Annotated in this window: 54 protein-coding genes and 1 pseudogene (2 of these 55 only partly in view); 36 read left to right on the forward strand and 19 right to left on the reverse strand. The window is 70.1% G+C overall.

Going from position 1 to position 56150, the window contains the following annotated elements; translation table 11 throughout:
- From AC0L5F_RS15580 to AC0L5F_RS15595, 4 genes are all read left to right on the forward strand, one after another.
- On the forward strand, positions 1–224 hold the 3' end of the coding sequence (locus tag AC0L5F_RS15580) for a 3-hydroxyacyl-CoA dehydrogenase NAD-binding domain-containing protein (RefSeq protein WP_473314336.1). 970 nt of this gene lie to the left of the window's left edge; only the last 224 of its 1194 coding nucleotides appear in the window; the start codon falls outside the window, past its left edge; its stop codon occupies positions 222–224.
- 62 nt (positions 225–286) lie between these two features.
- Positions 287–643: a hypothetical protein gene (locus AC0L5F_RS15585; protein WP_473314337.1), complete on the forward strand. Its 357-nt coding sequence runs from the start codon at positions 287–289 to the stop codon at positions 641–643.
- 98 nt (positions 644–741) lie between these two features.
- Positions 742–1140, forward strand: coding sequence for a hypothetical protein (locus AC0L5F_RS15590; RefSeq protein WP_473314338.1), 399 nt, complete (start codon positions 742–744; stop codon positions 1138–1140).
- A gap of 112 nt (positions 1141–1252) precedes the next feature.
- A complete protein-coding gene (locus AC0L5F_RS15595; protein WP_473314339.1) occupies positions 1253–1468 on the forward strand; it encodes a hypothetical protein in 216 nt (71 codons plus the stop codon).
- A gap of 3 nt (positions 1469–1471) precedes the next feature.
- Here AC0L5F_RS15595 and AC0L5F_RS15600 read toward each other — a convergent pair whose 3' ends face one another.
- The 3 genes from AC0L5F_RS15600 to mce form a co-directional block, all read right to left on the reverse strand.
- A complete protein-coding gene (locus AC0L5F_RS15600) occupies positions 1472–2608 on the reverse strand; it encodes a hypothetical protein (RefSeq protein ID WP_473314340.1) in 1137 nt (378 codons plus the stop codon).
- Between the two features lie 52 nt (positions 2609–2660).
- Positions 2661–3998 carry a crotonyl-CoA carboxylase/reductase gene (gene ccrA / locus AC0L5F_RS15605; protein ID WP_473314341.1) on the reverse strand — a complete coding sequence of 446 codons (1338 nt, stop codon included), beginning with the start codon at positions 3996–3998 and terminating at the stop codon, positions 2661–2663.
- An 89-nt stretch (positions 3999–4087) separates the two neighbouring features.
- Positions 4088–4531, reverse strand: a complete 444-nt coding sequence (mce, locus tag AC0L5F_RS15610; protein ID WP_473314342.1) for a methylmalonyl-CoA epimerase — start codon at positions 4529–4531, stop codon at positions 4088–4090.
- 97 nt (positions 4532–4628) lie between these two features.
- Here mce and AC0L5F_RS15615 point away from each other — a divergent pair, with 97 nt between their 5' ends.
- The 7 genes from AC0L5F_RS15615 (at position 4629) to AC0L5F_RS15645 (ending at position 10415) form a co-directional block, all read left to right on the forward strand.
- On the forward strand, positions 4629–5819 hold the full coding sequence (locus AC0L5F_RS15615) for an acetyl-CoA C-acetyltransferase (protein WP_473314343.1): 1191 nt from the start codon (positions 4629–4631) through the stop codon (positions 5817–5819).
- 1 nt (position 5820) lies between these two features.
- Positions 5821–6768, forward strand: a complete 948-nt coding sequence (gene meaB, locus AC0L5F_RS15620) for a methylmalonyl Co-A mutase-associated GTPase MeaB (RefSeq protein WP_473314344.1) — start codon at positions 5821–5823, stop codon at positions 6766–6768.
- A gap of 65 nt (positions 6769–6833) precedes the next feature.
- On the forward strand, positions 6834–6992 hold the full coding sequence (locus AC0L5F_RS15625) for a hypothetical protein (protein ID WP_473314345.1): 159 nt from the start codon (positions 6834–6836) through the stop codon (positions 6990–6992).
- 10 nt (positions 6993–7002) lie between these two features.
- Positions 7003–7572 carry a PH domain-containing protein gene (locus AC0L5F_RS15630; RefSeq protein WP_473314346.1) on the forward strand — a complete coding sequence of 190 codons (570 nt, stop codon included), beginning with the start codon at positions 7003–7005 and terminating at the stop codon, positions 7570–7572.
- On the forward strand, positions 7569–8489 hold the full coding sequence (locus tag AC0L5F_RS15635) for a co-chaperone YbbN (RefSeq protein ID WP_473314347.1): 921 nt from the start codon (positions 7569–7571) through the stop codon (positions 8487–8489). Before AC0L5F_RS15630 ends, AC0L5F_RS15635 begins: the two co-directional genes overlap by 4 nt.
- Positions 8490–8526: 37 nt before the next feature.
- Positions 8527–9432 (forward strand): hypothetical protein, encoded by a 906-nt coding sequence (locus tag AC0L5F_RS15640; protein WP_473314348.1) that lies wholly within the window; start codon positions 8527–8529, stop codon positions 9430–9432.
- Positions 9429–10415: a DUF8094 domain-containing protein gene (locus tag AC0L5F_RS15645; RefSeq protein WP_473314349.1), complete on the forward strand. Its 987-nt coding sequence runs from the start codon at positions 9429–9431 to the stop codon at positions 10413–10415. The genes AC0L5F_RS15640 and AC0L5F_RS15645 overlap by 4 nt, the downstream gene beginning before the upstream one ends.
- On the opposite strand, the gene AC0L5F_RS15650 is transcribed toward AC0L5F_RS15645, so the two are convergent.
- Complete coding sequence (locus tag AC0L5F_RS15650; protein ID WP_473314350.1) at positions 10412–11287, reverse strand: NUDIX hydrolase; 876 nt, start codon at positions 11285–11287, stop codon at positions 10412–10414. The two genes, AC0L5F_RS15645 and AC0L5F_RS15650, sit on opposite strands and share 4 nt — an antisense overlap.
- A gap of 74 nt (positions 11288–11361) precedes the next feature.
- On the opposite strand from AC0L5F_RS15650, the gene AC0L5F_RS15655 reads away from it, so the two are divergent.
- On the forward strand, positions 11362–11898 hold the full coding sequence (locus AC0L5F_RS15655; RefSeq protein ID WP_473314351.1) for a helix-turn-helix domain-containing protein: 537 nt from the start codon (positions 11362–11364) through the stop codon (positions 11896–11898).
- A pseudogene (locus tag AC0L5F_RS15660) lies at positions 11895–12932 on the forward strand (MFS transporter); the annotation flags it as partial. The gene AC0L5F_RS15655 and the pseudogene AC0L5F_RS15660, both read left to right, overlap by 4 nt.
- Positions 12933–13112: 180 nt before the next feature.
- Here AC0L5F_RS15660 and AC0L5F_RS15665 read toward each other — a convergent pair.
- The 3 genes from AC0L5F_RS15665 to AC0L5F_RS15675 are packed head-to-tail and all read right to left on the reverse strand — an operon-like array spanning position 13113 to position 18084.
- Positions 13113–13904, reverse strand: coding sequence for an HAD-IIA family hydrolase (locus AC0L5F_RS15665; RefSeq protein ID WP_473314352.1), 792 nt, complete (start codon positions 13902–13904; stop codon positions 13113–13115).
- Positions 13901–14770 (reverse strand): oxidoreductase, encoded by an 870-nt coding sequence (locus AC0L5F_RS15670; protein WP_473314353.1) that lies wholly within the window; start codon positions 14768–14770, stop codon positions 13901–13903. Before AC0L5F_RS15670 ends, AC0L5F_RS15665 begins: the two co-directional genes overlap by 4 nt.
- A 17-nt stretch (positions 14771–14787) precedes the next feature.
- Positions 14788–18084: a maltotransferase domain-containing protein gene (locus AC0L5F_RS15675; protein ID WP_473314354.1), complete on the reverse strand. Its 3297-nt coding sequence runs from the start codon at positions 18082–18084 to the stop codon at positions 14788–14790.
- 99 nt (positions 18085–18183) lie between these two features.
- On the opposite strand from AC0L5F_RS15675, the gene AC0L5F_RS15680 reads away from it, so the two are divergent.
- Positions 18184–18963: an enoyl-CoA hydratase/isomerase family protein gene (locus AC0L5F_RS15680; protein ID WP_473314355.1), complete on the forward strand. Its 780-nt coding sequence runs from the start codon at positions 18184–18186 to the stop codon at positions 18961–18963.
- 111 nt (positions 18964–19074) lie between these two features.
- Entirely contained in the window at positions 19075–21774 is a 2700-nt protein-coding gene (locus AC0L5F_RS15685) for a hypothetical protein (protein ID WP_473314356.1), read from the forward strand.
- Positions 21775–21857: 83 nt separating this feature from the next.
- On the opposite strand, the gene AC0L5F_RS15690 is transcribed toward AC0L5F_RS15685, so the two are convergent.
- Entirely contained in the window at positions 21858–22187 is a 330-nt protein-coding gene (locus tag AC0L5F_RS15690; protein ID WP_473314357.1) for a hypothetical protein, read from the reverse strand.
- Between the two features lie 6 nt (positions 22188–22193).
- Here AC0L5F_RS15690 and AC0L5F_RS15695 point away from each other — a divergent pair, with 6 nt between their 5' ends.
- The 10 genes from AC0L5F_RS15695 to AC0L5F_RS15740 all read left to right on the forward strand — a co-directional run bounded on the left by AC0L5F_RS15695 (position 22194) and on the right by AC0L5F_RS15740 (position 35990).
- Positions 22194–22694: a hypothetical protein gene (locus tag AC0L5F_RS15695; protein ID WP_473314358.1), complete on the forward strand. Its 501-nt coding sequence runs from the start codon at positions 22194–22196 to the stop codon at positions 22692–22694.
- 154 nt (positions 22695–22848) lie between these two features.
- Positions 22849–23628 (forward strand): electron transfer flavoprotein subunit beta/FixA family protein, encoded by a 780-nt coding sequence (locus AC0L5F_RS15700; protein ID WP_473314359.1) that lies wholly within the window; start codon positions 22849–22851, stop codon positions 23626–23628.
- Positions 23629–23657: 29 nt separating this feature from the next.
- Complete coding sequence (locus AC0L5F_RS15705) at positions 23658–24602, forward strand: electron transfer flavoprotein subunit alpha/FixB family protein (protein WP_473314360.1); 945 nt, start codon at positions 23658–23660, stop codon at positions 24600–24602.
- A 209-nt stretch (positions 24603–24811) separates the two neighbouring features.
- On the forward strand, positions 24812–26443 hold the full coding sequence (locus AC0L5F_RS15710; RefSeq protein ID WP_473314361.1) for a peptide ABC transporter substrate-binding protein: 1632 nt from the start codon (positions 24812–24814) through the stop codon (positions 26441–26443).
- Positions 26444–26595: 152 nt separating this feature from the next.
- Entirely contained in the window at positions 26596–27504 is a 909-nt protein-coding gene (locus tag AC0L5F_RS15715; protein WP_473314362.1) for an ABC transporter permease, read from the forward strand.
- On the forward strand, positions 27497–28486 hold the full coding sequence (locus AC0L5F_RS15720) for an ABC transporter permease (RefSeq protein WP_473314363.1): 990 nt from the start codon (positions 27497–27499) through the stop codon (positions 28484–28486). Before AC0L5F_RS15715 ends, AC0L5F_RS15720 begins: the two co-directional genes overlap by 8 nt.
- Entirely contained in the window at positions 28483–30213 is a 1731-nt protein-coding gene (locus AC0L5F_RS15725; protein ID WP_473314365.1) for a dipeptide ABC transporter ATP-binding protein, read from the forward strand. The genes AC0L5F_RS15720 and AC0L5F_RS15725 overlap by 4 nt, the downstream gene beginning before the upstream one ends.
- Before the next feature lie 53 nt (positions 30214–30266).
- Positions 30267–30920: a hypothetical protein gene (locus tag AC0L5F_RS15730; protein WP_473314366.1), complete on the forward strand. Its 654-nt coding sequence runs from the start codon at positions 30267–30269 to the stop codon at positions 30918–30920.
- Positions 30917–32482 (forward strand): DNA polymerase Y family protein, encoded by a 1566-nt coding sequence (locus AC0L5F_RS15735; RefSeq protein ID WP_473314367.1) that lies wholly within the window; start codon positions 30917–30919, stop codon positions 32480–32482. Before AC0L5F_RS15730 ends, AC0L5F_RS15735 begins: the two co-directional genes overlap by 4 nt.
- A gap of 88 nt (positions 32483–32570) precedes the next feature.
- Complete coding sequence (locus AC0L5F_RS15740) at positions 32571–35990, forward strand: error-prone DNA polymerase (RefSeq protein ID WP_473314368.1); 3420 nt, start codon at positions 32571–32573, stop codon at positions 35988–35990.
- A 6-nt stretch (positions 35991–35996) separates the two neighbouring features.
- Here the strand turns inward: AC0L5F_RS15740 and AC0L5F_RS15745 are convergent, their stop codons facing one another.
- From AC0L5F_RS15745 to AC0L5F_RS15760, 4 genes are all read right to left on the reverse strand, one after another.
- A complete protein-coding gene (locus tag AC0L5F_RS15745) occupies positions 35997–36641 on the reverse strand; it encodes a dihydrofolate reductase family protein (RefSeq protein WP_473314369.1) in 645 nt (214 codons plus the stop codon).
- 1 nt (position 36642) lies between these two features.
- On the reverse strand, positions 36643–37017 hold the full coding sequence (locus AC0L5F_RS15750; RefSeq protein ID WP_473314370.1) for a VOC family protein: 375 nt from the start codon (positions 37015–37017) through the stop codon (positions 36643–36645).
- 80 nt (positions 37018–37097) lie between these two features.
- Positions 37098–37538: a VOC family protein gene (locus AC0L5F_RS15755; RefSeq protein WP_473314371.1), complete on the reverse strand. Its 441-nt coding sequence runs from the start codon at positions 37536–37538 to the stop codon at positions 37098–37100.
- Positions 37539–37569: 31 nt separating this feature from the next.
- Positions 37570–37794, reverse strand: a complete 225-nt coding sequence (locus AC0L5F_RS15760) for a PLD nuclease N-terminal domain-containing protein (RefSeq protein ID WP_473314372.1) — start codon at positions 37792–37794, stop codon at positions 37570–37572.
- Between the two features lie 95 nt (positions 37795–37889).
- Here AC0L5F_RS15760 and AC0L5F_RS15765 point away from each other — a divergent pair, with 95 nt between their 5' ends.
- Positions 37890–38615, forward strand: a complete 726-nt coding sequence (locus AC0L5F_RS15765; RefSeq protein ID WP_473314373.1) for a sulfite exporter TauE/SafE family protein — start codon at positions 37890–37892, stop codon at positions 38613–38615.
- A 21-nt stretch (positions 38616–38636) separates the two neighbouring features.
- On the opposite strand, the gene AC0L5F_RS15770 is transcribed toward AC0L5F_RS15765, so the two are convergent.
- A complete protein-coding gene (locus AC0L5F_RS15770; RefSeq protein ID WP_473314374.1) occupies positions 38637–39791 on the reverse strand; it encodes a GNAT family N-acetyltransferase in 1155 nt (384 codons plus the stop codon).
- Between the two features lie 54 nt (positions 39792–39845).
- Here AC0L5F_RS15770 and AC0L5F_RS15775 point away from each other — a divergent pair, with 54 nt between their 5' ends.
- On the forward strand, positions 39846–41027 hold the full coding sequence (locus AC0L5F_RS15775; RefSeq protein ID WP_473314375.1) for an acyl-CoA dehydrogenase family protein: 1182 nt from the start codon (positions 39846–39848) through the stop codon (positions 41025–41027).
- 73 nt (positions 41028–41100) lie between these two features.
- Here the strand turns inward: AC0L5F_RS15775 and AC0L5F_RS15780 are convergent, their stop codons facing one another.
- From AC0L5F_RS15780 to ileS, 4 genes are all read right to left on the reverse strand, one after another.
- Positions 41101–42744: an MFS transporter gene (locus AC0L5F_RS15780; protein WP_473314376.1), complete on the reverse strand. Its 1644-nt coding sequence runs from the start codon at positions 42742–42744 to the stop codon at positions 41101–41103.
- Entirely contained in the window at positions 42741–43367 is a 627-nt protein-coding gene (locus AC0L5F_RS15785) for a TetR/AcrR family transcriptional regulator (RefSeq protein ID WP_473314377.1), read from the reverse strand. The genes AC0L5F_RS15780 and AC0L5F_RS15785 overlap by 4 nt, the downstream gene beginning before the upstream one ends.
- A gap of 233 nt (positions 43368–43600) precedes the next feature.
- On the reverse strand, positions 43601–44311 hold the full coding sequence (locus AC0L5F_RS15790; protein ID WP_473314378.1) for a VOC family protein: 711 nt from the start codon (positions 44309–44311) through the stop codon (positions 43601–43603).
- A 3-nt stretch (positions 44312–44314) separates the two neighbouring features.
- Positions 44315–47641 carry an isoleucine--tRNA ligase gene (gene ileS, locus AC0L5F_RS15795; protein ID WP_473314379.1) on the reverse strand — a complete coding sequence of 1109 codons (3327 nt, stop codon included), beginning with the start codon at positions 47639–47641 and terminating at the stop codon, positions 44315–44317.
- A 352-nt stretch (positions 47642–47993) separates the two neighbouring features.
- On the opposite strand from ileS, the gene AC0L5F_RS15800 reads away from it, so the two are divergent.
- Genes AC0L5F_RS15800 through AC0L5F_RS15820 form a run of 5 tightly spaced genes read left to right on the forward strand, consistent with a single transcriptional unit; the run spans position 47994 to position 49915 of the window.
- Positions 47994–48257: a YchJ family protein gene (locus AC0L5F_RS15800; RefSeq protein WP_473314380.1), complete on the forward strand. Its 264-nt coding sequence runs from the start codon at positions 47994–47996 to the stop codon at positions 48255–48257.
- 17 nt (positions 48258–48274) lie between these two features.
- The gene (locus AC0L5F_RS15805; protein WP_473314381.1) at positions 48275–48745 is read left to right on the forward strand and encodes a PaaI family thioesterase; all 471 of its coding nucleotides are present in this window, start codon (positions 48275–48277) and stop codon (positions 48743–48745) included.
- Positions 48738–49223 (forward strand): DinB family protein, encoded by a 486-nt coding sequence (locus AC0L5F_RS15810; RefSeq protein WP_473314382.1) that lies wholly within the window; start codon positions 48738–48740, stop codon positions 49221–49223. Before AC0L5F_RS15805 ends, AC0L5F_RS15810 begins: the two co-directional genes overlap by 8 nt.
- Position 49224: 1 nt before the next feature.
- Entirely contained in the window at positions 49225–49488 is a 264-nt protein-coding gene (locus AC0L5F_RS15815; protein ID WP_473314383.1) for a hypothetical protein, read from the forward strand.
- A gap of 31 nt (positions 49489–49519) precedes the next feature.
- On the forward strand, positions 49520–49915 hold the full coding sequence (locus AC0L5F_RS15820) for a YybH family protein (protein ID WP_473314384.1): 396 nt from the start codon (positions 49520–49522) through the stop codon (positions 49913–49915).
- Between the two features lies 1 nt (position 49916).
- Here the strand turns inward: AC0L5F_RS15820 and AC0L5F_RS15825 are convergent, their stop codons facing one another.
- A complete protein-coding gene (locus AC0L5F_RS15825) occupies positions 49917–50363 on the reverse strand; it encodes an SRPBCC family protein (RefSeq protein WP_473314385.1) in 447 nt (148 codons plus the stop codon).
- Positions 50364–50367: 4 nt separating this feature from the next.
- A complete protein-coding gene (locus AC0L5F_RS15830; protein ID WP_473314386.1) occupies positions 50368–51888 on the reverse strand; it encodes an ATP-dependent DNA ligase in 1521 nt (506 codons plus the stop codon).
- 114 nt (positions 51889–52002) lie between these two features.
- On the opposite strand from AC0L5F_RS15830, the gene AC0L5F_RS15835 reads away from it, so the two are divergent.
- The 4 genes in view from AC0L5F_RS15835 to nadC are tightly spaced (at most 13 nt apart) and all read left to right on the forward strand, a layout consistent with a single transcriptional unit that may run on beyond the window.
- Positions 52003–52695: an NUDIX hydrolase gene (locus tag AC0L5F_RS15835; RefSeq protein ID WP_473314387.1), complete on the forward strand. Its 693-nt coding sequence runs from the start codon at positions 52003–52005 to the stop codon at positions 52693–52695.
- The gene (gene nadA / locus AC0L5F_RS15840) at positions 52692–53957 is read left to right on the forward strand and encodes a quinolinate synthase NadA (protein ID WP_473314388.1); all 1266 of its coding nucleotides are present in this window, start codon (positions 52692–52694) and stop codon (positions 53955–53957) included. The genes AC0L5F_RS15835 and nadA overlap by 4 nt, the downstream gene beginning before the upstream one ends.
- Before the next feature lie 13 nt (positions 53958–53970).
- A complete protein-coding gene (nadB, locus tag AC0L5F_RS15845) occupies positions 53971–55506 on the forward strand; it encodes an L-aspartate oxidase (RefSeq protein WP_473314389.1) in 1536 nt (511 codons plus the stop codon).
- Positions 55499–56150, forward strand: the 5' portion of a protein-coding gene (nadC, locus tag AC0L5F_RS15850; protein ID WP_473314390.1) for a carboxylating nicotinate-nucleotide diphosphorylase. It continues 191 nt past the right edge of the window; 652 of the gene's 843 nt are visible here — the first part of the coding sequence; the start codon lies at positions 55499–55501; its stop codon lies beyond the right edge, outside the window. The genes nadB and nadC overlap by 8 nt, the downstream gene beginning before the upstream one ends.

The following is a 56150-nucleotide window of genomic DNA, read 5'->3' on the forward strand; positions in this document are numbered from 1 at the left end:
ACGCCAGCATCGATCAGGTCGACGAGGCGATGAAGGCCACGCAGCTGCCCATGGGACCTTTCGCCCTGCTGGACGTCGTCGGCAACGACGTGTCGCTGGCCATCCAGCGATCCCTGGTCGAGACCTTCGGGCACGCCGGATGGCAGCCCGCAGCCTCGTTGGAGGCCGTCGTTGCAGCCGGAAAGCTCGGTCGCAAGACGGGTGAGGGGTTTCACACCTACTGATCGAGTGACGTCGTGGCCGTAGGGTCGTTGGTCCCTGGTGGGGGACCGACCGCAGGAGACCGATGCCCCCGCCCACACTCTCGACCCGCGCAACGGCGGTCCTGCGCCGTGGGCGTCTCGTCGTCCGAGCCGTCGTCCTCGGACTCATCGTCGGTCTGCTCTGGCCCCAGGCGGTCCACCCGCTCGCCGGCGCCGACACCACGACCCTGCCGGACCCCGCACTCGCGACCGCGCGGATCGTCGCCGAGCAGGAGCGGTACGGACTCGAGTGCGACGCGGAGCCGACGCTGACCGACGTGGTCGTCTTCCGATTCGCCGCCGACGAGGAGGGCGTCGAGCAGGTGCAGGTGGTGACGTTCGACGAGGCGCTGGCGGCATCGGGGGCGCGGGCCGGCTGGGTCGTCGCGTACTGCAGCTGAGATCGCCGACCAGATCGCGGTGGCGCCGATCGTGGATAACTCCGGGCCGTCAGCGTCGTTCTCTGTTGGTGAGAGGGACGACCTGACAGGAGCAGATCATGACGGCGGCACCAACGGCGCCACGTTCACCCATCCAGGCCCTCCAGCCTCGGTCTGGCCACTCGGGCCCGCGGCCCGTCGGCGGCTGGGATGCGCGCGCCTGGACCGGATGGGTCTGGAACGCCGCCGTCGTCACGTCGATCGCCGCCTTGTCCGTCGGCGTCTTCGGCCTGCTGCCCGGCGTACAGGTGCCGGATCGTCCGACCGCCGGCCCGGCCACCCAGCAGCTGGTGACGGCGCAGGAGTCCATCGGACTGTCGTGCCGCACCGAGCCGGCCCTGACCGATCAGGTCGTCTTCGAGTACAGCAGCGACCGGACAGCGGACGTGCTGGCCTTCGGCGATGCGGTCATCGCCCAGAAGGCGGGCCGGGGCACGATCCACAGCTACTGCCTCTGACGCTTCCGGTGCCCGCGATCACGTCGCACTGCCCCGTGCGCCGCTCTCTATGATCTGAGGTGTGCCCCGCCGTCACAGCCGTCGACCCGATGAGCGTGGCTCGGCCCGTGCGGTGAACGACGCCATCGAGACCCGCGGCTCGGTGCAGTGGCACGTGCGCACCTTGAGCGGGGCCGCCAAGCAGTACCGGTGCCCCGGGTGCCACCAGCTCGTGCAGCCGGGGTCGGGTCACCTGCTGGTCTGGCCGGTGGAGAAGGCGTTGCTCAGCGCCGAGGCGATCGACGAACGACGCCACTGGCACACCGCCTGCTGGCGGCGTCGGCTCTGACGCTCAGGCGTCGTCCTCGACGATCTCCGCATCGACGGTCTCGGGCTCGGCCGGGCTGGCCTCCACGGCCTTGGGCGACGACGCCTTGTCGACGGCCTGTGCGGCCTCCGGTGCGAAGGTGGAGACGATGTCGCGCAGCTGGCCCATCTGCGCCATGATCCCGTCGCGCTTGCGCTGCAGGTCCTCGACCTCCGAGCGCAGCATGCGCGTCTGGCGCTCGGTGTCGGTGGTGGCGCTGGCACGCAGGTGCTCGGCGTCGGCCTGGGCGCCGCTCATCAGCGCCTCGGCCTCCTGCTTGGCCGTCTCGAGCAGACGGGTGGCCTCGTCGCTGGCGGCGTCGCGCGCCTTGGCGGCCTGCGCCATCACGTCGCGCGCGCGGTCGTCGGCAGCCGCAGCGCGAGCCTCGGCGTCGGCGACGAGCTGGGCGGTCTGCTGCGCGGCGGCCTGATGGGCCTCGGTGGCCTCGCGGGCGAGCCGCTCCTTCTCCACGGCCAGCACGCGGCGGGCCTCGGTGACCTCGCGGTCTGCTGCGGCGCGGGCCTGCTCGACCTCGCGGGTGGCGCCGAGCCGCATGTTCTGCGACTCCTGCTCCGCTGCCAGCCGCAGCTGGGCGGCCTCGCGCTCGGCGTGCGCCCGTTGATCGGCGGTGTGGGCCTTGGTGTCGGCGTTCATCGCCTCGGCCTCCTCGAGGAGAGCCTTGCGGCGCTCGTCGATCTCGGCCAGTGCCTTGGCCTTGGTCGCCTCGGCGTCCTTGACGGCTGCCGCGCGCACCACGGCGGCCTCCTCCTCGGCCTTCTTGACCAGCTCGTCGGCCTCGCGCACCGCTCGGGTGCGCACGTCCTCCGCCTCCTGCTCGGCCAGGCCGAGCAGCTGGGCGGCGTGGTTGCCCAGCCCGGTGTAGGTCGGCTTCTCGACGGCCTCGACCCGATCCTTGAGCTTCTCGATCAGGTTGCGCAGGTTCGCGTTCTCGTCCTCGGCCGACTTCAGGGCCTCGGCCGCACGCTGCAGCTCGGCCGACTGGGACCGGGTGAACGAGTCGACCGCGTCGCTGTCGTAGCCACCTCGGCGCGCCAACGGGAAGGACGCGTCTGCCGACTTCTGTGCTGCGTCGAGGACGGAGGTCGCGAGGTGGTCAGACATGGGCATCCCTGGATCGAGGGGAGGAGTGGGCAGTCGCCAGCATACCGCCGCGTCAGATCCCGCGGAACCGATTGATGGCGTCGAGGTGGAGCGCGCGCTTGGCCTCGTCGCGGACGCCGAGTCCCTCCTCAGGAGCCAGGCAGAGCACACCCACCTTGCCCTGGTGGGCGTTGCGGTGGACGTCGAGCGCTGCCTGCCCGGTCTCGGCCAGCGGGTACACCTTGGACACGGTGGGGTGGATGAGTCCCTTGTCGATCAGGCGGTTGGCCTCGAACGCCTCGCGGTAGTTGGCGAAGTGCGAGCTCTTGATGTTCTTGAGGTTCATCCACAGGTACCGGTTGTCGTACTGGTGCATGTAGCCGGAGGTGGACGCGCAGGTGATGATCGTGCCGCCCTTGCGGGTGACGTAGACCGAGGCGCCGAACGTCTCGCGTCCCGGGTGCTCGAAGACGATGTCCGGGTCCTCGCCGCCGGTGAGCTCGCGGATCTTCTTGCCGAAGCGCTGCCACTCCTTGGGGTCCTGGTTGTTCTCGTCCTTCCAGAACCGGTACCCCTCGGCCGAGCGGTCGATGACGTGCTCGGCGCCCAGCGAACGGACGATCTCGGCCTTGTCGGGCGACGAGACCACGCACACGGGGATGGCGCCACCGTTGAGGGCCATCTGGGTGGCGTAGGACCCGAGGCCACCGGAGGCGCCCCAGATCAGCACGACGTCGCCCTGCTTCATGTTGGCGCCGTTCTTGGACACCAGCTGGCGGTAGGCGGTGGAGTTGACCAGGCCGGGGCTGGCCGCCTCCTCCCACGTGAGGTGGTCGGGCTTGGGCATCAGCTGGTTGGCCTTGACGATGGCCAGCTGGGCCAGGCCTCCGAAGTTGGTCTCGAATCCCCAGATCCGCTGCTGCGGATCCATCATCGTGTCGTCGTGGCCGTCGGGAGCCTCCAGCTCGACCGACAGGCAGTGCGCCACGACCTCGCGGCCCGGCTTCCAGAGGTTGACGCCCGGACCGGTGCGCAGCACGACGCCGGCCAGGTCCGAGCCCACCACGTGGTACGGCAGGTCGTGGCGCTTGGTGTACTCCGACAGGCGCCCGTAGCGCTCGAGGAAGCCGAACGTCGAGACCGGCTCGAAGATCGAGGTCCACACGGTGTTGTAGTTGATGGCGCTGGCCATGACGGCCACGAGCGCCTCGCCCGGCGCCAGCTCGGGGATCGGGACGTCGTCCAGGTGCAGGCTCTGGCGCGGATCCTTGTCCTTGCTCGCCATCCCTTCGAACATGTCGACCTCGTCCTTGTGGACGGTGATGCCCTGGTACGAGTCGGGCAGGGCGATGGAACCGAAGTCCTCCGCCGGCGTGTCTCCGGCGAGGATGGCGTCGAGAATGTTCTGCACGGGTGGACCTCCTGAGGTGTCCCGGCGATGTTACCGATCCGTAACAGCGGCGGCTATGCCCTCGAGTGTGATCCGAGCCTCAGAAGCGATCAGTGCGAGGCGGCCGGCTCCACCAGCTCGACCAGCACGCCGCCGGCGTCCTTGGGGTGCACGAAGTTGACCCGGCTGTCCGACGTCCCGCGCTTGGGGGCGTCGTAGAGCAGTCGCACGCCGCGCTCGCGAAGGATGGCCGAGACGGCCTCGATGTCGGCGACCCGATAGGCCAGCTGCTGGATGCCCTGACCGTTGCGAGCGATGAACTTGGCGATCGTCGACTCCTCGCTCAGCGGAGCGAGCAGCTGGATGCGCGTGTCGCTCTCGCCGACGGCGAGCATCGCCTCGCGGACGCCCTGCTCCTCGTTGACCTCTTCGTGCACCGAGTGCAGGCCGAAGGTCGAGGCGTAGAACTCGAGGGCGTCGTCGAGGTCGGGCACGGCGATGCCGACGTGGTCGATCGTGAGCAGCAGGTGTTCGGGGACGAGTGCGTCAGACATGCGACAGAGCGTAGGGCACCACCCGTGGGTCCACCCGATGATGCATCCGTCCGAGGCTGGGTACAGTGACCGCAATCGTCGTCGAAGGAGCACATCCATGACCCAGTCCGTCATCGTTGCCGGAGCACGTACACCCATTGGTCGCCTGCTCGGCGGACTCAAGACCCTGTCGGGCTCCGATCTCGGCGGGCTGGCCATCAAGGGCGCCCTCGACAAGGCCGGCGTGTCCGGCGACCAGGTCGACTACGTGATCATGGGTCAGGTCCTCACCGCCGGTGCCGGGCAGATCCCCGCCCGCCAGGCCGCGCACAAGGCCGGCATCCCGCTCGGCGTGCCCGCACTCACCATCAACAAGGTGTGCCTCTCGGGCATCAACGCCATCGCCCTGGCGGACCAGCTCATCCGCGCCGGCGAGCACGAGGTCATCGTGGCCGGCGGCCAGGAGTCGATGACCCAGGCGCCGCACATGCTGCTCGGATCGCGCGAGGGCACCAAGTACGGCGACACCACGCTCACCGACCACATGGCCTACGACGGCCTGTGGGACGCCCTGACCGACCAGGCCATGGGCGGACTGACCGAGCAGATCAACGCCGAGCAGCAGAAGTTCACCCGCGAGGAGCAGGACGCGTTCAGCGCCGCCTCGCACCAGAAGGCGGCCATGGCGCAGAAGGACGGCGTCTTCGACGACGAGATCGTTCCGGTCGAGATCCCCAGCCGTCGCGGCGACCCGGTCGTCGTGTCGGCCGACGAGGGCGTCCGTGGCGACACCACCACCGAGTCCCTGGGCAAGCTGCGCCCGGCCTTCGACAAGAACGGCACCATCACGGCGGGCTCGGCCAGCCAGATCTCCGACGGCGCGGCTGCCGTCGTGGTCATGAGCAAGGCCAAGGCCGAGGAGCTGGGCCTGTCGTGGATCGCCGAGATCGGCGCTGCGGGCGTCGTCGCCGGACCCGACTCCAGCCTGCAGAACCAGCCGGCCAACGCCATCGCCGCGGCCTGCGAGAAGGAGGGCATCACGCCCGCCGACCTGGACCTGGTGGAGATCAACGAGGCGTTCGCCGCCGTCGGCATCTCCAGCGCCAAGGAGCTCGGCATCAGCCAGGACATCGTCAACGTCAACGGCGGAGCCATCGCGCTCGGACACCCGATCGGCGCCAGCGGCGCTCGCATCGCGCTGCACCTGGCGCTCGAGCTGGGCCGTCGCGGCGGCGGCGTCGGTGCGGCTGCGCTGTGTGGTGGCGGTGGCCAGGGCGACGCCCTGATCATCCGCGTTCCCCAGAAGTAGCGTGGCCGACGACGTCGGATCGCTGGTCGCGGCGGCCGGTACCGGTCAGGCACGGGCCGTCGCGCGGCTGATCTCCCTGGTGGAGGATCGGTCGCCCCAGCTGCGCGAGGTCAGTGCGGCGCTGGCGGCCACGGCCGGTCGTGCCCACGTGGTCGGCATCACCGGATCGCCGGGCGTGGGCAAGTCGACGTCGACGTCGGCGCTGGTCGGGGCGTGGCGCGCGGCGGGCCGCACCGTCGGCGTGCTCGCCGTCGACCCCACGTCGCCGTTCACCGGTGGGGCCCTGCTGGGCGACCGCATCCGCATGCAGGACCACGCCACCGACGACGGCGTCTACATCCGGTCGATGGCCAGCCGCGGCCACCTCGGGGGGCTGTCGGCCTCGGCGCCGCAGGCGCTGCGGGTCTTCGACGCGGCCGGCTGCGACGTCGTGCTGGTCGAGACGGTGGGCGTGGGGCAGTCCGAGGTCGAGATCGCCGGGATCGCCGACACCACCCTCGTGCTGCTGGCGCCGGGCATGGGTGACGGCATCCAGGCGGCGAAGGCAGGGGTCCTCGAGATCGGTGACGTCTTCTGCGTCAACAAGGCCGATCGCGACGGCGCCACGTCCACGCGCCGCGAGCTGCGCACGGTGCTGTCGATGACCACGGGCGACGCCGACCGGTGGAAGCCGCCGATCGTCATGACGGTGGCGACCACGGGGGAGGGGATCGACGAGCTGGTCGAGCAGATCGATGCTCACGGCGAGCACCTGCGCACGACCGGGCAGCTGGACGCGCGACGGGTCGCTCGAGCCAGGCGGGAGATCGAGGCCCTGGCCCTCACCGAGGTGCAGCAGCGCTTCGCGCACCTGTCCGGGCACGCAGATCTCGACGACCTCGCCCGCGGTGTGGTCGACGGCCACACCGACCCGTTCGCCGCAGCCGATCGGCTGGTCGACGGCCTGTAGGAGGCGACGACGCGCCGGTCGTGTGATTGCAGGGGCTGGCGTGATCAGTGGGACACAATAGGTCTGTGTTGAAGAAGATCGGCAGCCTGCTCGTCATCGGGTTCGCTGTGTACTACCTGCTCACCGCGCCTGCCGGCGCGGCCGATGCCGTGAGCAATGCCGCGAGCGCCGTCTTCGACGGATTCGGGCAGGTCGGCGTCTTCGTCAACGAGCTGATCGCCTAGCGGGGCCGCGGTGCTGGGGTCGGTGCTGGACCGTCTTCCCGAGCAGCAGGTCGATCGCCACCTGCTCGTCGAGGAGGGCGAGATCGTCATCGACCTGGTGCGCCATCACCGGATCGTCTACTGGCAGCCCCTGCTCGAGCTGGTCGGTGTCGTGGCGCTGTGGGCCCTGGCCGTCTTCGGCCCGATCCAGCTGGGCTGGTTCTTCATCGTCGCTGCCCTGGCCCTGGCGGCGCACGTGGTCTACCTGACCTTGCGCGAGCACCGTGACGTGTTCGTCATCACCAACATGCGGGTGTTCCGCGCCAGCGGCGTGTTCTCCGTGCGCATCGCCACCATGCCGATCAGCCGCATCCTGGACATCACGGTCGAGAAGCCGTTGCTGGGCCGACTGTTCGGATACGGCCACTTCGTGTTCGAGTCCGCCGCGCAGGCCCAGGGCCTGAGGTCGATCCGATTCATCGGTGACCCGGACCAGCGAGACCTGACGATCCAGCGCGTGGTGCAGGCCAACGGGCTCCGTGGCGGCACCGACCACCGTCCCTCCGGCGGTCGGCACCGGCTTCCTACACTGGAGACATGACCTTCTCGCGTCACGGTGCCATCGACCTGTCCGTCCTGAAGCAGCCTGCGACCCCACCGCCCACCTCCGCGCCCGGCGGTGCAGGAGCCGGCGCGTCCTACGTCGTGGACGTGTCCGACCAGAACTTCGAGGGCGTCGTCCAGTCCTCCATGCAGCACCTGGTGGTGCTGAGCCTGTGGTCGCCGCGGTCGGCCCAGAGCCAGGCGTTCAACCAGACCCTTGCGGCGATCGTCAACGGGTACCAGGGCCGCATCCTGCTCGCCCAGATCGACGTCGACACCAACCCGGGCGTGGCCCAGGCCCTGCAGGTGCAGGGTGTGCCCGCGCTGTTCGGCCTGGTCAAGGGCCAGCCGGTGCCGTTGTTCCAGGGCACTGCTGACGACGCCCAGATCCGGCAGGTGTTCGACGAGCTGGTCTCGGTGGGCGCCGAGCACGGCGTCACCGGACTCGCGCAACCGGTCGCTGCCGGCGCTGCGGCCCCGGAGGGCGACGAGGAGCCGGCCGACGATCCGCGGTTCGCCGAGGCCGACGCAGCCTTCGCGGCCGGCGACCTCGATCTGGCCATCGCCGAGTACGAGAAGGTGCAGGCCCAGTACCCGGCCGACGCCGAGGTCGCCGAGCGGCTGGCCGGCATCCGACTGATGGCACGGACCCGCGACGCCGACCTGCAGGCCGCGCGGGCCGCCGCTGCCGATGCGCCCGACGACGTCCAGGCTCAGCTGCTCGTCGCCGACCTGGACGTCTCCGGTGGTCACGTCGAGGACGCGTTCGACCGGCTGATCCAGCTGGTCAAGCGGCTGCCCGGCGAGGAGCGCGACGCAGTGCGCGAACGGCTCATCGAGCTGTTCACGGTCGTGGGGCTGTCCGATCCTCGCGTCGCCGCCGCACGACGTTCTCTCGCGCAGGCGCTGTACTGAGGCCATCGACCCGTCCGCCGGGTAGGGTCACCACACCATGAGGCGGTTGACGGGGTGGGCGATCATGCTGCTCGGCGTCCTGTTCGGACTGCTGGGGCTGGCGCTGATGATCATGCTCGGTCCCGACAGCCGGATCACCACCGGCCCGCACACGATCGAGACCGACGGTTCGGTCGTCGTCACCGCCCCGCGAGTGATCACCTGGACCGGGGTGCAGGTCGACGTGCTGGCTGAGCTGCCCGCCCAGAAGCCGGTGTTCGTGGGTCTGGGGAACACCGTCGACGTGCAGAGCCTGGTCGGCGCCACGCAGCGGGTCGAGATCACGAAGTTCCGGACACCGTGGAAGCCGACCTTCACGCAGATCGACGGTCGACCGGTGGTGCAGGGCGCTCCGACGGCTCTCGACTGGTGGTACGCCGACTCGGCCGGTCTCGGCGGCGCCAGGATCAGCACCAGCCTGCCCGACGAGCCGGTGTCGCTGGCGGTCATCTCGGTGGGCGCCTCGAACCTCTCGGGCCTGCAGGTCACCCTGGCGTACGGCATCAAGGGCGGGTTCGCCAAGGGCGCTGGTCTGCTGCTGCTGGGCGTCGGGGGAGTGCTCGGTGGCCGCGTCCTGCGCACCACGCCGGTCGCGGACGACGAGTTGGTCGACGCCGAGCAGGAAGAGGTCGTGTACGTCATCGTCGACGACGACGGTGTGGAGCGTGAGCTGACGGCGGAGGAGGTCGAGGCCGAGGGCTACGAGGTCGTCGACGAGGAGACCGGTCCCGAACCCGTCGTGGAGCCGGAGCCCGAGCCCGAGCCGGAGCCGGCTGCGGCTGGCCAGGTCGAGGAACCCGTGGTCTACGTCTACATCGACGACGACGGCGTGGAGCACGAGGTCAGTCCCGAGGACCTCGACCCCGACGAGTTCGAGATCGTGGACGAGGAGGATCCGCGATGACCCTCGTCCGCCGCCTCGCGGTCCTGCTGATCGTCGCCGCCGCGGTGCTGGCCGCGTGTGCCGTGCCGCGCGACCGCACGATCGATCGCATCGACAAGGTGTCGGCGACCGACGCGGAGGTGGCCGCGGTCTACAAGCGGTACCGAGAGGTGCGCAACGCCGCGGCCGAGCTGCTGGATCCGAAGCCGCTGTCGACGATCGAGACCGGACCGGTGCTGGCCATCGACACCGGGTCCTTCGAGGTGTCGCAACGCCTCCAGGCCACGCAGCAGGAACGCACGGGCGCGATCGACATCCTCGACGTCGAGACGCCACGTTTCAGCCGGTACCCGCTCTGGTACGTGGCCGTGGTCCGCGACGGGACACGCAACCTCAAGCGGGTGCAGGTGTTCGAGCGCACGTCGGCGGTCGACCCGTGGCTGCTGGTGTCCTCGCCCGAGACCTTGGCGTCCACCCAGCTGCCGGAGGTCCGCAGGGACGGCAGTGGCAGTGCCCGGCGGGTCGACACCGCGGACGGCACCGGCATGGCCATGTCGGCCGACGAGGCGGCCGCCGCGTACGCGCGCACGCTGAGCGACCCGAAGGCGCCGGAGGCGGCGACGATCGAGGACGACTCCTTCATCACCCAGATGCGCGAGGCGGCGGCCACTGCCTCCTCGCTCCCGGGCGTCGAGTTCGCCCAGACGTGGGTGCCCGAGAAGGTCGAGTACGCCCTGCGCACCTCCGACGGGGGAGCGCTGGCCTTCGTCACCCTGCTGCGCACCGACACCTACACGGTTCCCGACGGGCTGCAGGTCACGTGGCCGGACGGCTCCCCGCAGCAGGCGTTCCTCCAGCAGGGCATCCGGGGCACGGGGACGCTGAACTACTACCACCAGATCCTGGTGTACATCCCCGGTGGCAGGGACAAGCCGCGGGCGCTGGGGCAGTTCGGCGGCGTCGTCAGCGGAGATGCCGGTGGGGCCCAGGACGGCCGGCCCTAGGGACCCGGAGGTGCCTCGCGGTACGGGGTGCGGTCGCCGTCGAGCACCGACTCCAGCAGCGTGATCGTGGCTGCGGTGGCGCGCTCGCGGACCGTGGCCGGGTCGCACCAGTGCACGGCCTTGATCTCGGTGGGCTGCAGGTTCATCTGTTCCACCCACTCCGCGTCGACGGTCCCGAGATCGAACAGGAAGATGCAGGCGTCGTCCCACCCGCGCCAGGCGGGAAGCCAGTTGACCGTGACCAGGCCGTGGACCTCGACCTCGACGTCGAGCTCCTCGCGCAGCTCGCGCACCAGCCCGGGCGAGGGTGCCTCGCCGACCTCGATGACGCCGCCGGGCAGGTCCCACTCGTTCTTGTAGGTGAGCTCGCACAACAGCACCCGACCCTGTTCGTCGCGGAGCAGGCCCTGGCTGATCACTCGCTTGGTGGGCAGGCCGGCGTTGAGGATCGCGATGAAGCCGTCGCGGCTCATCGGCGCCGGGTCGTCGGCGATGCGGGCCAGCAGCACGCGGTCGGACTCGTCGCCGGGCGCGCGCAGGATGCCTTCGCGGCGCAGGCCCGAGATGGAGGCGGCTCGCACGTCGTCGGTGCGGTCGACCGGGATGCGTGCCTCGAGCCGGGTGGCGCCGAGGTCGCCGAAGGCGTGAGGGACGGCCAGTCGCAAGGCACGAACGACGGTGCCGAGGGCGTGCTCGCCCATGTTCCAGCGCACCGACAGCGTGCGTGCGCTCTCGCGACGAAAGGCCAGGGTTCCCACCCGTTCGCCGCCCTGGCGGACCGCGAAGCCGATGAACTCGCCCGTGCCGGTCGCGCTGCCGCCCGACGTGGGCTCGAGCTCGAGATCGTCGTCGCGCAGCGAGGTGGACGTCATGCGTCCATCCTGCCACCTGGCAAACTGCAAAGATTCATTTGCAAAGAAGTCTTTGCAGTCCTAGCATCAACGACATGGCCTACACGTCGAAACCGGTCGAGGACCTCGACACCCTCAGGGCGATCTCGCACCCGCTGCGCCTGCGCCTGATCGGGATGCTGAGGTCGGGCGGCCCGGCCACCGCCTCGGCCCTGGGCCGCGCGCTGGGCGAGTCCAGCGGGTCCACCTCGTACCACCTTCGCCAGCTCGAACGGTTCGGCTTCGTCGGGGACGACGTCGAGCAACCGTCGGGTCGCGAGCGTCGCTGGAGGGCCCTGCACGACCTCACCTCCTTCCCGCACGCCCTCGCCGGCCTCGACGGGGGGCGCGAGCACCTCGACGCCGTCCGCCGCCGCCAGGAGGAGCACCTGCGCGAGGGGCTCGACGCCTGGCGCGAGTCACGCCCCGGCATCGGCCACTCGGACTACCTGGTGCGGCTCGCGGCGGACGAGCTCGAGCAGATGAATGCCGAGATCCAGCAGGTCGTCGCGCGCTACGCGGGCCGCGACACAGGTGACGCCGTCGCGGTGCACGTCCTCACCCTGCCCGCCAGCACCCACGTCGAGTCATGAGCCCACTGCACCGCTTCTGGCTGCTGACCGGCCTGCGCTGGCTGCCGACGGGACTGATCATCCCGGTCACCACGCTGCTGCCGCTCGAACGCGGGTTGTCGCTGGCACAGCTGGGCTCGGTCGTCGCGATCCAGGGAGTCGTCGTCCTGCTGCTCGAGCTGCCGACCGGTGGCTTCGCGGACGCAGCCGGTCGACGACCCGTGGTGCTGGCCTCCGCCGTGTTCGCGCTCGCGTCCTACGTGGTGTTCGCCCTGGCGCCCGACGCGGCGTGGTTCGCGGTCGCCATCGCGCTCACCGGCGTGTTCCGGGCATTGGACAGCGGACCGCTGAACGCGTGGTTCGTCGACCAGGTCGTCGCCGGGCCGCACGACCCCGACGACGTCGCGCGCGGACTGTCCGGCGCGGGGGCGGTCATCGGTGGATCCATCGCGACGGGATCGCTGCTGTCGGCCGGTCTCGTCGCGTGGTCGCCGATCGATCGATCCGTCGCCCTCGCGCTGCCGTACTGGGCCGCCGCGGTCATGGCCGCGGTGCAGATCGGCGCCACCGTGCTGCTGATGGACGAAGCCCGGCCGGTCGACTCACGCGGGATGCTGGCCTCCCTGCGCGACACTCCGCGCACGGTCGCCGACGGCGCGCGCCTGCTGACGCGGTCGCGGGTGCTTGCCGCCCTGGTGACCGTCGAGCTCTTCTGGGGCTTCGGCATGGTCGGCTTCGAGATGTTCATGCCGGTGCGTCTGTCCGAGCTGCTCACGGACCGCACCCAGGCTGCGGCTGTGATGGGGCCGGTGTCCGCGGCTGCGTGGGGGGTGTCGGCTCTCGGCGCCTTGGCGGCTCCCGCCCTCGCTCGCCGATGGGGTGTGGTCCCGGTGTCGGTGGGACTGCGGTTCGTCCAGGGCGGCACGGTGATCGCCATGGGCCTGGCGTTCGGCCCGATCGGTCTGATCGTGGCCTACCTCGCCACCTACGCGGTCCACTCGGCGTCCGGAGTGCTCTACGAGACCTTGCTGCACCGGCAGGTCGATTCCCGGAATCGCGCCACCGTGCTGTCGCTGGCGTCGATGGCCATGCAGCCTGCCGGCTCGCTCGGTGCGATCGTGCTGGGCGCCGTCGCGGCCGGCGTCAGCAGCGGTGCTGCGCTCGGACTCGCCGGAGTGGTGCTGGCGTTGGCTGCGCCGCTGTTCCTCGTGCGGCCACGAACCCGGGGAGAGGGCTCAGGTGACGAGGGGGACGACGTCGGCGATGGAGTCGAGCACCTGGGTGGGCCGGAACGGGAACCGATCGACGGCCCCCGCCGCGGTGGAGCCGGTGAGCACGAGGAAGGTGCGCAGGCCCGCCTCCAGACCTGACAGGACGTCGGTGTCCATGCGGTCGCCGATCATGACGGTGGTCTCGGAGTGCGCCTCGATCTGGTTGAGCGCGCTGCGCATCATGAGCGGGTTGGGCTTGCCGACGAAGTACGGGTCGACGCCGGTCGCCTTGGTGATGAGGGCAGCGACCGACCCGGTGGCCGGCAGGGATCCGCCGGGTGACGGCCCGGTCGCGTCGGGGTTGGTGGCGATGAACCGTGCGCCCTTCTCGATCAGCTGGATCGCGCGGGTGATGGCCTCGAACGAGTACGTGCGGGTCTCGCCCAGCACGACGTAGTCGGGCTCGGCGCTGGTCATCACGTAGCCGACGTTGTGCAGCGCCGTGGTCATGCCGGCCTCGCCGATGACGTAGGCGGTGCCCTCGGGACGCTGCTCGGAGAGGAACTTCGCGGTGGCCAGCGCCGACGTCCAGATGGCCGACTCCGGCACGTCGATGCCGGCGGCGAGCAGCCGCGCCCGCAGGTCGCGGGGCGTGAAGATCGAGTTGTTGGTCAGCACCAGGAACTTGCGTCCGGTCTCGGTCAGGCGCGCGATGAAGTCGGCGGCGCCCGCGATGGCCTTCTCCTCGTGGACGAGCACTCCGTCCATGTCGGTCAGCCAGGTCTCGATGGGCCTTCTCTCAGCGGACCTGGTCATCGCGGTGCCAACGAGAACGTGACGCCGGTGCGCTCCTCGGACAGCTCCCACAACGCGCGGGCCGCGTCCGCGTCCTGTGCCTGCACCGATCGTGGATTGGGACCCGGGGTACCGCGCATGCCGCCGAGCCTGGTGGGCCCGATGTAGCTGTTCGGGGGCAGATCTGCCGTGGCGGCGTGCACGGTGGGCCGCGACCCGAACTCGGCGCTGGTCGCGATGACCTTGTTGCCGATCCACATCAGCTTGTTCATCAGGGGATTGGCGTGATGGGACTGCAGGTTGGTCGCGGAGTACCCCGGGTGCGCCGCGTGCGCGACGACCGTCGAGCCGGCAGCGCTCAGTCGGTGCTGCAGCTCCAGGGTGAACAGCAAGTTGGCCAGCTTCGACTGCTGGTAGGCGGCCGCCGGCGTGTAGGTGCCGTCGAGGTCGAGGTTGTCCAGGTGCACCTGCGGGCCGTTGTGCAGGCCCGAGGAGATCGTGACGACGCGGTCGGTGACGTGGGGGAGGACCAGGTTGGTCAGGGCGAAGTGGCCGAGGTGGTTGGTGCCGATCTGCCGCTCGAAGCCGTCCACCGTGCGACCCTCGGCGACCATCATGATCCCGGCGTTGTTGATCAACGTGGTGATGGGCGCGTCCCAGGCGTCGGCGAAGGCGCGGACCGACGACAGGTCGGCCAGGTCGAGCTCGCGGACCTCGGTGGAGCCGTCGATGGTCGCGGCGGCCGCGGCGCCCTTGGCGGTGTCGCGGACCGCGAGCACCACGTGGCCACCGGCGCGGGCGAGCGTGCGTGCCGCCTCCAGGCCGATGCCGGAGTTGGCGCCGGTGACCACGTAGGTCGAGCCGGACAGGTCGGGGATGTCGCTCATGTCGCCACGGTATCGCTTCAGCCGGTGACGGGAACCACGATCCGGACCGGATGGTCCGGACCGATCGGGACGGCGTCGAGCGGGCACGGCGTCCCGTCGATCTCGTCGCGCCAGGTGACGTCGGCGTCCAGTCCGAGGTCCGCGGGATCGAGATGCACCTGCACGGTGTCCTCGAACCAGGGCCTGGCGTCCACGACCACCAGCACGACGTCGTCGTCGCGCACCTTGGTGAACGCGATCACCCGATGTCGGTCGGTCTGGACCGACCGCAGGTTGCGCAACCACTGCAGCGCCGGGTGCGCCCGTCGGACCTCGTTCAACCGGGTCAGCCAGGGCGCGATCGAGTCGGGGTCGTCCCAGTCGCGCACCGTGATCTGGAACGTCTCGGCCGCGAAGTACTCCTCGGACCGCCCGACCGCCTGCCGCTCGAGCAGCTCGAAGCCGGCGTACATGCCCCAGGACGGCGACGCGGTGGCAGCGAGTCCGGCGCGCATCATGAACATCGCCCGGTCACCGGACTGCAGGTGGGTCGGCAGCAGGTCGTGGGCGTTGACCCACAGGTTGGGGCGCAGGTGCGAGCTGGTCCGGGTCGACAGGTCGGTGATCAGCTCGGCCAGCTCGATCGGGTGCTCGCAGTCGGTGTAGGAGGTGAAGCTCTGGTGGAACCCGACCATGGCGAGCGCCTGGGTCATCGCGGAGCTGGTGCGCGCCTCGGCCAGCAGGACGACGTCCGGGTGGTCCTCGCGCAGGTCGGCGAGCAGCCGTTCCCAGAACGCCAAGGGCTTGGTGTGGGGGGTGCAGGCCCGGAAGATCCGCACGCCGTGGCCGATCCAGTGCTCGAGGATCCGCCGCACCTCTGCGGAGAGCCCGGCGGGATCCTCGTCGAACGACACCGGGTAGATGTCCTGGAAGCGCCGCGGCGGGTCCTCGGCGAACGCGATCGTGCCGTCGGCGCGCGTGGCGAACCACTCGGGGTGCTCGGTGACCCACGGATGGTCCGGCGAGCACTGCAGCGCGAGGTCGAGGGCGATCTCGAGCCCCAGCTCGCCGGCACGCGCCACGAACGCGTCGAAGTCGTCGAGCGTGCCGAGCTCGGGGTGCACCGCGTCATGACCGCCCGAACGGTCACCGACGGCCCACGGGGAACCCGGATCTCCCGGAAGTGCGGTCAGCGAGTTGTTGCGACCCTTGCGAAAGCGGGTGCCGATGGGGTGGATCGGTGGCAGGCTCACGACGTCGAAGCCCATGGCGGCGATGCCCTCGAGCCGCCGGGCGGCCGTGGCGAAGGATCCCGGAGTGATGGTGCCGTCGTCGGCCACCTCGGCGCCTTCGGACCGGGGGAACATCTGGTACCAGGATCCGAACAGGGCCCGCTCACGATCGACAAACACGCGGTGGGGCTCGGAGGCATCCAGGTCGTCCTGGAGCTGCTCGCCGTCGAACAGGGCGACGGCGTGGTCGAGTCGTTCCAGCGGCGGCAGGTCGGTGTCGATGATCGAGGTGTCGTGCAGACGTAGCCGGTCGAGCAGGGCGGAGCCCTCGGCGAGGGTCACCTCCACGTCGACGCCGGCGGTGATCTTGAGCCGGGCGTCACGCGTCCAGGTGGCGATCGGGTCGTGCCACGACTCGATGCTGAAGGTCCACGGGCCGATCTCGGTGGCGGTGATCGTGCCGGACCAGAGATCGTCTCCGAGCGGACGCATGGGCGTGTGGGACCGCACCTCCCCGTCCGGTCCGGCGAGCACCACGGCGGCCCCGACCACGGCGGTGCCCTCGCCGAACACCCGCGCCCGCACCTCGACCCGCTCGCCGACCGCCGCCTTGACCGCGAACCTGCCGCTCTCCACCCGGGGCCGCACGTCGAGCACGGGCACGCGTGTCACGGAGGTGGGGCGGGGCGTCCGATCCTCGACCGTGGCGCTCGGCTCGCCGGGGGTGGGCTCGCTCGGGGTGGGTGGCAGCTCGCGGACGACCTCGGCGGTCTGCGCCTCGGCATCGCACCAGAGCGTGTGCTCGCGCATCCTCATGCCGAGACGCCGCCGGCCGTCGTCGGCCCACGACTCGGCGTCCATCGCCCTCCCGTCGGGGCCGAGCCACTCCACGTCGTCGAGGTGGTCGTCGAACCACGCGGCGCGCAACGCCATGGTGTCGGCGATGTGCTGACGCAGGTCCCAGCCGGGTTCGGCGGCCCAGCCCAGCCAGGTCAGCGGGCTGTCGTGGCAGAAGGTGTGGTTGTTGCCGAGCTGGGTGTGGCCCAGCTCGTCGCCCATCCGCAGCAGCGGAGTGCCACGCGACAGCAGCAGCGTGGTGAGCATGGCCCGCGCCCTGGCCTGGCGCCGCGCGATCACGTCGGGATCGGACGTGTCGCCCTCGACGCCGAGATTGTCCGAGCGGTTGTCGTCGGTGCCGCCGAGGCCGTCGTCGCCGTTCATCGCGTTGTGCTTGCGCGAGTACGAGACCACGTCGCGCAGGGTGAATCCGTCGTGGCTCGTGACGAGATTGATCGACCGGTCCGACGTGTCCAACAGGTCCTCGGACCCGTGGAGACGAGCGGCGAGGTCGCGCACTCCGCGTCCCGAGCCCCGCCAGAAGTCGCGCACGTCGTCGCGGAAGCGGTCGTTCCACTCCGCGAACGGGCTGAACTGCCCCAGTCCGCGCCCGTCGCGAGCGGCAGCGCCGGGCTCGATGCTCAGCCGCAGGGCGCCGAGCTCGTCGTCGCCGGCGATGCGTTGCAGCAGGGAGCCCGGAACATCCGGCCGACCGGTCGCGTCGTGCGCCAGCGCACCGGCGCGGCCGATGTGGAAGCCGTCGACGTCGAGGCGTGCCCGCCAGTGCCTCAGGCAGTCGAGGAGCAGCTCGACGACCACGGGGTGCGAGCCGTCCACGATGTTGTCGGCTCCGGCGATCCCGCTGTCCCGGTACAGCGTCGCCGGCAGCGCATCAGGGGCCGTGTGGGCGAGCGGGACGTCGAGCACGACCTCCAGGCCGGCGTCGTGCAGACCGGCGACGGCTTCGGCGAGCTCGGCCTCGGCGTCGGAGGTCGAGGCGTAGGGCTGGTGCAGCGCGAACAGGTCGGCGGGCCGGTATCCCCAGTAGTCGGTGAGGCCGATCTCGAGCAGCTGCTCGTCGGGCGTGCGTGACAGCACCGGCATCAGCTGGAGCGTGGTGACCCCGAGCCCCGCGAGGTGCTCGACGACCGCCGGGTGTGCCAGGGCCGCGAACGAGCCGCGCTGCCGCTCGGGCACGGACGGGTGCTCGCGGGTCAGGCCGCGGACGTGCGCTTCATAGATGAAGCGCAACGGGGCCGACGGCATGGCTCCATCTTGCCCGAGGTCGGCGGTCCGACCTCCCCGAGTGCGGCACTGCGCCCGGCGCGTGACGGCCTATGCTCGACCGCGAGACTCAGGAGGAACATGACCGAGTACGTGACGTTGCAGGTGGACGACGGTGTCGGAACCATCCGACTCGATCGCCCCAAGATGAATGCCCTCGACGCCCAGATGCAGCGAGAGCTCATCGAGGTGGCTGCCGAGGCCGACCGCCGCACCGACGTGGCCGCTGTCGTCGTGCACGGGGGTGAACGGGTCTTCGCCGCTGGAGCAGACGTCAAGGAGATGGCGGCGATGTCGTACCAGGAGATGGTGCTGCACTCGAAGCTGCTGCAGGACTTCACCACGGCACTGGCTGCCATCGGGAAGCCCACCGTCAGTGCGATCACCGGATTCGCCCTGGGCGGCGGCTGCGAGGTCGCGCTGGCCACCGACGTCCGCTTCGCCGCGGCCGACGCCAGGCTCGGTCAGCCCGAGATCCTCCTGGGCATCATTCCCGGCGCCGGGGGCACGCAGCGTCTGGCGCGACTGATCGGTCCGGCGCGGGCCAAGGACCTGATCTACACCGGTCGCTTCGTGGATGCCGACGAGGCGCTCCGCATCGGGCTGGTCGACCAGGTCCATCCGGCGGGGGAGGTCTACGACCGTGCCGTCGCCTGGGCGCGGCAGTTCGTCGGCGGACCGGCCCTGGCGCTGCGGGCCGCGAAGGCGGCGGTCGACAGTGGTCTCGAGGTCGACCTCGATTCCGGGCTCGAGATCGAGCGCCTCCAGTTCGCCGGTCTGTTCGCCACGGACGACCGCGCTGCGGGCATGCAGTCGTTCGTCGACAACGGTCCGGGCCAGGCCACCTTCAGCGGATCCTGAGGTCTGCGGGCACGCCGACTCGCCCGCGTTGAGGCTGCTGGGCGGCAAGTGCATGGGGCATACTGGTCGGACCGATTCATTCCAGGTGTTGCCGTGTTTCAAAGGGGAGTCATGTCGGACCCGCAGTCCAACCGCACGTCCGGTTCGCGCCGGTTCGACCCGCTCCAGGCGGCTGCCGACACGATTCGCGAAGACGGGGACTCCAGTGCGGAGTCGTCCAGCGGCGGCGATGAGTCGACCTCGAAGAACCAGCAGCAGCTGAGTCCTCGCGAGCGGCGAGCGGCGGCTCGTGCGGCGCGCCAGGAGGCTGCGGATCGACGCAAGAAGGAGCGCGCGGCCGCCAAGGCGTCCGCCCACGGTCGTCGCCACGCGTCCGACCCCGCGGAAGAGGCTCCTGCCGAGAAGTCCCTGGCGGAGCGCCTCGCGGAGGCGCGCCGCGAGGCGGCCCCCGACGCTCCCGCCGAGCCGGTGGCCGAGGAGCAGGCGGTGGTCGAGGCCACACAGACGTTCGACGCCGTCCGTGACGAGACCCCGGAGAAGAGCCCCGATCGCGGTGCACGACGCGACGAGGCCCCGGACCTGTCGTCCTTCGGCGCCATGACGGCCGGTCAGGTGCTGGCGGCCGAGAACCAGGCCGACACCGCCGCAGAGGCGAATGACACCGCCGCAGAGGCGAATGACACCGCCGCAGAGGCGAATGACACCGCCGCAGAGGCGAATGACACCGCCGCTGAGGCGAATGACACCGCCGCCAAGGCGAACGACACCGCCGCTGCGGCGAACGACGCCCTCGACGGGCCCGCGCCCGAGCTCGACACGCCCGCCGACGGCGTCATCGATCAGCTCTCCGTGAACGAGGCACCAGCCGACGACGTTCCGGCGAACGACGCACTCGCCGACGACGTGCAGCCCGAGAAGTCCGCGCCGGCCGAGGAGCCCGAGGCCGAGCCGGTCGCCGCGGAGCACTCCGTCGAGGATCTTTCCGTCGCCGAGGAGTCGCCGGTCGCCGAGGAGACCCCCGTCGAGGAAGCCCCGTCGGCCGAGTCCGCGCTCGAGGACGGGTCGTCCTCACAGCGATCGTTCACCCCGCCCACGGTCTCGTTCGCCGAGAAGCTGGCCGCGGCCAGCGCCGCCGCTCAGGACCGGGTGTCCGCAGCCCGCGCCGAAGCCGCCCGACTCATGGAGGAGGCCGCGCGAGAGCGGGCCGAGGTCCAGGCCCGGTTGTCGGCCGACGAGGCCGCGCAGCGCGAGATCGCCGCACGCAAGCTGCAGGCTGCCGAGGAGGCCGCGGCGGAGCGAGTCAGCTCGGCCCAGGCCGAGGCGGAGCGGGTGTCCGCCGAGATCGAGCGCGAACGAGCCGCCGCCGCTGCCAAGATCGAGCAGCTGCAGCGGGAGGCCGACGAACGCGTCGAGGCCGCGCGCGCCGAGGCCGAGCGTCAGGCGCAGCAGCGTCTGGACGAGGCCGCCGCCGAGGCCAAGCGCCTCGCCGACGAGTCGGACCAGAAGACGCGCACGCTCGCCGAGCAGAAGCTCCGCGAGGCCGAGAAGGCGGCCGAGGAAGCCGCCAACCGCCGTCTCGAGGCGGCCGAGCAGGATGCCCAGCGCCGCATCGAGGAGGCCCAGGCCGAGGCGCAACGTGTCGCTGCCTCTGCCGCAGCAGACCGGGACGCCGCTGCCGCCCAGCTGGCGCGCGAGCGTCAGGATGCCGACTCCCGGCTCGCCGAGGTTCGTGCGCAGGCCGAGCTGGTCGTCAAGGAGGCCGAGGAGAAGGCCGCCGAGCACATTGCCGCTGCCCAGGCCGAGGCTCAGCGCGTGGCGGCTTCGGCCGAGTCCGAGCGCGACGCGGCTCAGCAGCGGCTCGCAGCCGAGCGCGCCGAGGCCGAGTCCAAGCTCGCCGAGGTGCGGGCCGAGACCGAGCAGATCGTCCGGGAGGCCGAGGAGAAGGCGGCGCAGCACGTCGATGCCGCCAAGTCCGAGGCCGAGAAGTTCGCCCAGGAGACCGCTGCCGAGCGGGTGGCCATCGCCGTCCGCCTGGCCGACGCCGAGCGTGCCGCCGAGGAGAAGCTGGTCGCGGCCAAGGCCGAGGCCGACCGCTTCGCGGCCGAGGCGCAGCAGCGTCACGACGAGGCCACTGCCCAGCTGGCCCGTGAGCGTGACGAGGCCAAGGCGCTCGTGGCCGCGGCCAACGAGGAGGCTGCCAAGGTTGCCGCCGAGGCTGCTGCCGAGCGCGACGAAGCGGCTCGCAAGCTGGCCGAGGCCGAGCGCACCGCAGAGCAGAAGGTGCGCGCCGCTCAGGTGGAGGCCGAGCGGGTCAGCGCGGAGGCCGCGGCTGCCGAGAAGGCGGCCGAGGAGGCGCGTGTCGAGGCGGAGCGCAAGCTCGCGGAGAATGCCGAGGCTGCGCGTGCCGAGATCGAGCGATCCATCGCCCAGGCCGAGAAGGAGGCGGCCGCCACCATCGAGGCGGCCAGGGCCGAGGCCAAGGCGGTCGCCGACGGTGCCGAGCAGCAGGCCCGCGAACGGGTCGCTGCCGCCGAGGACGAGTCGCGCCGGGTCCACGAGCAGGCCAAGCGCGAGGCCCAGGACCGCATGTCGCAGGCGGTGGCCGCAGCCCGGCACGCCGCTGAGGAGAAGCTTCCAGGAGGCGGAGCGCACCGCGATGGAGTGGATCGCCGCGGCCGAGGCCGAGGCCGACCGGGTGGCGCAGTCGCAGTTCATCGCGGCCAACCAGTCGTCCGCGTCGGTCTCCTTGGCTGCACCGGCGCCCTCTGTCGACGAGTACGTCGACGAACGCGATCACTCCACGGACAGTGACCACCCCACGGATGACTCCGTCGATCAGCCCGAGGAGGTGACCGACGAAGCCGGGGCACTCGCCGCCCCGACCAGAAAAAGAGTCATCCGACGACGCTGACCGACTGACCTCTGAACGTCTCGAGGCCGAACGCCTGAAGGCCGAACGTCTCGAGGCCGAACGCCTGAAGGCCGAACGTCTCGAGGCCGAACGGCTGGAGGCCGAGCGCCTCGAGACCGAGCGCCTGGAGGCCGAACGGCTCGCCGCCGAGCGGGCCGAGGCCAAGCAGGCACAGCGCGATGCCCGCGAGCAGGAGCGGGCCCGGCGCAAGGCCGAGAAGGCTGCCGCCCGGGCCGAGCGTGCTGCGGCTCGTGCGGAGGCCGACCCCGAGATCGCCGCTGCCGACACGGCTGAGTCCGCAGCTGAGGCTCACGAGGTCGTGTCGAGCCCGTCTGCTCGCGAGGTGCGCCAGCGCAAGAGCGAGGCCAAGGCGGCCGGAGCGGCAGAGCGCAAGCAGCGCAAGGCCGACGAGCGCACGCAGCGCAAGCAGCGCAAGGACGAGTCCCGCACGGTCGCAGCCTCTGGGCAGGCCGATCCGGTGGTGCCGGAACCGCCCTCTCTGGAGCACCCGAGTCGCGCCTCCACCCGCGCTCGTCTGGCGATGGTGGCCCTGGTCCTCGGAGTCGCCGGTCTGATCTGTTCGGTGCTGCTGGCCATCGGTGCACTGCTCGCCGCGATCGAGGCCGACGCGTCAGGCGGAGTGGTCGGGGCGATCTCCGACGTGTGTGACGTCCTGGTGGGGCCGCTGGGCGGCATCGCCACCTTCAGCGGCGAGAATGCCGCGTCCAAGGCCGACCTGGTCTCGCGTGGCCTGGCGTCGATGCTCTACCTGGTGGTCGGCCTCGCGTTGCCGTCAGTGGCGCGGCGCAGCGACTCCTGAGGCCCGCCGGAGTGTGACCGATCGCATGCCCGAGGCAGTCGCACCGATTGCTACCAAAAGGTAACGTCGATGTGAAGAGGCTGTGTGTCAAGCCGCCATCGGCAGTGGCACAGTGGAATCCTCACCCCGTTCACCTGATCACAGGAGGGTCCTCGTGACCAAGATCGTCGTCGCCGTCAAGTACGTGCCGGACGCCACCGCGAATCGCACCTTCAGCGCAGACAACACCGTCGACCGCGAAGGTGTGGACGGACTGTTGTCCGAGCTTGACGAGTACGCGGTCGAGCAGGCCCTTCAGGTCGTCGAGGCCGGCGAGGGTGAGGTGACGGTCCTGACCGTCGGCCCGGCCGACGCCGCTGATGCCGTGCGCAAGGCGCTGCAGATGGGCGCTGATGCAGGCGTCCACGTGCAGGACGACGCGATCGGTGGATCCGACGCGTTCGCCACCTCGCTGATCCTGGCCAAGGCCATCGAGAAGCTCGACTACGACATGGTGTTCTTCGGCATGGCCTCCACCGATGGCGGGCTCGGCGTCGTGCCGACGTTGGTCGCCGAGCGCCTCGGCCTGCCGGCCGTCACGTACGCGTCCGAGATCACCGTCGACGGCGACACCGTCAAGATCCGCCGCGACGGCGACGTCGCCACCCAGGAGATCGAGGCGTCGGGCAAGCTGCTGGTCAGCGTCACTGACCAGACTGGCGAGGCCCGCTACCCGTCGTTCAAGGGCATCATGGCCGCCAAGAAGAAGGACGTGCAGGAGTGGACGCTGTCCGACCTGGGCGTCGATGCCGGTGAGGTCGGGCTCGACAACGCGTGGACGAAGGTCGAGTCCTTCGAGCCGCGTCCGCCGCGCACCGCCGGCGAGATCGTGACCGACGAGGGAGACGGCGGCACCAAGCTCGCCGAGTTCCTGGCGTCCAAGAAGTTCGTCTGAGCCCCACGGATTCGAAGAGAGACTGACACATGACTGAAGTACTCGTCCTGATCGAGGCCCCGGACGGCAAGGTCACCAAGCCGTCGTTGGAGCTGCTCACCATCGCCCGCCGCATCGGCGAGCCGTCGGCCGTCGTGTTCGGCGACTGCGACACCGCCGTGCTCGGTGAGCACGGCGCGGAGAAGATCTACACCTACGACGACTCGGCGTTCGCGGACTTCCTGGTCGCGCCCAAGGCCGAGGCGCTGGCCCAGCTGGTCGCCGACAAGAGCCCGGCCGCCGTGCTGGTCGGTTCGTCCGCCGAGGGCAAGGAGATCGCGGCTCGCGTCGCGCTCAAGTCCGAGTCGGGCCTGATCACCGACGCCGTCGACGTGCAGGTCGACGGCGGAACCGTCACCACCACCCAGTCGGTGTTCGCCGGCAACTTCACCGTGCAGGCCCAGGTCACCAAGGGCTCGCCGATCATCGCCGTCAAGCCCAACTCGGCCGCACCCGAGGCCGTCGCCGGCGCCGGCGCCGTCGAGGCCATGACCGCCGACATCTCCGACGCCGCCAAGACCGCCAAGATCACCTCGTCGAAGCCCAAGGAGGCCTCGGGCCGTCCCGAGCTGACCGAGGCCGCCATCGTGGTCTCCGGTGGCCGCGGCACCGGCGGTGACTTCTCCGAGGTCGAGGCGTTCGCCGACAGCCTCGGTGCGGCCGTGGGTGCATCGCGCGCCGCGGTCGACTCCGGCTGGTACCCGCACAGCTTCCAGGTGGGACAGACCGGCAAGACGGTCTCGCCGCAGCTGTACGTCGCCAACGGCATCTCCGGTGCCATCCAGCACCGGGCCGGCATGCAGACGTCCAAGACGATCGTCGCGGTCAACAAGGACGAGGAGGCCCCGATCTTCGAGCTCGTCGACTTCGGCGTCGTCGGCGACCTCAAGACCGTCCTCCCGCAGGCCACCGAAGAGGTCAAGAAGCGCAAGTGACGGCTTCCAGCTGACCGTCCGTCACGTCGACGCGGTGCCACCCCACGGGTGGTGCCGCGTCGTCGTTCGCGGACCCGCACGGGACGCCGAGAAGATTTGGTGACGGTTCGATTACGTAGCCCGTTGGTGCTAGGTGGCGGTGGTTCTCAGGTGATAGCAATGGACAGGCGTGCGACAGCGCGCGTCCATGTACATCACAGGAGGAATCCATGCGACTCACTCGGCGAACACGCCTGGCGGGTGTGGCACTGCTCGCAGCGGCCGGCCTGACCCTGGCCGCTTGCGGCGGCGGCAGCGACGGCGGTGACACCGGTGCGAGCACCGACGCGGTCATCTCGGTCAACGGCTCTGAGCCCCAGAACCCGCTGATCCCGACCGCCACCAACGAGACCGGCGGCGGCAACCCGATCCAGAACCTGTTCGCAGGTCTGGTCGCGTACAACGCCGATGGCTCGACGACCAACGAGGTCGCAGACTCCATCAAGTCCGACGACTCCATCCTGTGGACGGTCAAGCTCAAGGACTGGAAGTTCACCGACGGCACGCCGGTCACGGCCAAGTCGTTCGTCGACGCCTGGAACTACGGCGCGGATGCGGCCAACGCCCAGCTGAACGCGTACTTCTTCTACCCGATCGCCGGCACCGACGAGAACGGCAACACCGAGGGTGGCGCCAAGACGATCTCGGGCCTGAACGTCGTGGACGACAAGACGTTCACCATCAAGCTCAAGAACCCTGAGTCGGACTTCCCGCTGCGACTCGGCTACTCGGCCTACTTCCCGCTGCCCGAGGCCGCCTTCGGCTCCGACGGCAAGATCACCAAGGAGTACGGCGAGCGCCCGATCGGCAACGGCCCGTACGTCCTGTCGGACTCCGGCTGGGAGCACGACGTGCAGATCTCCATGGTCCCCAACAAGGACTACGACGGAGCGCACAAGCCCAAGAACGGCGGTCTGACCTTCAAGTTCTACGCCGATCTCGACTCGGCGTACAGCGACCTGCAGGCGGGCAACCTCGACGTCCTGGACACCGTCCCGGACAGCGCGCTGACCACCTACACCACCGACAGCAGCGTCCAGGCGTTCAACCAGCCCGGTTCGGTGTTCCAGTCGTTCACCATCCCGGAGAGCCTCAAGCACTTCAGTGGCGAAGAGGGCAACCTGCGTCGTCAGGCCATCTCGCACGCCATCAACCGCGCCCAGATCACCGACAAGATCTTCAACGGCACGCGTACCCCGGCCAAGGACTTCACGGCCCCGGTGCTCGACGGTTGGACCGACAAGGTCGCCGGCAACGACGTCCTCGACTTCGACGAGGCCAAGGCCAAGGACCTGTGGGCCCAGGCTGACGCCATCAGCCCGTGGGACGGCAAGTTCCAGATCGCCTACAACGCCGATGGTGGCCACAAGGCGTGGGTCGACGCGACCACGAACCAGATCAAGAACGTGCTCGGCATCGATTCGTCGGGTGCTCCGTACCCGACGTTCGACGAGATGCGCACCAAGATCACCGACCGCACCATCAAGACCGCGTTCCGTACCGGTTGGCAGGCCGACTACCCGTCGATGCTCAACTACCTCGGACCGCTGTACGGCACGGGCGCCGGTTCCAACGACGGTGACTACTCCAACAAGGATCTCGACAAGGTCCTGGCGGAGGCCGCCACCGCTCAGGGTGACGACCGCTACAAGCTGATCGAGCAGGCCCAGGGCATCTTGTTCAAGGACCTGCCGGCGATCCCGCTGTGGTACTCCAACGTTGCCGCCGCTGCTGCACAGGGCGTCGAGAACGTCGAGTTCACCTGGCAGAACCTGCCGGACTACTTCAAGATCACGAAGTAGGTCGCACAACCACACCGTGAACTCTGGGGCGGCGATCACCATCGCCGCCCCAGAGTTCTATGGTGGTCAGATCGTCCCCGGCCCACAGGTTCACGGGACGGTATCCGGCTCTCGTCCCAGGAGGCAGTGTGTGGTGGTACGTCGGTAGACGCGTGCTCCAGACCATTCCGGTCATCATCTTCTCGACCCTGATCATCTACGCACTGGTCTTCTTGAGACCGGGAGACCCCGTCGTCGCCCTGTTCGGCGAGAAGCCGGTCTCTGAGGCCGTCCGGGCCCAGATCGAGTCGCAGTACAACCTCGACAAGCCGTTCCTCGTCCAGTGGTTGCTGTTCCTCAAGGGAGCGGTCACCCTCGACTTCGGCACCTCGTTCTCCGGCCAGCCGGTCATCGACCTCGTGCAGCGGGCCTTCCCGGTCACGGTCACCCTGGCCCTGATGGCCATCGCCTTCGAGGCCGTCTTCGGCCTGATCATGGGCACCATCGCCGGGCTGCGTCGCGGCGGCTGGTTTGACACCATCACGCTGCTGATCTCGCTCGGCCTGATCGCGCTGCCGATCTTCCTGGTGGCGTTCGTCTTCCAGTACTTCATCGGGGTCAAGTCCGGCATCAGCTGGCTGCCACCCACCGTCGGCGGCGACTGGTCGCTCAACGAGCTGATCGTCCCGGCGATCGTGCTGGGCATCGTGCAGTTCGCCTTCGTGCTGCGGCTCACGCGCACGTCGGTGGGCGAGAACATGAGCGCCGACCATGTGCGCACCGCCCGCGCCAAGGGCATGCCCGAGCGGTTGGTCATCCGCAACCACGTGCTGCGCAACTCGATGATTCCCGTCGTCACGTATCTGGGCATCGAGCTCGGGTCGCTGATGGCCGGTGCGGTCGTCACCGAGGGCATCTTCAACATCCCCGGTGTAGGCAACCTGGCGTACAAGGCAATCCAGCGCGGGGAGACGCCCACGATCGTGTCGGTGATCACGATCTTCGTGCTCATCTACGTGTTCATGAACTTGATCGTCGACCTGCTGTACGCCGTGCTCGATCCGAGGATTCGCTATGAGTGAGAACATCCACCACGCTGGTGCCCGACCGGGCCAGGAGCGCTACGTCGCCCCGATCGACGACATCCCGCTGGCCGAGGTCGACGCCGTCGACATGGACAAGGTCCCCGAGAGCCAGTGGAAGGAGATCTGGGGTCGACTCCGCAAGAGCCCGCTGTTCTGGTTCGCGTCGGCCATCTTGCTGGTCCTCGCGGTGATGATCGCCTTCCCCACGCTGTTCACCAGCCAGGACCCCAACTACATGAACCTCGGCGACAGTCTCGAGCCGGCGCGCTCCGGTCACCCGTTCGGGTTCACCCGGCAAGGCGGCGACGTCTGGGCCCGCACGGTCTACGGCGCGCGCGCCTCGGTGGCGGTCGGAGTGCTGACCACGCTGATCGTCGGAGTGCTGGGCATCGTCACCGGGGCCATCGCGGGCTACTACGGCAAGCTCGTCGACACGCTGCTCTCGCGCACGGCCGACATCTTCTTCTCCATCCCGCTGCTGCTGGCCGCGATCGTGGTCATCTCGGTGCTCAACAACATCTACCCCGATCGAGGGTTCTGGCTCTCGGTCACCATCGTGGTGCTGGCGCTCGGCGCGTTCGCCTGGCCGCAGATCACCCGCCAGATGAGAGGCGCGGTGCTCGAGGTCAAGACGTTGGAGTTCGTCGACGCGGCCACCGCCATCGGCGCCAGCCGCTGGACCAACCTCAAGCGGCACATCGTGCCCAACTCGTTGGCCCCGGTGATCGTCACCATGACCATCTCGCTGGGCGTGTTCATCGTCGCCGAGTCCACGCTGTCCTACCTGAGTCTCGGGCTGCCGCAGAACGTGGTGTCGTGGGGCAACGACCTCGCGGCCGCACAGGTGCAGATCCGATCGGGCCAGAACCTGCGGGTCCTGTGGGTGCCCGCCGTCGCCTTGGCCACCACGGTGCTCGGGTTCATCCTGCTGGGTGAGGCCGTGCGCGAAGCCATTGATCCGAAGGCGAGGAAGTCATGACCACCGCACCTGTCGGGAACGGGCCGCTGCTGCAGGTCAAGGACCTGCACGTCAGCTTCCGCGACGAGAAGAAGCGTGAGGTCAAGGCGGTGCGGGGCGCGAACCTCACGGTGTACCCGGGCCAGACCGTGGCCATCGTGGGAGAGTCCGGCTCTGGCAAGTCCACCACGGCGCACGCCGTCATCGACCTGTTGCCCGGATCGGGTCACGTCACGGGCGGAGAGATCCTCTTCGAGGGACAGGACATCGCCAAGGCGGACAAGGACGCCATCTTGGCCCTGCGTGGGTCGTCGATCGGCCTGGTCCCGCAGGACCCGATGTCGAACCTCAACCCGCTGTGGAAGGTCGGCACGCAGATCAAGGAGTCGTTGGTCGCCAACGGCATCGCCACCGGCGAGGACGCCGACAAGCGGGTCGTCGAGCTGCTCGAGGAGGCCGGACTTCCCGACGCCGAACGGCGTGCGCGGCAGTACCCGCACGAGTTCTCCGGCGGCATGCGTCAGCGTGCGCTGATCGCCATGGGCCTCGCAGCCCGCCCACGCCTGCTGATCGCTGACGAGCCCACCTCGGCGCTCGACGTGACGGTGCAGAAGCAGATCCTGGACCACATCGACCACCTCAGCGACACCCTGGGCGTGGCCGTCCTGCTCATCACCCACGACCTCGGTCTCGCTGCGGAGCGGGCCGACCACCTGGTCGTGATGTACAAGGGCCAGGTCGTCGAGTCCGGCCCCGCGCTGGAGATCCTGCAGGATCCGCAGCACCCGTACACCCAGCGGCTGGTGGCCAAGGCGCCGTCGTTGGCGTCGCAGCGGCTGTCCTCGGTGCATGCGAGAGAGAAGATCGTCGAGCAGGCGCGGGTCGCGGCGCAGGAGGTCGCCGCCGAGATCGCCCAGAGCGACGAGGAGATCGGCGAGGGCAACGAGCACGTCATCGACGTGCAGAACCTGACCCGCGTGTTCAAGCTGCGCGGCAGCCGGCCGGGTCAGTCGGTCGACTTCACGGCCGTCGACGACGTCTCGTTCAAGGTGCGTCGCGGCACCACCATGGCCATCGTGGGGGAGTCCGGCTCGGGCAAGTCCACCGTGGCGCGCATGGTGCTCGACCTGCTGCCGCCCACGTCGGGCCGCGTGCTGTTCGACGGCGTCGACGTCCGCGGGCTCAAGGGCAAGGATCTGCTGCGGCTGCGCCGCAAGATGCAGCCGGTGTTCCAGAACCCCTACGCGTCACTGGATCCGTTGTACTCGATCTACCAGTCCATCGAGGAGCCGCTGCGCACCCACAAGATCGGCACGTCCAAGGAGCGCGAGGCGCGCGTGCGCGACCTGCTCGACAAGGTCTCGCTGCCGATCTCGCTGATGCGTCGCTTCCCGGCCGAGCTGTCCGGCGGTCAGCGCCAGCGCGTCGCCATCGCTCGTGCGCTGGCCCTGCAGCCCGAGGTCGTCATCTGCGACGAGGCCGTCTCGGCGCTCGACGTGCTGGTGCAGGCCCAGATCCTGGAGCTGCTCAACGACCTGCAGGCCGAGCTGGGTCTGAGCTACCTGTTCATCACGCACGACCTCGCCGTGGTCCGCCAGATCGCCGACGACGTGCTGGTCATGCAGGACGGCAAGGTCGTCGAGGCAGCCCCGGTCGCCGAGGTGTTCGACAACCCGCGCGAGGAGTACACCCGCAAGCTGCTCGATGCCATCCCCGGCGGATCCATCCAGCTGGCCGGCGAGGCCTGACCAGGGGGTGGACGCCCATTGACATTGTTCGAACAGGTGTTCGAAGATGAGGGGTGTCCACCTCCACCACCCTGATCAGCGAGCTGCGCGAGCGCGTGCAGCAGCTGGAGGGGCGCGCGGCCACCCAGCCGGTGGCCACGCATCCGGCCCTCGCGGGGCTGGTGCAGCTGCAGACCGGAGGGGTCTACGCCACCGACAGCGCCAGCCTCACCGGCCTGCTGATGGCCGGCCCGTCGGCCGACGGCGCTTGGTGCGGCGTGGTCGGTTCGGCCGGGTGGGGACTCGAGGCGCTCAGCGAGGTGGGGGTGCGTCTCGACCGCTGCGTGCTGGTGCCCGATCCGGGTGGTTCGTGGCTCGAGGTCACGGCTGCGCTGGTCGACGTGCTGGCCGTGGTGGTGGTCGTTCCACCTGTCACGGTCGGCGAGGGCGACGCCTCCCGCGTGGCTGCGCGACTGCGCAAGCGCGGCGCCGTGCTGGTGGTGCAGGGTCAGTGGCCGCGCGCCGACGCCCGGCTCAGCCTCGGTGAGGTCCGGTGGCAGGGCGTAGGCCGGGGACACGGCCACCTGCAGGCCCGCCAGGCCACGGTCTCGGTGGCCCGGGGAACCGCTCCGTCTCGCAGCCGGCGACTGTGGTTCCCCGACGTCGACCAGCAGGTTCGCCCCGCTGAACCGACCGCCGTCCCCAGCCCGGTGCGGAGGGTGGGATGACCGCGGTTCTCACGCCCAGGATCCTTGCGCTCTGGGCTCCCGACTGGCCGGTGGTGGCGTGCGCCGGCGACGTCCCCGCAGGCACGCCCGTGGCCGTCATGTCCAAGGGGCAGGTGCTGGCGTGCTCGCAGTCCGCCCGCGCGGAGGGGGTGAGGCGGGGCATGCGGCGCCGCGACGCGCAGTCGCGCTGCCCCGGCCTGGTGCTGCGCGACCACCAGCCCGACGCCGACGCCCGCGCCTTCGAGGAGGTGCTCACGGCGCTGGAGCAGCTCAGCCCCGGCGTCGCTGCGTTGCGGCCGGGACTGTGCGCGCTGCACGTGCCCAGTCGGTTCTACGGCGGCGAGGCCGAGGCCGGAGCGGTCTTGGCCGAGCAGCTGGTGCAGCAGGGCGTCTGGGACGTGCGCATCGGGGTGGCCGACGGACTGTTCGCCGCCGAGCAGGCCGCTCGTCTGGCGTCGCCGCAGGACAGCCTGGTGGTGCCGACTGCCGCTTCGGCGGCGTTCCTGCGCGACCTGCCGATCGACGTGCTCGACGACGGTGCCGATCAGGTGGGTGACCTCATCAGCCTGCTGCGCCGCATGGGTCTGACCACGCTGGGCGCCTTCGCCGGCCTGACGCAGGCCGACGTGCACACCCGGTTCGGCACCCACGGTGCGCTGCTGCACCGGCTGGCGTCGGGCCGTGACGCACAGCCGGTCAGTCGGCGCCGGGTGCCGCCCGAGCTCACCGCCTCGCTGTCGCTCGAGCCACCGCTGGACCGGGTCGACCAGATCGCGTTCAGCCTGCGCGCCACCGCCGAGGCCTTCGTGGCCGATCTCGCCGAGCGGGCCGCGGTCTGCACCACGGTGCGCATCGAGGTCGACGCCGATGGCTCGCTGGCCACGTCACGCCGGTGGATGCACCCGCGCTGGTTCGGCGCCACCGACCTCATCGACCGGTTGCGCTGGCAGCTGCAGCCGACCAGCCGCGACCAGGCGGGCCACAGTCCGGTGCGTGCGCCGGTCGACGCCGTGCGGCTGATCCCCGAGGTCGTCGAGCCGCTGGGTGACCACGCCGACAGCCTCTTCGGTGGTGGCCTGGACGAGCGGGTCGAGCGGGCGGTGGCGCGGGTGCAGGGCATCGTCGGTCACGAGCAGGTGGTGTCGGCGCAGGTGCAGGGCGGTCGCAGCCCGCACGAGCGACACCTGCTGGTGCCGTGGGGCGAGAAGCCGGTCGCGGCTCGCGCTGCAGCGTCTCCGTGGCCCGGCACGGTGCCGCCGCCCGCGCCGGCCACGGTGTTCGAGCAGCCCCAGGAAGCGTGGGTGGTCGGCGCCGAGGGCGTGTCGGTGGGCGTCACGGGGCGCGGTGTCGTCAACGGGGAGCCCGCCCGGTTCCGTCCGGTGCCTGGGGCCGACTGGTTGCCGGTCGCATCGTGGGCCGGTCCGTGGCCGGTCGACGATCACTGGTGGGACGAGGCCGCCGCCCGTCGCGTCGCCCGCTTCCAGGTGGTCGGCGTCGATGGCAGCGCCTGGCTCATGCTCGTCGAGGACGGCCGCTGGCACACCGAGGCCCGCTATGACTAAGCCCCAAATTTTGCGGGATCAAGCACCGTTTCGATGCACTCAAACCGTGCGTGAGCCCGCAGAATTCGGTCCTGGGACGGTGTGAGGGATGGGGTGGAACAACCCGGACATTCCGTGGGCCGAGCTGGAGCGACGGTTGTCGGGCACGGTCACGGCGGGCGACCTGCCCATCAGCCGGCACAAGGTGCCCTACGAGGCGCCGGTGGTCGAGGGGCCGACCGGTCCGGTGGTGCCGTACGCCGAGCTGCACTGCCACAGCGCGTACTCGTTCCTCGACGGCGCCAGCGGTCCCGACGTGCTGGTCACCGAGGCGGTGCGCCTGGGGCTGAGCGCTCTGGCGATCACCGACCACGACGGCTTCGCGGGCGCACCGCTGTTCGCCGAGGCCGCGGCCGAGCACGGGCTGTCCACGGTGCACGGCGCCGAGCTGTCGCTGGGGCTCACCCGGCCGCAGAACGGCATCGCCGACCCCGAGGGGTCGCACCTGCTGGTGCTGGCGCGCGGCGTCGAGGGGTATCACCGGTTGGCGGCGGCGATGACCGACGCGCACCTGCGTGGCGACGAGAAGGGGCGGCCCGACCACGACCTCGACGAGCTGGCCGAGCGGGGCCGCGGCCACTGGGTGGTGCTCACCGGGTGCCGCAAGGGAGCAGTGCGTCAGGCGCTCGACGCCGGGGGGCCGGCCGCTGCCGCCACGGCGCTGGACGACCTCACCGCGCGCTTCGGCCTCGACTCGGTGGTCGTCGAGCTGACCGACCACGGTCATCCGCAAGATAGCACCCGCAACGACGTCCTCGCCGCGCTGGCCGCCGACCACGGCCTGCCCACCGTGGCCACCAACAACGTGCACCATGCGCGTCCGTCCGAGCACCGGTTGGCCGCCGCCATGTCAGCAGTACGTGCTCGCCGCAGCCTCGCCGAGATCGACGGCTGGCTGCCGGCCACCGGCGCCGCCCACCTGCGCTCCGGCGCCGAGATGCAGGCGCGTTTCGCGCGGTATCCCGGGGCGGTGGCGCGCAGCGTCGAGATCGCCCACGCCACCGCCTTCGACCTGCGCGCCGCCACCCCGCGGCTGCCACGCCGTGGCATTCCCGAGGGCCACACCGCCATGAGCTGGCTGCGGGTGCTCGCAGACCGCGGCATCGACCAGCGGTACGGCCACAACCGCGAGGCGGCACGCGAGCGCATCGCGGACGAGCTCGCGGTCATCGAGGAGAAGGACTTTCCCGGCTACTTCCTGATCGTGCACGACATCGTGCAGTTCGCCCGCGAGCGCGGCATCCTGTGCCAGGGCCGGGGATCGTCGGCCAACTCCGCGCTCTGCTACGCGCTGGGCATCACCGCGGTCGACTCGATCCGCTACGACCTGCCGTTCGCGCGGTTCCTCGCCACCACCCGCGAGGAGGAGCCGGACATCGACGTCGACTTCGACTCCGCGCGCCGCGAGGAGGTCATCCAGTGGGTCTACGACACCTACGGGCGTCACAACGCCGCGCAGGTCGCCAACGTCATCACCTACCGCCCGCGCTCGGCCATCCGCGACGCCGCCAAGGCGCTGGGGCACTCGGTGGGTCAGCAGGACGCGTGGAGCAAGCAGATCGACGGGTGGGGTCGCACCATCGACCGCGACCTCTGTGAAGCACCGGACCAGGTGATCGACATGGCCGAGCAGCTGGTCGGCGCACCGCGCCACCTGGGCATCCACTCCGGCGGCATGATCTTGACCCAGCGGCCCATCGGGGAGGTGGTGCCCATCGAGCGCGGTCGCATGGACAAGCGCACCATCGTGCAGTGGGACAAGGACGCGTGCGAGTACATGGGCCTGGTCAAGTTCGACCTGCTGGGGCTGGGCATGCTGGGTGCCATCGACCACACGCTGAAGATCGTGGCCGAGCACCTGGGGGAGTCCTGGGAGCTGCGCACCATCCCCGGTGACGAGCCGGCCGTCTACGACATGCTGTGCCGTGGCGACTCGATCGGAGTGTTCCAGGTCGAGAGCCGCGCGCAGATCGGCACGCTGCCACGCCTGCAGCCGCGCGAGTACTACGACCTCGCGATCGAGATCGCGCTGATCCGGCCCGGCCCGATCCAGGGCGGGGCGGTGCACCCGTACATCCGACGGGCCACGGGGCGCGAGCCGATCACCTACCCGCACCCGGTGCTCGAACCGGTGCTGCGGCGCACCAAGGGGGTGCCGCTGTTCCAGGAGCAGCTGATGCAGATGGCCATCGCGATCGGCGACTGCTCCGGCGACGACGCCGACCTGCTGCGCCGCGCCATGGGCTCCAAGCGCGGCATCGAGCGCATCGAGAAGCTGCGTGAACAGCTGTACGCGGGCATGGCGCGGCACGGGTTGGACCAGGCCGAGTCCGACGCGATCTACCTGAAGATCCAGTCGTTCGCGAACTTCGGATTCGCCGAGAGCCACGCGCTCAGCTTCGCCCTGCTGGTCTACGCCAGCAGCTGGCTCAAGCTGCACTACCCGGGCGCGTTCCTTGCCGCTCTGCTGCGCAACCAGCCGATGGGGTTCTACTCGCCGCAGTCGCTGGTCGGCGACGCCCGCCGCCACGGGGTCACGGTGCTGCGCCCCGACATCATGCACTCCCGCGCCCAGGCCGACCTCGAGCCGGTGTCGGTTTACCAGGAGAACCTGGTAAACCGACACTCCTCCGGGAAAATTCACCCGGAGGAGTGTGAAGTTTCCGGGGAGGGTCCGACGGGCATGGACTCGTGCCTGTCGTTCAACCAGCCACATCCTGGAACGTTCGTGCCCGGCACTCCTGATCCCACGCCTGCCCATCGACGCGACGGCAACTTCACGGTGCGCCTCGGGCTCGACGAGGTGCAGGGAGTGGGGCTGGAGGCTGCCCAGCGGATCGTGGCGGCCCGTGCTGAGCGCCCGTTCGTCGACATGGCCGACGTGTCGCGCCGCGCCGAGCTCACGGCTGCCCAGATGGAGGCGTTGGCCACGGCGGGAGCCTTCGACGCCTTCGGGCTGACGCGTCGCCAGGCGTTGTGGAACGCCGGCTACGTCGAGCGCACCGACCAGCTCGAGGGCACCGAGGTGCAGGCACCGCCCCCGATGCTGCCGGGCATGAGCGACGTCGAGATCACCACCGCCGACCTGTGGGCCACTCGCATCTCGCCCGAGAAGCACCCGATCGAGCACCTGCGCCCGCTGCTCACAGCCGAGGGAGTGCACGCGATCGAGTCGCTGACCCGCGTCGAGACCGATGCACGGGTGCGCGTGGGCGGCCTGGTCACGCACCGACAACGCCCCGGCACCGCCAGCGGCATCACCTTCCTCAACCTCGAGGACGAGACCGGCATGCTCAACGTGGTCTGCACCCAGGCTCTGTGGGCCAGGTACCGGGTCGTCGCCCGTACCTCGGCCGGACTGGTCATCCGCGGCAAGCTCGAACGCAACGACGGGGTCATCAACCTGGTGGCCGACAAGCTCGAACGCATCGAGGTGGTCTACCCCCACCGGAGCCGTGACTTCCGGTAGCCCGGATCAGCGCGTGAAGGTGACGTGCACCGTGCCGCTCTCGGCAGCCTCGGTGGTGACGGTGTGGGTGAGGTCGAGGCTGGGCACACCGTCCCACAGGCGATGTCCCCGGCCGAGGACGATCGGAGCGACCATCAGGTGCAGGTCGTCGACGAGGCCGGCGCGCAGGAACTCGCGAGCCGTGCTCGTGCCGCCACCGATGCGCACGTCCTGACCATCGGCGGACTCGATCGCCTCGGCGAGAACGTCGGTGATCGCGCCGGCACGAAAGTGGAAGGTCGTCCCACCCTGCATCGGCAGCGAGGGCCGTGGTGCGGTGTGGGTGAGGACGAACACCGGGGTGCCGAAGGGCGGTTCGTCACCCCACCATCCGGTCCAGCTCGGATCGTCCGGGTAGGCGTGGAAGCCGAACATCGCAGCCCCCAGGATCTCCGCGCCGACACCCTCGAAGTGGGCGGCCGCGTGCCTGTCGTCGACACCGGTGGAGCCCGCGCCGCTGGTGTCGCCCAGCACCCGCTCACGAAAGGTGCGTGTGGCCGCGTACGCGGCGGTGAGTCGCCCCCAGTCCTCGCCCATCGGGTGGTCAGGCGTCTGGTCAGCCGGCACGCAGCCGTCGAGCGAGACGAACAGGTCCATGCGCACGCGCGTCACGTCAGATTCCTCCGGAGTGGTCGCGCTCGAACGCATCACCCTTGCGCCAGGCCATCTCCTGCAGCTCGAAGGAGTTGCCGTCGGGGTCCGAGAAGCTCGCGCCGCGGACCCCGCCGCCGAAGTCGTGGACGTCGCCGACCTCGACCCCGCGGCCGATCAGCTCGGCACGAGCCGCGTCGACGTCCTCGACCACGAGGTGCAGGCCCCGGATGCTGCCGGGCTCGCCGGCGTAGACGTCCAGGCCGGTGCCGAAGCCGATGGAACAGGCTGATCCCGGGGGCGTGACCTGCACGACGCGCACTCCGTCGACCGGCTGCACGTCGATGTCCTTGGAGAAGCCGAGAGCGTCGGTGAAGAAGGTGATCGACCGGTCCACGTCCGACACCGGGATGGGAACCAGCTCGAAGCTTCATCTGCATGGTGACGATCCTGCCACCACCAGGTGTCCTGTCCACGTCAGTCGAGGCAGAACTCGTTGCCCTCGGGATCCCGAAGGGTGATGAATCCGGCCTCCATGCGCCCGTCGGGCTCGACGCGGTACGCGAGCTCGGCACCGAGCGCCACGAGCCGATCGGCCTCGGCGGTCAGGGCTGCCATGCGGTCGTCGCCGGTCAGCCCCGGAGCAGCGCGCACGTCGAGGTGGACGCGATTCTTGGCGGCCTTGCCCTCGGGCACCTGCTGGAAGAAGATACGTGGACCCTCGCCGTCGACCGGGAGCAACGCCGACCGGCTGTTGCGCTCATCCTCCGGCACGCCCCACGCGGCCAGTGCTGCGTCCCACGAGTCGAACCCGTCCGGCGCAGGCTGCAGCTGGTATCCCAGCGCCTCGACCCAGAAGGCGGCGAGGGCTGACGGGTCGGCGCAGTCGAAGGTGATCTGGACGTCGCGAGAGGTCATGGTCCGATGATGGCGGCGACCACCGACAGATCTACCGACCGGTCGCGCGGCGCCCCAGCACGAGGTAGGCGACGGGCCCGACCGGCTGCACGAAGCAGGCGAGCCGCCAGGCCAGCTTGGGACCCCGCACGTCGCCGGCCTTGCGGCCCGACAGGTCGCGCAGTGCCACGGCGGTCAGGACGGCCTCGGCGGCTCCGGCGACGATCGCCAGCCGCTGCTGCGTCGGGTTGAGGTCGGACCAGGTCTTCTTCTGCATGTCCTCGACGGTACTCGTGGTGGCCTCGGAGCCCGTCGAGGAGCGAAGGGACGGGCGCGATCACGACGCGGGTGCGACGTGGCTACGCTGGCCCGGTGGCAGGAGTCGGGGTCGGAGCGCTGCTCGTCGTCGTGGTCGCGGTACTCGTCGGGGCGCTGACCCAGACCACCGTCGGTCTGGGTCTCGGACTCGTCTCGGCCCCCGTGCTGACCTTCGCCGCACCCGAGCTGGTGCCCGGCGTGATCATCATGCTGGCCATGACCCTCCCGATGCTCACGCTGCTGCGCGAGCACCGCGACATCGACTGGTACGGGATCGGATGGGCGATGCCGTGGCGGATCCTCGGTACGCTCGCCGGCGTCTGGATCATCACCCAGATCACGGCGCAGCACCTCCAGCTGATCGTCGGCAGCGTGGTGCTGCTGGCCGTGCTGCTCACCGTGCGGATGTTCGCGATCCCGATCAATCGAGGAACGCTGGGCGTGGGCGGATTCGTCAGCGGGCTGACCGGCACCGCGACGTCCATCGGCGGTCCGCCGCTGGCTCTGCTGTACCAGCACCGACCACCGCACCAGGTGCGCTCCACCATGGCCGTCTTCTTCGTCACCGGCTCGGCGATCAGCCTGAGCGGGCTGGGGGTCGCCGGCGAGCTCACGATGCAGGAGGTCCGGGTCGCTCTGCTGCTGGTGCCGGTGCTCGCGCTGGGGATGGTGCTGGGCACGGTGCTGCGATCACGGCTTCCGCTGACCGTCATGCGGCCGGCCCTGCTGACCGTCAGTGCGGCGTCGGCGCTGGCACTGATCGTGAAGGCGCTGGTCTGACGAGAGCGGCGGTTCTCGTCGTCAGAAGTAGTCGAGCACGTGGGGGTGGCGGCTGCCGAAGAGGAAGTCCCAGAACGGGTCGTGACTGGGGTCGCCGGTCAGGTGGCCGAGCCGTCGCAGCGACGCCGAACGCAGCGCGCCAGAGATCGTGAGGGCCAGACCGCCGGCGTCGAGCGCACGCGACGCCCCCACGTCGGCCTTCTCCACCTGCCCCTTGCCGGACGACACCGACAGCACGTGCCCGACGCCGCGCCACGCGAACGGCAGACCCAGCTCGAGCCCGTCGGGGTACGCGAGGCGTTCCAGCACGGCGATGTCGAGCACCGCCATCCCGTAGTCGCGGCGCAGCACCGTCTGCATCGACCCGGTGCGCACCAGGTGCATCCACTCGCTGCGGCCGCACGTACGCACCACGGTGGCCGGCGCGACCGAGTCGAACGAGGCGATGACGTTCATCAGGGAGGTCAGGCTCGCGACGTCGTCGGCCAGCAGGTCGTGCACGGTGATGGTGGCCTCGGCGCCGTACCCGGAGCCGCGGGACCACGACGCGTAGCCCGAGACGGTGCCGGGCGAGGACTCGGCGACGGTGTACCCGGTGACGGCCTTGAGGATCTCGTCGTCGGACTCCGGGAACGACGGTCCGGTACGGGTCAGGGGCCCGTTGTGGGCGGCCGCCCACCGCGTGTAGACCTCGCGGATCGCCGGCAGGTCCGCAGCGCTCGCTCGACGTGTCGGCACCAGGTCGCCGGGCACGGCCATCGCACGCGTCGGCACCCGGACGTCCTCCAGCGTCGCGACCGGCGCGTAGCCGAAGCGTCGGTAGATGCCTGGCGAGGTGGGGTACAGCGTGCTGATCAGGGCGCCGCGCTCACGGGCGCCCGCCAGCATCGTGTCGAACAACGGGGTGAGCAGGCCCCGGCCGCGGGCCTCGGCCTCCACGCTCACCGCTGCGATGCCCGCGGTCGGAACCGTCACGCCGCCGAACCACGTGTCGAACTCGCGGTCCACCGTCGACGCGACCAGCCGACCGTCCTCCTCGGCCACCCAGAAGCGGCGGCCGGACCGGTCGACCGGATTGACGTGCGGGCCGGTCTCCGTCCACTCGCCGAAGGCCTCGGTCAGCAGGCGGGTGATCTGCGCGTCGTCGTCGCGCTCGAGCGGTCGGAACACGGTCATGGGTCCATCGTGCCAAACCTGCCGGATCGGCCTGACCCGCCTAGGTTGGGCGGCATGGACCTGTCAGACACCCCGTTCTCGGACTTCCTCGGCTTCGAGCTGCTCATCCCCGACGAGGACCGCGAGCTGCTCAGTCGCGTCCGCTCGTTCATGACGCGCCAGGTGGAGCCGATCATCAACGACTACTGGACCCGCGCGGAGTTCCCCCACGAGATCATCGGCCCGATGTCCGAGCTGGGCATCGCCGGCCTCGCCTACGACGGGCCGGGCTGCCCGAACCGCGGTGGTCTGGTCAACGGCATGGTGGCGATGGAGATGGGGCGCATCGACCCGTCGATCGGCACCTTCATGGGCGTGCACGGCGGGCTGGCGATGGGCTCGATCGACTTGTGCGGTTCCGACGAGCAGAGAGAGCGCTGGCTCCCCGCGATGGCTCGCATGGATCTGATCGGGGCGTTCGGCCTCACCGAGCCGGACGTCGGTTCGGCGATCGCCGGAGGGCTGGCCACCAGCGCCCGTCGTGACGGGGACGAGTGGATCCTCGACGGCGAGAAGAAGTGGATCGGCAACGCCGCCTTCGCCGACCTGGTCGTCATCTGGGCGCGCGACGAGGCCGACGGTGAGGTCAAGGGCTTCGTGGTCGAGAAGGGCGCCGAGGGGATGACCTTCACCAAGCAGGAGGACAAGATCGCCCTGCGCGTGGTGCAGAACGCCGAGATCCACCTCGCGGGCGTCCGCGTGCCCGAGGCCAACCGGCTGCAGAGGGCCAGCTCGTTCGCCGACACCGCCCGCGTGCTGCAGGTGACCCGGATGGACGTGGCGTGGCAGGCCACCGGGTGCGCACGCGGCGCGTTCGAGCACGCGCTGCAGTACACGACCCACCGCGAGCAGTTCGGCAGGTCGATCGGCTCGTTCCAGTTGGTGCAGGACCTGCTGGTCAAGATGCTCAGCAACGTCACGGCGTCGATCGCGATGAACGTGCGCGCGTCGCAGCTGCAGGACGCCGGGGTGCTCAAGGACGAGCACGCGTCGTTGTGCAAGGTGCACAGCACGGTGAGGATGCGCGAGACCGTCGGCTGGGCCCGCGAGGTGCTCGGCGGCAACGGCATCCTGCTGGAGCACCACGTGGGTCGGTTCGTGGCCGACTCCGAGGCCATCTACTCCTACGAGGGCACCCGCGAGATCAACACGCTCATCGTCGGTCGCGCCATCACCGGCGAGGGCGCCTTCGTCTAGTCCCCAAATTCTGCGGGCCCAAGCACCGAATCCCCGAGGGGAAACGGTGCCTGGGCCCGCAAAATTCGGTGCTTCAGACCACGACGCCTTCGGGGGCGCCGTCCTCGACGAGCTCGTGGTGCTTGACCGTGAGCAGGATCCAGATGATCGCCGAGGCGGTCCAGATCATGAAGGCGCCGACCAGGAACGCGTGGGTGGCGCCGTCGGTGAACGACGCCTGACCCACCAGTGCCTGCAGGCGCTGGTCGAACCCGGCCGGGGCGGAACCTCCGCCCGACGGCAGCGAGGCCACGATGTCGCTGGCGCGTCCACGCGTGAAGTGCACGGCCACCGTGGACAGTCCGGCCAGCCCGATGGCGCCGCCGACCTGCTGCATCGTGTTGAGCACGCCCGATCCGATGCCGGAGTCCTCGCTCGGGATGCCGTGGACGGCCACGAGCGTCATGGTCACGAACACCAGACCCATGCCGAAGGCCATCAGCACGATGAACGGGGCGATCTGCGTCCAGTAGTTGACCGAGTCGCCGATCGCGCCGTTGCCGGTGGCGATCTGCACGAGGTTGCCCGGGGTGTCGTCGACCGAGATGCGCGAGAACCCGAACAGCGCGATGCCGGCCAGGAGCGTGCCCGTTCCGGCGAGATAGCGCGGGGCCATGCGGGCGATCAGCTTCGACGACGTGGTGGCGCCGGCGATGATGCCCACCGTGAACGGCAGGAACGCGAAGCCGGTGTGCAGGGGGCTGTAGCCGAGCACGTTCTGCACGAACAGCGACAGGAAGAAGAACATCGCGAACATCGCGGCCGGCGTGATCATCATCGAGGCGAACGCCACGGCGCGCGCCCGGTTGGCGAAGATGAACAACGGCAGGAGCGGGTTCTTGACCGTGTTCTCGATGACCACGAAGCCGACCAGCAGCACCGCTGCCAGGGCGAGCGTCACGATCGTCCAGGTGTCTCCCCATCCGTAGCGCTCGTCGCCGGCGCGGGAGAGGCCGTAGACCAGCGAGGCGATGCCGATGGTGCCGGACAGGGCTCCGGGCACGTCGAGCGCCGTGCGGCGCGGCTGGCTCTCGGGCAGGAAGCGCGGCGCGATGTACGCCGCGATCAGGCCGATCGGCACGTTGATGAGGAACGTCAGGCGCCATCCCTCGAGCCCGGTGATCTGCAGGCCGGTGAGCCAGCCGCCCAGGATCAGGCCGATGGCCGCACCGACGCCGGACAGCGCCGCGTACACGCTGAAGGCCCGGTTGCGCAGCGGCCCGGCGGGGAACGTCGTGGTGATCAGTGCCAGGGCAGCCGGGGCGGCCATGGCGGCGCCGACGCCCTGCAGGGCCCGCGAGCCCAGCAGCATGGCCTCGTTCTGCGCGAGTCCGCCGAGGGCGGAGGCGGCGGAGAACAGCACCAAGCCGGTCATGAAGATGCGGCGCCGTCCGTACAGGTCGGCGAGGCGTCCGCCCAGGAGCAGCAGGCCGCCGAAGGCCAGTGCGTACCCGGTGACGATCCACTGCAGGTTGTTCTGGGTGACGCCGAGGTCGCGCCCGATGTACGGCAGGGCGATGTTGGCGATCGTGCTGTCCAGCACGACCATCAGCTGCGCCATGCAGATGACGACGAGGGCCCAGCCGAGGCGGCGGGACGTCTCGGGTGCGAGGTCGTCGGGGTCGACCGGTTCGACGGCGTCGCCGCCGTCCATGGTGATGGGAGGTGCGTCGGTCATGAGGAGGCCTTCTGTGAGGAGGGGGTGTGGGAGAGGACGGCGGGGAGGATCACCTGGTCGATGACCTCGGTGATGGACTCGGGGGTGGGCTGCTTGCCGAGGATGAACTGGTTGTGCAGGACAATCCCGGACAGCGCCGGCACGACGACGTCGAGGTCGAGGTCGTCGCGGAGCTCGCCGCGCGCGGCGGCACGGACGAACAGCTCGCGGGTGCGGGCTGCCTTCGGCATGGCGAAACGGGTGCGAAATCCTTCGGCGAACTCAGGGTCGCGACCCAACGCGGTGATCATGCTGCCGAACACCGCGACCTGGCGGGAGTCGGCGAGCCCGCCGCGTCCGGTGCAGTGCGAGGCGATGAGGTCGTCGCGCAGGTTGCCGGTGTCGGGCAGCTCGCCGATGGGGCCCTTCTGGGCGAGAACGGCCTCGAGGACGAGACTCGCCTTGGACTCCCAGCGGCGGTACAGCGTGGCCTTGGATGCCTTGGCGGCCGAGGCCACCGCGTCCATCGTCAGGCGGTCGTAGCCGACGTCGACCAGCACGTCGAGCGTCGCGTCGAAGATCTCCTGCTCGCGATCGCCCTCCACCCGGGGCCGGGCGGCGGCTGCTGCTTCTGCGGGGGTCATGCGCGCTCCTGTGAAACATGGATGAAACGAAACGGTACCGTTCCATCAGACAGTACGGCAGCGTTTCATCCGTGCGCAAGTGGTGTCGCACAACGTGCGCGGTGATCTGTGCCACAACCAGGTGGGCGTGGGGTGACCGCCCGGTCATCGCAACGTAGCGAGACCCTCGGACAGTTCGAGCCGGCTGACTCGGCGGGCCGGCGGAGGGAGTGGTTGGTGCCGCTCCGCGTCGGTCAGGGCGCGACGGCGACGAGCTGGAACTCGTTGCCGTCGGGATCGGCGAGCGTGACCTCGGCCGGCGCTGCGCGCAGACGAGAAGCGCCAAGGGCGACGAGCCGCTCGACCTCGTCATCGATGTCGGCCGCAGGTGCGGCGAGATCGAGGCGTTGGCGCATGCGACCCGCGATCGGAGCGACCGGGGGACCGCCCCAGGCCACCTTGGTGCCACCGGCCGGGGACTGGATGGCGGTCTCGCCGTCGGTGTCCCAGACCAGCGGCCAGCCGAGCGCCTCGCTCCAGAAGAGGCCGACCGATCGCGTTCCGTCGCACGCGATCTCACCGAGCCGCCCGGTTCCGGCGAGATAGGAGTTGCCGGGCTCGATGACGCAGAACGGGTCGTCGCCGGGGTCGACGAGGACGACGTGGTCCTCCTCCGGCAGCTGGCCGACGTCGCGGTGCTGGGCGCCGAGGGCCAGGGCACGGTCGACGACGTGCTGCTGCGACGGTGCGTCGTCGCTGGTGACGTGCACGTGGATGCTGCGACCGCCGTCGGCACGAGGTGACGGGTCCTCGACGAAGCGCAGTCCCACCTGGGTGGCGTCCCCGGGCACGAGGAGCCCGCCGTCGTGGTCCTGCACGTCGCGCTCGAGCAGCGCTGCCCAGAACTCAGCCGTCGCGTGGGCGCCCGCCACGTCGAACGTCACTGCGACGAGCCGCACCGTCATCGATCAGGCCTTCGCCAGGGACACCACGGCGGACTCGCCGTCGGCGACCTCGACCGCGGTGCCATCGGCGACCTCGCCCACGGTCAGCGTCGCGAGCGTCTCACCGGCGATGAGGGCTGCGTGGGTGCTGGCCGCGGCCACCACGGCGTCGCTGCCGCCGATCGTGAGGGTGATCCGGTCCGACACGTCCAGTCCCGCGTCGCGGCGGGCCTGCTGCACGCCGCGCACGAGGTCGCGGGCCAGTCCCTCGGCGGCCAGCTCGGGGGTGACCTCGGTCGAGAGCGCCACGAAGCCGGACCCCGGCAGCAGCGCCACCTCGGCGCCCTCGGCCGACTCGGCGACCTGCTCGAGGGTGTACTCGCCGTCGACCAGCGCCAGTCCGCCCGCGGTCACCTGGCCATCGTCGGCGACCGACCAGTCGCCGGACTTCGAGCCCTTGATGGCGGTCTGCACGTCCTTGCCCAGGCGCGGGCCCGCCACGCGGGCATTGACGGTCAGCTTGCTGCTGAGGCCGAACGCCTGAGCCTCGTCCGAGGACAGGTCGACGAACCGCACCTGCTTGACGTTCAGCTCGCCGGCCACGATGGACGCGAACGGCTCCAGCGCGGAGGGATCGCCGACCGCCACGAGCAGCGACGCCAGCGGCAGTCGTGTGCGCAGGCCGGCGGCCTTGCGGATCGACGAACCGGTGGAGCAGATGTCGCGGACCTGGTCCATCGCCGACACCAGCGCATCGTCCGACGGCAAGGCCGCGGCGTCCGGCCAGTCGGTCAGGTGCACCGAGCGCTCGCCGGTGAGACCACGCCAGATCTCCTCGGTGGTCAGCGGCAGCAGGGGAGCGGCCACCCGGCAGACCGTCTCGAGCACCGTGAACAACGTGTCGAACGGCTGTCGGGTCTGCTCGTCGGCAGCAGAGCCGTCGGCCAGCCAGAACCGCTCGCGCGAGCGGCGGATGTACCAGTTGGTCAGCACGTCGAGGAACTCGCGCGTGGTCTCGCAGGCGTCGGCGACGGCGTAGGAGTCCATCTGGGTGGTCATGTCGTCGACGAACCGGCCGAGCTTGGCCAGGATGTAGCGGTCCATCGGATCGGTCAGATCCGCTCCGCCGTCGCTGATCGTGCGCGCCTCGAAGCCCCCTCCCGATGCAGCACCGCCCGCGAGGTTGGCGTACAGGCTGAAGAAGTACCAGCTGTTCCACAGCGGGATCATCACCTGGCGCACGCTGTCGCGAATGCCCTGCTCGGTGACGATCAGGTTGCCGCCGCGCAGGATGGGTGAGGCCATCAGGAACCACCTCATGGCGTCGGCGCCGTCACGGTCGAACACCTCGGACACGTCGGGGTAGTTGCGCAGCGACTTGCTCATCTTGTTGCCGTCCGAGCCGAGCACGATGCCGTGGCTGATGCACGCCTCGAACGCGGGCTTGTCGAACAGGGCGGTGGCCAGGATGTGCAGCGTGTAGAACCAGCCGCGGGTCTGGCCGATGTACTCCACGATGAAGTCGCCCGGGAAGTGGCCCTGCCCCGACGCGGCAGCGTCAGGTCCAGCACCGTTGGAGCCCTCGAACCACTCGGCGTTCTCGAACGGGTAGTGCACCTGGGCGTAGGGCATCGACCCGGAGTCGAACCACACGTCGAGCACGTCGGGCACGCGCCGCATCATGGACCGGCCCCCGTCGATCGGGCGCGGGTCGTCGGGGTTGGGGCGCACCAGCTCGTCGACGTACGGGCGGTGCAGGTCGGGCTCGGCGTCGCCCTGCTCGTTCAGGCGGGTCGGCACGCGACCGAAATCGCGCTCGATCTCCTCGAACGAGCCGTACACGTCGATGCGCGGGTAGGCGGGGTCGTCGCTCTTCCACACCGGCACGGGCGAGCCCCAGAACCGGTTGCGGGTGATGGACCAGTCGCGGGCGTTCTCCAGCCACTTGCCGAACTGGCCGTCCTTGATGTGCTCGGGCACCCACTCGATCTGCTGGTTCAGCTCCAGCATGCGTGCCTTGATGGCGGTGACCTCGACGAACCACGACGAGACGCCCTTGTAGATCAGGGGCTCGCGGCAGCGCCAGCAGTGCGGGTAGGAGTGGTCGTAGGTCTCGCGGCGCAGCAGCACCGTGCCGGGCGTGACCGAGCCGGTGCCGTTCTTGAGGTCGTCGATGATCTGCAGGTTGGCGTCGAACACGAGCATGCCCTCGTACTCGTCGACCGGCGTGGTGAAGCGGCCGTCCTTGCCCACAGGCATGACCGCCTCGATGTTCTCGCGGTCGGTCACCTCCTTGTCGACCTCGCCGAACGCCCCGGCGGTGTGCACCAGGCCGGTGCCGTCGGTGGTGGTGACGGCGTCGTCGGCGGCCACGACGCGGAACGCGTTCTCGCGGCCCTCGTAGTAGCTGAACGGCGGGGTGTACTGCAGGCCGAGCAGATCGATGCCCTTGCCCGACCAGACGATCTCGGGGGAGTCGCCGAGCTCGCGGGCGTAGGCGCCGAGTCGCGCCTCGGCGAGGATCAGGCGCTGGCCGGTCTCGTCCTGGACCATCACGTAGTCGATGTCGCTGCCGACCATGACCGCGAGGTTGCTCGGCAGGGTCCACGGGGTGGTGGTCCAGATCAGCAGCTTGGCGTCGCGGAACGGGCCCTCGTCGCTGATGGCGTATCCGACGGTGACGGCTGGGTCCTGGCGGTTCTGGTAGACGTCGTCGTCCATGCGCAGCTCGTGGTTCGACAGCGGCGTCTCGTCGTTCCAGCAGTAGGGCAGCACGCGGAAGCCCTCGTAGATCAGGCCCTTGTCGTACAGGCTCTTGAACGCCCAGATGACCGACTCCATGTAGTCGGGGTTCATGGTGCGGTAGTCGTTCTCGAAGTCGACCCAGCGGGCCTGGCGGGTCACGTAGTCACGCCACTCGCCGGTGTACTTCATGACCGATTCGCGGCACGCCGCGTTGAACGCGTCGATGCCCATCTCGACGATCTCGTCGGTGGTCTTGATGCCGTTGAGGCGCATGGCCTCCAGCTCGGCGGGCAGCCCGTGGGTGTCCCAGCCGAAGCGACGTTCGACGCGTCGGCCGCGCATGGTCTGGTAGCGCGGCACGACGTCCTTGACGTAGCCGGTGAGCAGGTGACCGTAGTGGGGCAGGCCGTTGGCGAACGGCGGGCCGTCGTAGAAGACGAACTCGTTCTCGCCGTTCGGTCCGGCGTCGCGCTGCTCGATGCTCGCGCGGAAGGTGTCGTCGGCAGCCCAAAAGTCGAGCACGCGCTCCTCGATCTCGGGGAAACGAGGGCTCGAGGGGACGGCGCTGGGGCCGGACTGGCCGGCCGGGGTGCGGGGGTACGTCATCTGGGCTCCTGCGTGCTCGTGCTCTCACACGAGGACGACGACCCTGGGCAGGGGAGCCGCGGTACCACCTCGATTGCTGGACCCGGGGGAACAGCCACTTCATGAAGGCGATGACGGGCCCACCCGTCCGGTTCTACTGGGAGACCTGCGTCTCTGTTCTTCCGGCTGCTCGCCGCTGATGACGGCTCGAACGCTGTGCTCTCATCGTACGGGAGCCGCGCGACCGCCGACACCACCAGTACCGTCGACGCCATGGCAAGCTTCTGACTGTCCGTGCGGCACGGGGCAGGACTTCGCCTCGTGCTGCGGACCGTTCCTGGACGGACACCCGGCGCCGACGGCCGAGCAGCTGATGCGGTCGCGCTACACCGCCTACGTCCGCCGCGACGAGAACCACCTCTTCCGCACCTGGCACCCGCGCACCCGGCCGGACCCGATCTCGCTGCCGGTGGACGCAGGCTGGTGTGGCCTGACGGTGCTCGTCACCCGCGACGGCGGTCCTGACGACGAGACCGGGGTCGTGGAGTTCGAGGCCCACCATCGGGAGGGGACGATGCACGAGGTCAGCCGGTTCGCCCGCCGCGCCGGTCGGTGGGTCTACGTCGACGGCGTCTGACGGTCTACCGTCGGATCGTGCCTCCCTTCTCCAGAGACCAGACCCCCGAGCAGCTGCGCGTCGGCATCAACTCCTGGCCCACCTTCGCCGCGCAGAAGATCGAGGTCACCTCGATCGCCGACGACTGGTCGCGCGCGGAGATCCGCCTGGACCTGACCGAGGAGAACTCCAACTACTTCGGCACCGCGTTCGGTGGCTCGCTGTTCAGCATGATCGACCCGTTCGTGGTCATCTTGCTGGCCAACCAGATGGGCGAGGAGTTCGCGGTGTGGGACAAGGTCGTCGAGATCGACTTCGTCCGTCCGGGCACCGGCCCGGTCACCGCGGTCGTCGAGATGCCCGCCGACGTCGTGGCCGAGATCCGCGAGGCGACGGCGGGCGGTGAGAAGCTGCTGCGCTGGTTCGAGGTGCCGTTGCTGGCCGAGGACGGCTCGGTCGTGGCCGTGCAGCGCCGTCAGGTCTACGTGCGTCGCCACCGCGATGCCTGACGGCGAGCGCGCCGTGCTGGTCGAGTACCTCCAGCACTTCCGCGACACGTTCGAGAAGCAGTGCGCCGACCTCGACGCCGAGCAGCTGGCCAGCCGATCGGTCCGGCCGTCGACGATGTCCCTGCTCGGGCTGCTGCGCCACCTCGCCTTCGTGGAGGAGCACTGGTGGCGCCGAGTGATGGATCGTCAGACCGACCTGCCGAGGCTCTGGGGCAAGGGCGAGCGCCCGGACGCCGACTTCGACGACGCGATCGCCGACGACGCGATGGTGGCCGAGGCGTGGGCGGCGTGGCGCGAGGGGGTCTCGTTCGGCCGCGCCTGGGTCGACTCCGCCGCGTCGATGGAGGTGACAGGGTTGGTGCACGGCCGGGAGATCAGCCTGCGCGAGGTCCTGGTGCACCTGATCGAGGAGTACGCCCGTCACTGCGGCCACGCCGACCTGCTGCGCGAGAGCATCGACGGACGGACGGGGATCTGAGGTGGCCGAGCCGACCGAGATCTTCGTGCCTGCTCCCGCAGCCCTGCCCATCGTGGAGGCGCGGATCGCCGCCGGGTGGCGGCTGATCGGTGTGGCCGGATTCCGGGTCGAGCGGGGCGACACCACACCGGACCCGGCGCTGGTGATCGACTTCGGTGCCGACGGCACGACGGATGTCGGTGCCGTCGGCGCGGCGCTGGCGGACTGGCCGGCTGCACCCGACCTGTTCGCCGAGGTCAGGTTCGCCCCGCGGGTGAACATCTGACGATGTCGGTGTCGTGGTGCAGAGTCGATGCATGAGCGACTTCGACGAGTACCTGACCGAGCGCATGGCCGCGTCCGACGTCTTCCTCGACGGTGACGCAGCGCCGTTGCACGAGGTGTCGGCCGACTCCGGCGACGCCAGCATCTTCGGACCCTCCGGCACCGTGGTGACCGGTGTCGAGGAGGTCAACGCCAACAACGCGGCCGGTGCAGCGCGGTTCGCCGGCAGCGATCGCAACGAGTTCGAGACGCTGTCGAGCGGCACCGACGGCAACCTCGCCTACTGGGTGGGCGTCCAGCGATCCGTGGTGCGCGTCGCGGGGCAGGACGAGCCGGTGCCCTTCGACCTGAGGTTGACCGAGCTGTACCGCCACGAGGACGGCCGGTGGAAGCTGTTCCACCGTCACGCGGACCCGCTGCGGGAGTGAGTCAGGTCAGCTGCTCGGCCAACGCCTTCAGGCGCGAGATCGAGGCCTGCAGGTTCTCGCTGGTGGTGCTGCGGGCCCGCTCCATGCGCGACTCGTCGGTCAGCCGGGTCCAGTCGTAGGTGTGGGTGACGCGGCAGCGGTCGTCGCCGATCGGCTCGATCTCCCAGCGCCACAGGTGGCCGGCCGGCGGCTCTCCGACGCTGCTCGGCTGCCAGGCGATCAGGCGCCCCTCATCGAGCTCGACCACGTGGTTCTCGCGCGTCTTGCCGCTGGTGTTCTGCATCGAGAAGACCTCGCCCACGGCCTGCACACGCGGTGAGGTGGAGGCCGAGAGGTTGTCGTTGCCGTCCCACTCAGGCTGACGGGCCGGGTCGGCGATCAGCTCGAAGACGGCGCTGGCGGGGGCGTCGATCTCGGCCGACGCCGAGACGATCATCTGCTGGCTCATGGCCTCATCCAAGCAGGCGCACGGTCTCCAGCGTGTCGGCCTCGGCAGCGGTCTTGTCGTCGCGGTACCTGACAACGCGCGCGAACCGCAGGGCGACGCCACCGGGATAGCGGGTGGACCGCTGCAATCCGTCGAAGGCGATCTCGACAACCTGCTCGGGTCGCACGTGCACGACGTGGTCGGTGCGCGAGGTCTCCAGCTCGAGGAACCGCTCGGTCTGCCACGCGAGCATCTCGTCGGTCATGCCCTTGAAGGTCTTGCCGAGCATCACGCCCTCACGCGTGCCGAGGTGGATGTTGGACAACCAGCCCTTGCGGCGGCCAGATCCCCACTCGACGGCGAGCACCACGAGGTCGAGGGTGTGCACCGGCTTGACCTTGACCCAGGCGGCCCCGCGGCGACCCGCGGCGTAGGGCGCGGCGAGATCCTTGACGACCACGCCCTCATGGCCGCGCTCGACGGCCTCACGGGCGAACGCCTCGGCGGCTTCCGGGTCGTCGGTGACGAGCCGCTCGATCCGGTGCTCTGCGGGCACGAGCGCGTCGAGGGCTGCCGTGCGCTCGGCGCCGGCGGAGTCGACCAGGTCGCGACCGTCCAGGTGCAGCAGGTCGAAGAAGAACGGCGTCACGTGCGCGCCGCCCCGGCCCGAAGGGTCAGCTCCAGCGCTGCCCTGGGCCGTGCGTGACGACGTCTCCTGGAACGGGCGAGGTCGGCCGTCGGGGTCGAGGGCGAGCACCTCGCCGTCGAGCACCACGTGGTCGGCGGGGAGCGCGCGGACGATCTCGACCACCTCGGGCAGGCGGTCGGTGATGTCGTCGAGGGATCGGGTGACCAGCACGACGTCGTCACCCTGCTTGTGGGCCTGGACGCGGATGCCGTCGAGCTTGGTGTCGATCGCGACCCGGCCGCCGATCTTGGTCATCGCCTCGGTGACACTGGGCGCTGACGAGGCGAGCATCGGCTGGACGGGTCGCCCGACCTCGAGCACGAACGAGGCCAGTGCAGGCTCGCCGCCGGTCAGGGCAGCAGGTGCGACCGCAACGGTGGAGCCGGCCATCATCGCGGCGCGACGCACGGCGGTGAGCGGGATCTCGGCCGCGAGCGCGAGGCCCTCCTGCACCAGTGAATCGAGGGCGCCCTGGCGGACCTCGCCGGTGACCAGGCCGCGCAGCCAGCCCTGCTCGTCGGCGGTCGCGCGGGAGAACAGGGTGATGACGGCGTCGGATCGTGCGGCCTGCGACCCGGGGCCGGCGAGCTCGGAGATGCGCTCGAACGCCTGGTGCACCTCGGCGACCGTGAGCGTGGGTGAGTCGGCAGGCGCCGGGAGCGTCTGCATCGAACGCCAGCCGAGCCCGGTGCGCCGTTGCCGCAACGACCCGGCCAGGTACGCGGTGACGGTGGCGATCTCCTCGGGGTCGCTGGTGTCGAGCCGTGAGAAGAGGGCTGCGAGCGCCGTGGCCTTGGCCTTGCGCGACCGTGTGGCGGCGACCTCGGTGGAGGTGGCCACGAGGTCTGCGAGCAACATCTGCCCATCGTGGCCGACCGCTATGACATGTGCAGGCGTCAGTTGGGGATCTACTTAGTGTTGACTCGACTATAAGCGGGGGTTAGTGTCATTGGTACCTGAAGGAGGTGCAGCGTGCTGGAGACGGATCAGAAGGTCTCGTTGGCGGTCTCGACCGTCATCTTCGCGCTGCGCCCGCACCCCACGTCGGGCGATCTCACGGTCTGGCTGCCGCTGGTGCGCCGCATCCGTGAGCCGCACCTCGGATCGTGGGCCCTGCCCGGCGGCCCGCTCGAGTCGCACGAGGATCTCGCGGCCTCGGCGCGCCACACCCTCGGCCGCACCACCGAGCTGCAGCCCCGCTACCTCGAGCAGCTGTACTCCTTCGGCTCGGTCGACCGCTCCGCCGCCGCCGACCCCGCCGATCCCGACGGCGGTCGAGTCGTCTCGATCGTCTACTGGTCGCTGGTGCGCCCCGAGGAGGTCGCCCGCTCGGCCGACGGCGAGAACGTCGAGTGGTTCGTCGCCGACGAGGTGCCGGCACTCGCGTTCGACCACAACACGATCCTCGACTACGCACTGCAGCGTCTGCGCGCCAAGATCACCTACTCGCCGATCGCCTACGCGTTCTGCAACGACGAGTTCACCCTCGCCGAGCTGCGCGAGGTGCACGAGGCCGTGCTGCGCAAGCAGATCGACCCCGCCAACTTCCGCCGCCAGGTGCTCGCCACCGGCGCGGTGGAGCCCACCGGCCGCTGCCTGCAGGGCACCAGCCACCGACCCCCGGCCCTGTACCGGCACGTCCCGCAACCCGAGGAGACCGCATGAGCGCCTCAGTCAACGACCTGATCACCACGGCCCCGGCCGCCTCCTGCGACGTCGAGCTGGTGAAGGGCCCGTGGGAGTTCGACACCGTGCCCGGCTACGGCCCCGGCTGCTCCGAGGACGACCCGATCCCCGACCCCGTGGTCCGCCCCGGCCAGCTGCCGGTGGCCTACCAGAAGATGAGCGACGACGAGCTGCACGAGCGCATCAAGGCGGCCAAGGAGACGCTCGGCGACAAGCTGGTCATCCTCGGCCACTTCTACCAGCGCGACGAGGTCGTCCAGTACGCCGACTTCGTGGGCGACTCGTTCCAGCTGGCCAACGCCGCCCTCACCAAGCCCGACGCCGAGGCCATCGTGTTCTGCGGCGTGCACTTCATGGCCGAGACCGCCGACATCCTCGCCAAGCCCGAGCAGCACGTCATCCTGCCCAACCTGGCCGCCGGTTGCTCGATGGCCGACATGGCCGACGAGGACTCCGTCGAGGACTGCTGGGAGCAGCTCGAGGCCGTCTACGGCCCGCTCGACGAACCCGACGCCGACGGCAAGCAGCCGGTCATCCCGGTCACCTACATGAACTCCTCGGCCGCTCTCAAGGCGTTCTGCGGTCGACACAACGGCATCGTCTGCACCTCGTCCAACGCCGCCACCGTGCTGGAGTGGGCGTTCGAGCGCGGCCACCGTGTGCTGTTCTTCCCCGACCAGCACCTGGGCCGCAACACCGCCAAGGCCATGGGCATCAGCCTGGACGACATGCCCACCTGGAACCCGCGCAAGCCCATGGGCGGCCACACCGCCGACGAGCTCACCAGCGCCAAGGTGCTGCTGTGGAACGGCTTCTGCTCGGTGCACAAGCGCTTCACGGTCGGCCAGATCAAGAAGGCTCGCGAGGAGCACCCGGGCATCAAGATCATCGTGCACCCCGAGAGCCCCATGCCCGTGGTCGACGCCGCCGACGCGTCGGGCTCGACCGACGCCATCAAGAAGTTCGTCGAGGCGTCCAGCCCCGGCGACACCATCGCCATCGGCACCGAGATCAACATGGTCAACCGGCTCGCCGCGCAGTACCCCGACCGCACGATCTTCTGCCTCGACCCGGTCGTGTGCCCGTGCTCGACGATGTACCGCATCCACCCCGGCTACCTCGCCTGGACCCTCGACAGCCTCGTCGAGGGCGAGGTCGTCAACGAGATCGTCGTGCCCGACGAGATCGCCACCCACGCCAAGATCGCGCTCGAGCGGATGCTCGCCGCGCTCCCGAAGTGATCGGTTGCCAGACATGAAGAGCTTGATCGTTGTGGGAAGCGGCGTCGCCGGCATGACCGCCGCGCTCGACGCCGTCGAGGCCGGACTCGAGGTCACCATGATCTCCAAGGCCGACCTCGCGCAGAGCAACACCCGCTACGCCCAGGGTGGCGTGGCCGTCGTCACCGATGCCATGGCCGACCCGCGGGCCCCGAAGCTGGGCGACAGCGTCGACTCGCACGTCGCCGACACGTTGGTGGCCGGTGCGGGGCTCAGCGACGAGGACACGGTGCGCATCCTGTGCTCCGAGGGGCCGCACGCCATCGACGAGCTGATCGAGCGTGGCGTGCAGTTCGACGTGCACGACGGCCGGCTGTCGCACGGGCTCGAGGCGGCCCACAGCTACCAGCGCATCCTGCACGCCGGCGGTGACGCCACGGGCGCCCGTATCGCGTACGCGCTGATCGACCGCATCCACGAGTCCGACGTCACGGTGCGCGAGCGCACCACCGTCGTCGACCTGCTGGTGGAGGGTGGCGTGGTCGTGGGGGTCCAGCTGCTCGACGGCGAGCAGCTGCGCGCCGACGCCGTCGTCCTCGCCACCGGGGGAGCGGGACAGCTGTTCCCGTACTCCACCAATCCGGAAGTGGCCACGGCCGACGGCATCGCCATGGGGCTGCGCGCCGGTGCCGTCGCGGCGGACCTGGAGTTCTACCAGTTCCACCCCACGTCCCTGAACGCCCCGGGCAACTTCCTGGTGTCCGAGGCGGTCCGCGGCGAGGGCGCCCACCTCATCGACGCAGATGGTGAGCGCTTCATGCTCGACGTCCACCCGGACGCCGAGCTGGCTCCCCGCGACGTCGTCGCCCGAGCCATCGCCAACCAGATGCTGAAGCAGCCCGGGGTTCCGGTGCGCCTCGACGCGACGCACCTGGGTGCGGAGTTCCTGGCCCAGCGGTTCCCCAACATCGACGCCGCGTGCCGCGCCCAAGGATTCGACTGGGGCCGCGAGCCCATTCCGGTCACCCCTGCCGCCCACTACTACATGGGCGGCATCCGCACCGACGAGTGGGGCCGCACCTCGGTGCCCGGTCTCTACGCTGTCGGCGAGGTCGCGTGCAACGGGCTGCAGGGGGCCAACCGGCTCGCCTCCAACTCGCTGCTCGAGGGCGCCGTGTACGGATCGCGGGTCATCGAGGGCATCCTCGACCCCGCACCGCAGGTGCCGTTCGACGACGAGTGGGCCGCGCCCACCGCCCTGGACCTGCTCGGATCCGCCGAGGGGCGCGAGGTCAACCGCTCCGACCTGCAGCAGCTGATGTGGGACGCGGCCGGCCTGTCCCGCACCGCCGTCGATCTGGAGCAGGCCATTGCCGAGCTGGCCACGTGGACCTCGCCGGCCGTCACCGACGCCAAGTCCGCCGAGGACGCCAACCTGCTGGTGGTGGCGCGGGCTGTCGTGGCCAGCGCGCTGGTCCGCACCGAGTCGCGTGGTGGGCACTTCCGCGCCGACTTCCCCGACACCGACCCCGCCCAGGCGGTTCACTCAGGAGTGGTCGCAGATGCTTGAACGCCGCCAGATCCAGCGCGTCGTCGTCATGGCGCTCGACGAGGACGCACCGTTCGGCGACGTGACGTCGCAGACCCTGGTGTCCGCCGAGGCGACAGCGGAGGCACAGCTCGTGGCGCGTGAACCGGGAGTCTTCGCCGGAGCCGACGTCTACACCATGGCCATGAGCACCATCGATCCGTCTGTGGCCGTCGTGATGCAGGTCGAGGACGGCGACTCCTTCGGCGCCGGAGACGTGCTGGCCCACGTGACCGGTCCGGCTCGCGCCGTGCTGCAGTCCGAACGCGTCGCACTCAACCTGGTGCAGCGCATGTGCGGCATCGCCACGTTGACGGCGAAGTACGTCGCGGCCGTCGGCGAGCACCAGGTGCGCGTCGTCGACACGCGCAAGACGACGCCCGGTCTGCGCGCGCTCGAGCGGCACGCCGTGCGGTGCGGTGGTGGACACAACCACCGGTACTCGCTGTCGGACGCCGTCATGGCCAAGGACAACCACCTGGCGGTGATGGGCGACCCCACCCAAGCGCTGCGCAAGGCGGCCGCAGCCCTGCCGCACACCACCCACATCGAGGTGGAGGTCGACCGGATCGAGCAGATCGAGAGCGTGATGGAGTCCGCCGTGGTCGACACGATCATGCTCGACA

The sequence above is a fragment of the Aeromicrobium sp. 10G20-16 genome, assembly GCF_055809665.1.

Excerpts from the sequence above, each read along its gene's own strand:
- AC0L5F_RS15740 (WP_473314368.1), top strand. The coding sequence starts at position 32,571 with ATGGGGTGGAACAACCCGGACATTCCGTGGGCCGAGCTGGAGCGACGG.
- AC0L5F_RS15755 (WP_473314371.1), bottom strand. The coding sequence starts at position 37,538 with ATGACCTCTCGCGACGTCCAGATCACCTTCGACTGCGCCGACCCGTCA.
- AC0L5F_RS15720 (WP_473314363.1), top strand. The coding sequence starts at position 27,497 with ATGAGTGAGAACATCCACCACGCTGGTGCCCGACCGGGCCAGGAGCGC.
- AC0L5F_RS15650 (WP_473314350.1), bottom strand. The coding sequence starts at position 11,287 with ATGACGTCCACCTCGCTGCGCGACGACGATCTCGAGCTCGAGCCCACG.
- AC0L5F_RS15825 (WP_473314385.1), bottom strand. The coding sequence starts at position 50,363 with ATGAGCCAGCAGATGATCGTCTCGGCGTCGGCCGAGATCGACGCCCCC.
- nadA (WP_473314388.1), top strand. The coding sequence starts at position 52,692 with ATGAGCGCCTCAGTCAACGACCTGATCACCACGGCCCCGGCCGCCTCC.
- AC0L5F_RS15820 (WP_473314384.1), top strand. The coding sequence starts at position 49,520 with ATGAGCGACTTCGACGAGTACCTGACCGAGCGCATGGCCGCGTCCGAC.
- AC0L5F_RS15775 (WP_473314375.1), top strand. The coding sequence starts at position 39,846 with ATGGACCTGTCAGACACCCCGTTCTCGGACTTCCTCGGCTTCGAGCTG.
- AC0L5F_RS15710 (WP_473314361.1), top strand. The coding sequence starts at position 24,812 with ATGCGACTCACTCGGCGAACACGCCTGGCGGGTGTGGCACTGCTCGCA.
- AC0L5F_RS15770 (WP_473314374.1), bottom strand. The coding sequence starts at position 39,791 with ATGACCGTGTTCCGACCGCTCGAGCGCGACGACGACGCGCAGATCACC.
- AC0L5F_RS15780 (WP_473314376.1), bottom strand. The coding sequence starts at position 42,744 with ATGACCGACGCACCTCCCATCACCATGGACGGCGGCGACGCCGTCGAA.
- AC0L5F_RS15785 (WP_473314377.1), bottom strand. The coding sequence starts at position 43,367 with ATGACCCCCGCAGAAGCAGCAGCCGCCGCCCGGCCCCGGGTGGAGGGC.
- AC0L5F_RS15635 (WP_473314347.1), top strand. The coding sequence starts at position 7,569 with ATGACCTTCTCGCGTCACGGTGCCATCGACCTGTCCGTCCTGAAGCAG.
- AC0L5F_RS15655 (WP_473314351.1), top strand. The coding sequence starts at position 11,362 with ATGGCCTACACGTCGAAACCGGTCGAGGACCTCGACACCCTCAGGGCG.
- AC0L5F_RS15645 (WP_473314349.1), top strand. The coding sequence starts at position 9,429 with ATGACCCTCGTCCGCCGCCTCGCGGTCCTGCTGATCGTCGCCGCCGCG.
- AC0L5F_RS15800 (WP_473314380.1), top strand. The coding sequence starts at position 47,994 with ATGCGGTCGCGCTACACCGCCTACGTCCGCCGCGACGAGAACCACCTC.
- AC0L5F_RS15670 (WP_473314353.1), bottom strand. The coding sequence starts at position 14,770 with ATGAGCGACATCCCCGACCTGTCCGGCTCGACCTACGTGGTCACCGGC.
- ileS (WP_473314379.1), bottom strand. The coding sequence starts at position 47,641 with ATGACGTACCCCCGCACCCCGGCCGGCCAGTCCGGCCCCAGCGCCGTC.
- AC0L5F_RS15680 (WP_473314355.1), top strand. The coding sequence starts at position 18,184 with ATGACCGAGTACGTGACGTTGCAGGTGGACGACGGTGTCGGAACCATC.
- AC0L5F_RS15640 (WP_473314348.1), top strand. The coding sequence starts at position 8,527 with ATGAGGCGGTTGACGGGGTGGGCGATCATGCTGCTCGGCGTCCTGTTC.
- AC0L5F_RS15590 (WP_473314338.1), top strand. The coding sequence starts at position 742 with ATGACGGCGGCACCAACGGCGCCACGTTCACCCATCCAGGCCCTCCAG.
- AC0L5F_RS15790 (WP_473314378.1), bottom strand. The coding sequence starts at position 44,311 with ATGACGGTGCGGCTCGTCGCAGTGACGTTCGACGTGGCGGGCGCCCAC.
- AC0L5F_RS15600 (WP_473314340.1), bottom strand. The coding sequence starts at position 2,608 with ATGTCTGACCACCTCGCGACCTCCGTCCTCGACGCAGCACAGAAGTCG.
- AC0L5F_RS15665 (WP_473314352.1), bottom strand. The coding sequence starts at position 13,904 with ATGACCAGGTCCGCTGAGAGAAGGCCCATCGAGACCTGGCTGACCGAC.
- AC0L5F_RS15705 (WP_473314360.1), top strand. The coding sequence starts at position 23,658 with ATGACTGAAGTACTCGTCCTGATCGAGGCCCCGGACGGCAAGGTCACC.
- AC0L5F_RS15735 (WP_473314367.1), top strand. The coding sequence starts at position 30,917 with ATGACCGCGGTTCTCACGCCCAGGATCCTTGCGCTCTGGGCTCCCGAC.
- AC0L5F_RS15675 (WP_473314354.1), bottom strand. The coding sequence starts at position 18,084 with ATGCCGTCGGCCCCGTTGCGCTTCATCTATGAAGCGCACGTCCGCGGC.
- AC0L5F_RS15685 (WP_473314356.1), top strand. The coding sequence starts at position 19,075 with ATGTCGGACCCGCAGTCCAACCGCACGTCCGGTTCGCGCCGGTTCGAC.
- AC0L5F_RS15585 (WP_473314337.1), top strand. The coding sequence starts at position 287 with ATGCCCCCGCCCACACTCTCGACCCGCGCAACGGCGGTCCTGCGCCGT.
- mce (WP_473314342.1), bottom strand. The coding sequence starts at position 4,531 with ATGTCTGACGCACTCGTCCCCGAACACCTGCTGCTCACGATCGACCAC.
- nadB (WP_473314389.1), top strand. The coding sequence starts at position 53,971 with ATGAAGAGCTTGATCGTTGTGGGAAGCGGCGTCGCCGGCATGACCGCC.
- AC0L5F_RS15615 (WP_473314343.1), top strand. The coding sequence starts at position 4,629 with ATGACCCAGTCCGTCATCGTTGCCGGAGCACGTACACCCATTGGTCGC.
- AC0L5F_RS15760 (WP_473314372.1), bottom strand. The coding sequence starts at position 37,794 with ATGCAGAAGAAGACCTGGTCCGACCTCAACCCGACGCAGCAGCGGCTG.
- AC0L5F_RS15725 (WP_473314365.1), top strand. The coding sequence starts at position 28,483 with ATGACCACCGCACCTGTCGGGAACGGGCCGCTGCTGCAGGTCAAGGAC.
- AC0L5F_RS15810 (WP_473314382.1), top strand. The coding sequence starts at position 48,738 with ATGCCTGACGGCGAGCGCGCCGTGCTGGTCGAGTACCTCCAGCACTTC.
- AC0L5F_RS15830 (WP_473314386.1), bottom strand. The coding sequence starts at position 51,888 with ATGTTGCTCGCAGACCTCGTGGCCACCTCCACCGAGGTCGCCGCCACA.